The sequence below is a fragment of the Corynebacterium sp. HMSC14B06 genome (assembly GCF_001807075.1).
Lineage (GTDB): Bacteria > Actinomycetota > Actinomycetes > Mycobacteriales > Mycobacteriaceae > Corynebacterium > Corynebacterium jeikeium_D.
On record NZ_KV787378.1, the window covers coordinates 1 to 51,457 of the forward strand.

The 51,457-nt window shown below is 59.2% G+C and carries 45 protein-coding genes and 1 riboswitch; of the genes, 16 read left to right on the forward strand and 29 right to left on the reverse strand.

Annotated elements, in window-relative coordinates; translation table 11 throughout:
- Positions 1–177 precede the first annotated feature (177 nt).
- The gene (gene glgC / locus HMPREF3130_RS05840) at positions 178–1,395 is read right to left on the reverse strand and encodes a glucose-1-phosphate adenylyltransferase (protein ID WP_042388575.1); all 1,218 of its coding nucleotides are present in this window, start codon (positions 1,393–1,395) and stop codon (positions 178–180) included.
- Between the two features lie 112 nt (positions 1,396–1,507).
- Between glgC and glgA the strand changes: the two genes are divergently transcribed.
- The 3 genes from glgA (at position 1,508) to budA (ending at position 5,310) form a co-directional block, all read left to right on the forward strand.
- Positions 1,508–2,704, forward strand: coding sequence for a glycogen synthase (gene glgA, locus HMPREF3130_RS05845; protein ID WP_049190040.1), 1,197 nt, complete (start codon positions 1,508–1,510; stop codon positions 2,702–2,704).
- 202 nt (positions 2,705–2,906) lie between these two features.
- Positions 2,907–4,430 (forward strand): glycoside hydrolase family 5 protein, encoded by a 1,524-nt coding sequence (locus HMPREF3130_RS05850; RefSeq protein ID WP_070429514.1) that lies wholly within the window; start codon positions 2,907–2,909, stop codon positions 4,428–4,430.
- 130 nt (positions 4,431–4,560) lie between these two features.
- A complete protein-coding gene (gene budA, locus HMPREF3130_RS05855) occupies positions 4,561–5,310 on the forward strand; it encodes an acetolactate decarboxylase (RefSeq protein ID WP_080969585.1) in 750 nt (249 codons plus the stop codon).
- A gap of 3 nt (positions 5,311–5,313) precedes the next feature.
- Here the strand turns inward: budA and HMPREF3130_RS05860 are convergent, their stop codons facing one another.
- From HMPREF3130_RS05860 to HMPREF3130_RS05885, 6 genes are all read right to left on the reverse strand, one after another.
- Positions 5,314–6,189 (reverse strand): methyltransferase domain-containing protein, encoded by an 876-nt coding sequence (locus tag HMPREF3130_RS05860; protein ID WP_070429534.1) that lies wholly within the window; start codon positions 6,187–6,189, stop codon positions 5,314–5,316.
- A gap of 306 nt (positions 6,190–6,495) precedes the next feature.
- The gene (locus HMPREF3130_RS05865; RefSeq protein WP_005509573.1) at positions 6,496–6,663 is read right to left on the reverse strand and encodes a DUF3117 domain-containing protein; all 168 of its coding nucleotides are present in this window, start codon (positions 6,661–6,663) and stop codon (positions 6,496–6,498) included.
- Between the two features lie 223 nt (positions 6,664–6,886).
- Entirely contained in the window at positions 6,887–7,699 is an 813-nt protein-coding gene (folP, locus tag HMPREF3130_RS05870) for a dihydropteroate synthase (protein ID WP_048732864.1), read from the reverse strand.
- A 45-nt stretch (positions 7,700–7,744) separates the two neighbouring features.
- Complete coding sequence (locus tag HMPREF3130_RS05875) at positions 7,745–8,572, reverse strand: LOG family protein (protein ID WP_070429515.1); 828 nt, start codon at positions 8,570–8,572, stop codon at positions 7,745–7,747.
- 69 nt (positions 8,573–8,641) lie between these two features.
- Positions 8,642–9,778 carry a succinyl-diaminopimelate desuccinylase gene (gene dapE / locus HMPREF3130_RS05880; protein ID WP_070429516.1) on the reverse strand — a complete coding sequence of 379 codons (1,137 nt, stop codon included), beginning with the start codon at positions 9,776–9,778 and terminating at the stop codon, positions 8,642–8,644.
- Positions 9,779–9,783: 5 nt separating this feature from the next.
- Entirely contained in the window at positions 9,784–10,674 is an 891-nt protein-coding gene (locus tag HMPREF3130_RS05885; RefSeq protein ID WP_242451379.1) for a hypothetical protein, read from the reverse strand.
- 83 nt (positions 10,675–10,757) lie between these two features.
- On the opposite strand from HMPREF3130_RS05885, the gene HMPREF3130_RS05890 reads away from it, so the two are divergent.
- From HMPREF3130_RS05890 to dapD, 3 genes are all read left to right on the forward strand, one after another.
- Complete coding sequence (locus HMPREF3130_RS05890; protein WP_038628339.1) at positions 10,758–11,750, forward strand: 2,3,4,5-tetrahydropyridine-2,6-dicarboxylate N-succinyltransferase; 993 nt, start codon at positions 10,758–10,760, stop codon at positions 11,748–11,750.
- Between the two features lie 123 nt (positions 11,751–11,873).
- Positions 11,874–13,277 carry an amino acid permease gene (locus HMPREF3130_RS05895; RefSeq protein WP_172954637.1) on the forward strand — a complete coding sequence of 468 codons (1,404 nt, stop codon included), beginning with the start codon at positions 11,874–11,876 and terminating at the stop codon, positions 13,275–13,277.
- Positions 13,278–13,393: 116 nt separating this feature from the next.
- Entirely contained in the window at positions 13,394–14,365 is a 972-nt protein-coding gene (dapD, locus tag HMPREF3130_RS05900; protein WP_049190052.1) for a 2,3,4,5-tetrahydropyridine-2,6-dicarboxylate N-succinyltransferase, read from the forward strand.
- Here the strand turns inward: dapD and HMPREF3130_RS05905 are convergent.
- The 7 genes from HMPREF3130_RS05905 to typA all read right to left on the reverse strand — a co-directional run bounded on the left by HMPREF3130_RS05905 (position 14,362) and on the right by typA (position 22,748).
- On the reverse strand, positions 14,362–15,303 hold the full coding sequence (locus HMPREF3130_RS05905; protein WP_069358851.1) for a pseudouridine synthase: 942 nt from the start codon (positions 15,301–15,303) through the stop codon (positions 14,362–14,364). The two genes, dapD and HMPREF3130_RS05905, sit on opposite strands and share 4 nt — an antisense overlap.
- Before the next feature lie 90 nt (positions 15,304–15,393).
- Positions 15,394–16,521, reverse strand: coding sequence for a succinyldiaminopimelate transaminase (gene dapC, locus HMPREF3130_RS05910; RefSeq protein WP_069358852.1), 1,128 nt, complete (start codon positions 16,519–16,521; stop codon positions 15,394–15,396).
- Between the two features lie 54 nt (positions 16,522–16,575).
- The gene (gene fdxA, locus HMPREF3130_RS05915) at positions 16,576–16,899 is read right to left on the reverse strand and encodes a ferredoxin (RefSeq protein WP_069358853.1); all 324 of its coding nucleotides are present in this window, start codon (positions 16,897–16,899) and stop codon (positions 16,576–16,578) included.
- 232 nt (positions 16,900–17,131) lie between these two features.
- Positions 17,132–17,653, reverse strand: a complete 522-nt coding sequence (locus HMPREF3130_RS05920) for a hypothetical protein (RefSeq protein ID WP_069358854.1) — start codon at positions 17,651–17,653, stop codon at positions 17,132–17,134.
- Positions 17,646–18,599 (reverse strand): N-acetyl-1-D-myo-inositol-2-amino-2-deoxy-alpha-D-glucopyranoside deacetylase, encoded by a 954-nt coding sequence (mshB, locus tag HMPREF3130_RS05925; RefSeq protein ID WP_070429519.1) that lies wholly within the window; start codon positions 18,597–18,599, stop codon positions 17,646–17,648. Before mshB ends, HMPREF3130_RS05920 begins: the two co-directional genes overlap by 8 nt.
- An 8-nt stretch (positions 18,600–18,607) precedes the next feature.
- On the reverse strand, positions 18,608–20,752 hold the full coding sequence (locus tag HMPREF3130_RS05930; protein WP_069358856.1) for an ABC transporter family substrate-binding protein: 2,145 nt from the start codon (positions 20,750–20,752) through the stop codon (positions 18,608–18,610).
- 82 nt (positions 20,753–20,834) lie between these two features.
- Complete coding sequence (gene typA, locus HMPREF3130_RS05935) at positions 20,835–22,748, reverse strand: translational GTPase TypA (RefSeq protein WP_070429521.1); 1,914 nt, start codon at positions 22,746–22,748, stop codon at positions 20,835–20,837.
- 635 nt (positions 22,749–23,383) lie between these two features.
- Here typA and HMPREF3130_RS05940 point away from each other — a divergent pair.
- The 5 genes from HMPREF3130_RS05940 (at position 23,384) to HMPREF3130_RS05960 (ending at position 27,380) form a co-directional block, all read left to right on the forward strand.
- A complete protein-coding gene (locus HMPREF3130_RS05940; RefSeq protein ID WP_016422388.1) occupies positions 23,384–24,076 on the forward strand; it encodes an Rv1157c family protein in 693 nt (230 codons plus the stop codon).
- A 96-nt stretch (positions 24,077–24,172) separates the two neighbouring features.
- Positions 24,173–24,817 carry a ribonuclease FAU-1 family protein gene (locus HMPREF3130_RS05945; RefSeq protein ID WP_070429522.1) on the forward strand — a complete coding sequence of 215 codons (645 nt, stop codon included), beginning with the start codon at positions 24,173–24,175 and terminating at the stop codon, positions 24,815–24,817.
- A gap of 30 nt (positions 24,818–24,847) precedes the next feature.
- Positions 24,848–25,459 carry a suppressor of fused domain protein gene (locus tag HMPREF3130_RS05950; RefSeq protein WP_070429523.1) on the forward strand — a complete coding sequence of 204 codons (612 nt, stop codon included), beginning with the start codon at positions 24,848–24,850 and terminating at the stop codon, positions 25,457–25,459.
- Between the two features lie 107 nt (positions 25,460–25,566).
- A complete protein-coding gene (locus HMPREF3130_RS05955; RefSeq protein WP_070429524.1) occupies positions 25,567–26,064 on the forward strand; it encodes a hypothetical protein in 498 nt (165 codons plus the stop codon).
- An 83-nt stretch (positions 26,065–26,147) separates the two neighbouring features.
- Positions 26,148–27,380 (forward strand): amidohydrolase, encoded by a 1,233-nt coding sequence (locus HMPREF3130_RS05960; protein WP_070429525.1) that lies wholly within the window; start codon positions 26,148–26,150, stop codon positions 27,378–27,380.
- Positions 27,381–27,800: 420 nt separating this feature from the next.
- Here the strand turns inward: HMPREF3130_RS05960 and HMPREF3130_RS05965 are convergent, their stop codons facing one another.
- The 6 genes from HMPREF3130_RS05965 to HMPREF3130_RS05990 all read right to left on the reverse strand — a co-directional run bounded on the left by HMPREF3130_RS05965 (position 27,801) and on the right by HMPREF3130_RS05990 (position 33,521).
- A complete protein-coding gene (locus HMPREF3130_RS05965; protein WP_016422383.1) occupies positions 27,801–28,985 on the reverse strand; it encodes an acyl-CoA dehydrogenase family protein in 1,185 nt (394 codons plus the stop codon).
- Positions 28,986–29,092: 107 nt separating this feature from the next.
- Complete coding sequence (locus tag HMPREF3130_RS05970; RefSeq protein WP_070429526.1) at positions 29,093–29,938, reverse strand: YdcF family protein; 846 nt, start codon at positions 29,936–29,938, stop codon at positions 29,093–29,095.
- Positions 29,938–30,453, reverse strand: a complete 516-nt coding sequence (locus tag HMPREF3130_RS05975; RefSeq protein ID WP_016422381.1) for a nucleoside/nucleotide kinase family protein — start codon at positions 30,451–30,453, stop codon at positions 29,938–29,940. The genes HMPREF3130_RS05970 and HMPREF3130_RS05975 overlap by 1 nt, the downstream gene beginning before the upstream one ends.
- 19 nt (positions 30,454–30,472) lie before the next feature.
- Positions 30,473–31,243, reverse strand: a complete 771-nt coding sequence (locus HMPREF3130_RS05980; protein ID WP_042389227.1) for an energy-coupling factor transporter transmembrane component T family protein — start codon at positions 31,241–31,243, stop codon at positions 30,473–30,475.
- Positions 31,244–31,287: 44 nt separating this feature from the next.
- A complete protein-coding gene (locus tag HMPREF3130_RS05985; protein WP_070429527.1) occupies positions 31,288–32,904 on the reverse strand; it encodes an ABC transporter ATP-binding protein in 1,617 nt (538 codons plus the stop codon).
- An 8-nt stretch (positions 32,905–32,912) separates the two neighbouring features.
- Positions 32,913–33,521 carry an ECF transporter S component gene (locus HMPREF3130_RS05990; protein WP_049189346.1) on the reverse strand — a complete coding sequence of 203 codons (609 nt, stop codon included), beginning with the start codon at positions 33,519–33,521 and terminating at the stop codon, positions 32,913–32,915.
- Between the two features lie 157 nt (positions 33,522–33,678).
- On the opposite strand from HMPREF3130_RS05990, the gene HMPREF3130_RS05995 reads away from it, so the two are divergent.
- Entirely contained in the window at positions 33,679–35,730 is a 2,052-nt protein-coding gene (locus HMPREF3130_RS05995) for a DUF2339 domain-containing protein (RefSeq protein WP_070429528.1), read from the forward strand.
- Between the two features lie 89 nt (positions 35,731–35,819).
- Entirely contained in the window at positions 35,820–36,017 is a 198-nt protein-coding gene (locus HMPREF3130_RS06000) for a hypothetical protein (protein WP_048732925.1), read from the forward strand.
- 156 nt (positions 36,018–36,173) lie between these two features.
- On the opposite strand, the gene HMPREF3130_RS06005 is transcribed toward HMPREF3130_RS06000, so the two are convergent.
- The 3 genes from HMPREF3130_RS06005 to HMPREF3130_RS06015 all read right to left on the reverse strand — a co-directional run bounded on the left by HMPREF3130_RS06005 (position 36,174) and on the right by HMPREF3130_RS06015 (position 40,449).
- Positions 36,174–37,514 (reverse strand): alpha-amylase family protein, encoded by a 1,341-nt coding sequence (locus HMPREF3130_RS06005; protein WP_070429529.1) that lies wholly within the window; start codon positions 37,512–37,514, stop codon positions 36,174–36,176.
- Between the two features lie 4 nt (positions 37,515–37,518).
- On the reverse strand, positions 37,519–38,931 hold the full coding sequence (locus HMPREF3130_RS06010) for a M20 metallopeptidase family protein (protein WP_048732929.1): 1,413 nt from the start codon (positions 38,929–38,931) through the stop codon (positions 37,519–37,521).
- 135 nt (positions 38,932–39,066) lie between these two features.
- A complete protein-coding gene (locus tag HMPREF3130_RS06015) occupies positions 39,067–40,449 on the reverse strand; it encodes a M18 family aminopeptidase (protein WP_070429530.1) in 1,383 nt (460 codons plus the stop codon).
- Positions 40,450–40,731: 282 nt separating this feature from the next.
- Between HMPREF3130_RS06015 and HMPREF3130_RS06020 the strand changes: the two genes are divergently transcribed.
- A complete protein-coding gene (locus HMPREF3130_RS06020; RefSeq protein WP_049180842.1) occupies positions 40,732–40,929 on the forward strand; it encodes a hypothetical protein in 198 nt (65 codons plus the stop codon).
- A gap of 2 nt (positions 40,930–40,931) precedes the next feature.
- On the opposite strand, the gene HMPREF3130_RS06025 is transcribed toward HMPREF3130_RS06020, so the two are convergent.
- From HMPREF3130_RS06025 to thiC, 3 genes are all read right to left on the reverse strand, one after another.
- Entirely contained in the window at positions 40,932–42,437 is a 1,506-nt protein-coding gene (locus tag HMPREF3130_RS06025) for a glycosyltransferase family 87 protein (protein WP_246815119.1), read from the reverse strand.
- A 150-nt stretch (positions 42,438–42,587) separates the two neighbouring features.
- Positions 42,588–43,571, reverse strand: coding sequence for an HtaA protein (locus HMPREF3130_RS06030; RefSeq protein WP_246815120.1), 984 nt, complete (start codon positions 43,569–43,571; stop codon positions 42,588–42,590).
- Between the two features lie 380 nt (positions 43,572–43,951).
- Positions 43,952–45,658, reverse strand: a complete 1,707-nt coding sequence (thiC, locus tag HMPREF3130_RS06035; protein WP_070429531.1) for a phosphomethylpyrimidine synthase ThiC — start codon at positions 45,656–45,658, stop codon at positions 43,952–43,954.
- A riboswitch (TPP riboswitch) is annotated at positions 45,657–45,778 on the reverse strand. Its footprint overlaps the gene before it by 2 nt.
- Before the next feature lie 384 nt (positions 45,779–46,162).
- On the opposite strand from thiC, the gene HMPREF3130_RS06040 reads away from it, so the two are divergent.
- Together HMPREF3130_RS06040 and HMPREF3130_RS06045 are read left to right on the forward strand one after the other, a co-directional pair.
- On the forward strand, positions 46,163–46,693 hold the full coding sequence (locus HMPREF3130_RS06040) for a hypothetical protein (protein ID WP_048732941.1): 531 nt from the start codon (positions 46,163–46,165) through the stop codon (positions 46,691–46,693).
- Positions 46,690–48,537: a hypothetical protein gene (locus HMPREF3130_RS06045; RefSeq protein WP_070429533.1), complete on the forward strand. Its 1,848-nt coding sequence runs from the start codon at positions 46,690–46,692 to the stop codon at positions 48,535–48,537. Before HMPREF3130_RS06040 ends, HMPREF3130_RS06045 begins: the two co-directional genes overlap by 4 nt.
- Positions 48,538–48,545: 8 nt before the next feature.
- Here the strand turns inward: HMPREF3130_RS06045 and HMPREF3130_RS06050 are convergent, their stop codons facing one another.
- From HMPREF3130_RS06050 to HMPREF3130_RS06060, 3 genes are all read right to left on the reverse strand, one after another.
- Entirely contained in the window at positions 48,546–48,998 is a 453-nt protein-coding gene (locus HMPREF3130_RS06050) for an SDR family oxidoreductase (protein WP_053084339.1), read from the reverse strand.
- 121 nt (positions 48,999–49,119) lie between these two features.
- Positions 49,120–50,358, reverse strand: coding sequence for a methyltransferase domain-containing protein (locus tag HMPREF3130_RS11600; RefSeq protein WP_082149771.1), 1,239 nt, complete (start codon positions 50,356–50,358; stop codon positions 49,120–49,122).
- A 249-nt stretch (positions 50,359–50,607) separates the two neighbouring features.
- Positions 50,608–51,147, reverse strand: a complete 540-nt coding sequence (locus HMPREF3130_RS06060) for a pirin family protein (RefSeq protein WP_141737784.1) — start codon at positions 51,145–51,147, stop codon at positions 50,608–50,610.
- Positions 51,148–51,457: the final 310 nt, after the last annotated feature.

Here is a 51,457-nt window from a genome sequence, read left to right on the forward strand (position 1 = left end):
AAAGTGTCATAAACTCACACAGTTTCACATTTGCAGCCCGTATTCACATGCGAAGCCCGTGATTTTTGGGGTTGCCGGTTTTGGGCTAGGTAGCAACTAGGCAGCAAAAAGGGTTAAAGGAGAAAAGGCACGTACCCCACGGTACGTGCCTTTTGCAGCCGGTCGGACTCAGACAGTCTAGATAACCTGGTTCTTACCAACGGCCACAACGCCACCAGCGCTGACCTTGAAGCGCTCTGCGTCCTTCTCCGGATCGACACCGATAATGGCGCCATCGGAAACTACAACGTTCTTGTCCAAAATCGCGTGGCGAACCACTGCCCCGCGGCCAACGCGAACGCCTGGGAAGAGAACCGAACCCTCCACCGTCGCGCCGTCCTCTACCACAACGTTGGTGCTAATCACCGAGTTGCGGACCGTACCACCGGAGACGATCGAACCGGCCCCGACCATCGAAGCCTGAGCAATACCGCCCTGGACAAACTTGGCCGGAGGCAGGTTCTCCTCCGAGAAGGTGTGGATTGGCCACTTCTTGTTGTAGAGGTTAAACACCGGGTGGACGGAAATCAGGTCCATGTTGGCCTCGTAGAAGGCATCGATGGTACCGACATCACGCCAGTAGCCCTTGTCACGTTCGGTCTCACCCGGAACGTAGCTGTCCTTGAAGTCCCAGACGAAAGCTTCGCCCTCCTCTACCAGCATCGGAATGATGTTTCCGCCCATGTCATGGTCGGAGTTTTCATCTTCCGAGTCACGCTTAATAGCGTCGATAAGCGCGGAGGTAGTGAAGATGTAGTTACCCATCGACGCGAACGTCGAGTTCGGGTCATCCGGGGTGCCGGGCGGATCAGCCGGCTTCTCCAGGAACTCGGTGATTCGGTTGTTGTCATCGGCATCGATGACACCGAATGCGCTAGCCTCAGAACGCGGGACGCGGATACCAGCGACGGTCACGCCAGCGCCAGACTCGATGTGGGCCTCCAGCATCTGCTGCGGATCCATGCGATAGACGTGGTCGGCACCGAAGACGATGACGTACTCCGGATCCTCGTCATAAACCAAGTTCAGCGACTGCAGGATCGCGTCCGCCGAACCGGTGAACCAGCGCTTACCCAGACGCTGCTGAGCCGGCACCGGGGTGACGTACTGGCCGGTGATGCCGGACAACTGCCACGCCTGCGAAATGTGACGGTCGAGCGAGTGGGACTTGTACTGGGTCAGCACACAGATCTTCAAGAAACCTGCGTTGACCAGGTTCGACAGCACGAAGTCGATAAGCCGATAGCTACCGCCGAAAGGCACGGCGGGCTTAGCGCGGTCTTCCGTCAGCGGGAAGAGACGCTTGCCTTCGCCACCGGCAAGGACAATGGACAAAACATGTGGTTGACTCCTCACACCAACCAACCTATATGCGATTTACGTTCCTCGCTGCCAGTCTCCCCTCCCCGCTACCCACACCCAGGCATATCAAGCGACGGAAATTGTCAAATCTGGTTACGCTGGAACTATGCGTGTTGCCATGATGACCAAGGAATACCCTCCGGAGATTTACGGCGGAGCAGGTGTTCACGTAACTGAACTGACTCGTTTCATGCGCGGCCTCGACGGCGTTGACGTCGATGTGCACTGCATGGGTGCTCCTCGCGATGAGGCGGATGTATATGTCCACGGCGTTGACCCGGAGCTGAAGGATGCCAACGCCTCGATTAAGACGCTGTCCACGGGGTTGCGCATGGCCAATGCCGCCGCGGCAACCGACATTGATGTCGTCCACTCTCACACCTGGTACTCAGGCCTGGGCGGTCACCTCACCGGTCTACTCAAGGGCATTCCGCATGTGGCCACCGCGCACTCACTGGAGCCGCACCGCCCGTGGAAGCGCGAGCAGCTCGGCGGCGGTTACGACGTTTCCAGCTGGTCCGAGCGCAATGCTATGGAGTACGCAGACGCTGTCATTGCTGTTTCCGCGCGCATGAAGGACGCCATCCTGGACGCCTACCCGCGTATCTCCCCCGACAAGGTTCACGTTGTCCTGAACGGTATCGACACCGAGCTGTGGCACCCGCGCCCGACGTGGGAAGAGTCCAAGGAACAGAACGGCTGGTCTGTCCTGGAGGAGCTCGGCGTTGACCCGTCTCGCCCGATGGTCGCGTTCGTCGGCCGCATCACCCGTCAGAAGGGTGTCGCTCACCTGGTCAAGGCCGCATCGCTTTTCGACGACGGTGTGCAGCTCGTTCTGTGCGCCGGCGCTCCGGACACCCCGGAAATCGCGAAGGAGACTGAGCAGCTCGTCCATGACCTCCAGGAGAAGCGCGATGGCATTTTCTGGGTGCAGGACATGCTGCCGAAGGAGAAGATCCAGGAGATCCTGACAGCCGCGGATTCGTTCGTCTGTCCGTCCATCTACGAGCCGCTGGGCATCGTTAACCTTGAGGCTATGGCCTGTGGCACCGCCGTTGTCGCCTCTGATGTCGGCGGCATTCCGGAGGTTGTCGTCGATGGCGAAACCGGCACTTTGGTTCACTACGACGAGTCTGATCCGGAGGGCTTCGAGCGTGGAATCGCTGCCGCGGTTAACAACATGGTCGCCGACCGCGACCGCGCTACCAAGATTGGCCAGGCGGGTAAGAAGCGTGCTGAAGATGTGTTTAGCTGGGAGAACATCGCTCAGCAGACCGTTGAGGTTTATAAGTCTTTGATGTAGCTGGCTGTCTGCGAGACGCCACGGATGCGCGGTGGACGGAGTCTCCTCATAAGGCCCATCGCTTCCGAGAAGGAAGCGGTGGGCCTTTCTTAGCCTTTTTACTAACCCCGTTCAGGACATTTACTTATGCCCTTGCCCACTTTTCTAAACCTAATTTGAGTTTTGGCTGAATTTATCATTACTGGTCAATAGCATCCTGAGTATGAGATTCACTAAGAAGGTGGCAGCAGTTGGTGCCGCCATTGCCATAGCGCTAGCGGGTGCACTACCGCATCAGGCGCTCGCTACAGAAGTAGCCCCATCCCCTAGTACCGCTACCATCACCGAGCGTGGTCCCCTTGGACAGTCCGGTCGCTGGTTTACCGACGGTGATGGCCGTGCTTTCCTCACTCAGGGGTCGAACATCGTCTACAAGCACGATCCTTACACCCCAGAGGCCGGAGGCTTTAACGAGGACGATGCTGACTGGCTCGTGCAGCAGGGCTTCGACTCCATGCGAGTCGGCATTATCTGGAAAGCAGTAGAGCCAAAGCCCGGCAAGTACAACGACAAATACCTGGATTCCATTGCCCGCACTATCTCCATGCTCACTGAGCGTGGAATCGCGGTCTTGGTCGATGCCCACCAGGACATGTACAACGAGAAGTTCGAAGGCGAATTTGCCCCGGATTGGGCTGTCATTGACGACGGCGTTCCCAGCCTCTTGAAGGTTGGCTTCCCCGCTAACCAGGCCCTCAATATCGGCCTCATTAGGGCATACGACAACTTCCTGAATAACCGCGAAGGGCCGGGCGGTGTTGGGTTGCAGGAGCGTTACGCAGCCATGTGGGGCCATGTCGCCAAACGCCTTGGCGACATGCCGGGACTGATGGGCTACGACATCATTAATGAACCGTGGCCAGGCTCGGCATACCCACTGTGCTATCTGGCTCTCGGCGACTGCGGCCCGGCTAAGGAAAAGCTCGATGAACTGCACCAGAAGGCTGCCAATCAGATTGTCAACAAGGACCCGGACGCTATTGTCCACTACGAGCCCTACTCCATGTGGAACACCGGATTGAACACGAATCCGGCAGCCCCGGAGGTTCCTGAAACCGCTGGTACGGCTCTCAGCTGGCATGTCTACTGCACCACGAATGCCCTGTTCAACACCTACACGGGCTGTGATTTCTTCGATGGTCGTACCTTCGACAATGCGGAAATCGTCTCATCCGGTAACGGCTCGGCCACACTGCTTTCCGAGTTCGGCGCCACCGACGATGCCGATACCCTCAATGGCGTAATTTCGCTTGCCCGGCGCCACATGGTCGGCTGGCAGTACTGGTCCTACTGTGGATGCGACGACCCGACGACGCAGAATCAGAAGGAACAGGGCATGGTCTTCGACCCGAAGGTTCCAGGACCTGTAGGTGCCGATGCCTTCAACCGCGACAAGATGACCATTCTCGCCGCTCCACACCTGCGAGCGGTCGCAGGCACCCCGCAGGCTACTGACTGGAACCGCGACACCCGTGTCTACAAGGCCAGCTGGAACAATAGCCGCGTCGACGGCACCGGAGTTTTCGCACCTGGTTCCACCAGCGAGCTCGTTGTGCCCTCAATCAACTTCCCGAATGGGTTCACAGTGAATGTCGAGGGTGGCCACGCCACTGTCGCTGCCGATGGCCAGACGGTTCATATCGTCTCCACTGCTGACCACGTGTCAGTCACCATCCAGCCGAAGTAGAACCAACCGCTCGATTCACCAAATAACGCCCTGTGGATTCTTCCGCAGGGCGTTTTTCGTGCCGCAGGGTCCTCCCACACCATCGGACCGAAAACCCACCTCAGCTTGGGCTACAAATATCGGGAATATAATGGCTTCCATGACCACTCACGAGAATTTTCCAACGGTCCGACACACAATTTTCCAAAACTCACTGATGTCCGCACTGCTCGATGGCATCTACGACGGCGAGATGACCATTGGCGAAATCCTTGGTCATGGAAACTTCGGCATCGGCACCTTCGACGGTCTCGATGGCGAAATGGTAATCCTCGACGGTGTCTGCTGGCAGGTGCGTCACGACGGCTCCGCGACCCGGGCCACCATGGATCAGCGCAGCCCCTACACGGTGGTCACCAACTTCGTTCCCCACACGGTGATGGATGCGCCGGAAAACCTGACTCGCAAGGAAATTAGCCCCATCATCGATTCCCTGGTGCCGAGCCAAAACTTTATGTACGCACTGCGGATTACCGGCGAATTTGAGTGGGTGAAGACTCGAACCGTCGTAAAGCAGGAAAAGCCGTATCAGAAGATGGTTGATGCGACGGAAGAAGACGCGTCGGTTGATTTCGAGAACCTGCGGGGCACGATTGCGGGCTTCCGCACGCCGGTGTACGAGAAGGGAATTTCGGTGCCCGGCTGTCACGTGCACTTCCTTGCGGAAGGCGGCACCGGCGGCGGGCATGTGCTGGACTTTAAGCTGCGCTCGGGCACTATCGAGTTGTGCCCGGGCACTGACCTGCAGCTTCGCCTTCCGCTAACGGCGGAATTCTCGGATGCTGACCTGGATCCGGAAGACCTGGACGAGCAGATTCACAAAACCGAGGTCAAGGAGTAAACGCTAGTCTCCCGGGCGGCCAAGACGAGTGACGTAGGCACGGGCGGTGACGTGCATCTCTGCAGGTAGCGCCGCAATGCGTTCCTGCAGCACCTCCGGGTGAATATGGCGTGCCGACGGGCTCATACCGATCTGTGCGGCGATTGCACCCTGGTTGAGGTTCATACCGAACTCCACCAGCTCCGGGTCGCCAACAGGCACGAGGTGCCCCTCTGCCTGGGAAATCATGCGCTCGACCTTGCCGCGCTCGACATCAATGATGCCCAGTGGCTCACGAAGCTCACCCAAGTGACCAGTGGTGGCAGTCAGAACCACAACCTGGCCGCCCGGCTTGAGCACGCGAGCGAACTCCTCCGCGTTGCGAGGTGCGAAGACGACTGTAAGCGCATCGATGGAGCCATCACGCAGCGGCAGACGCGCCCACGCATCGGCCACAACCGCACCGAGCCGCGGGTGACTCTTGGCCAGGTGCTTGGCGGCCGGCACTGAGACGTCGATGCCCACGCCCCGGGAATTGGGAATGCTGTCCAGCGTGTGTGCGAGGTAATAACCAGTGCCCGCACCGACTTCGCAGATGACTGGGCTGACGGCCTCGGACACGTTGGCGTCGTCAAGCACGTCCTGGACGTTGCCTGTAACTGCCTCAACGAATGGAGCATAGTGGCCACCAGAGAGGAACTCCTCGCGGGCGGTAATCATCTTGGCGTCATCGCCGGTGTAGCGCAGGCCAGCCCCACCGGCGAGCGTAACGTAACCCTGGCGGGCGACATCATAGCTATGTCCGGATTCGGACTTCAGAGTCATTCGTTCGGCATCACCAAACTTCAAATCAGTGCCATCGATGGGGTCAGCAAGCACATCAATGATGTCAGCTAGCACGTCGGTCACTCCTCAAACTGAGCTAGAAAAATAATTTTCACTATCTTAGCCCGTGTCGAGCTCAGCCAAGTAACTCCAATGCGAGTTACTGACTACGTTTATGACAAAAAGTGCCCGAAAACTGGCTTGAAAGTGTCATAAACTCGCACAGTTTCACATTTGCAGCCCGTATTTTTTGTTCATAAACCCTCATTCGAGCCGTGATCACCTGAAAAAGAAAAGGCGACCTACACTACTTGTGTAGGTCGCCCCTGGGTCAAAACCGGACAAGCCCGGCCGCTACCCCGCTACCCGGGCACTACCCCGCTACTCCACTACTGCTACGAGCTCTGCGCCGAGCTCCTTGGCCTCCTCTGGGGAGAGTTCCACCACCAGGCGCCCACCACCATCTGCGGGGACGCGCATCACAATCTTCTTGCCCTCTTTGACTGCCTCCAGCGGACCATCACCGGTACGCGGCTTCATTGCTGCCATGTGAACTCCTTCGTTCTAAGACAATGTCGATGCAGGAGACGACCAGCTACCCCAGCTCAGCTGTGGTAGCCGGGAGATTGACAATCCCGGTTCAAGACCTCGGTCTAAGACCCCGGTTTAAAATCCCGGTTTAGAATCCCGGTCGGCTTTTTCGACTACTTCTCTTCATCATAGTCCTTTGTTTCACGCAGCGGCATGGGTGAAGCGCCTCAAACTACGCCCCTTACACCAGCCCACGCACCGGATGCAGTGGCGCAAAATCACCGGAAATAGCCAGAGTCATACGGCAAACATCAAGAGTTTCGGACACCTGATGCGAACGGAACACCGCAACACCGGCAGCTGCCGCATGGGCGGTCGCAGCCAAGGTGCCGGGCACACGCTGCTCGACAGGGCGGTCCAAAGTCTCACCGACGAAGTCCTTATTCGACAGCGCCATGAGCACCGGCCAGCCTGTAGCCACGAGCTCATTGCAGCGCCGCAGAAGCTCGAGGCCGTGGTAGGTGTTCTTGCCAAAGTCGTGGGTGGGATCAATAAGGATGCGGTCCTCCGGCACGCCAGCGTCCACTGCCCTCTGGGCGAGCTTGCCGGTTTCTGAGATGACATCGTCCACGACGTCGTCGTAACGCACGCGAACCGGATTGGTGCGTGGCAGTGCTCCACCGGTGTGCGAGCAAACGTAACCCATCCCGTGGGCGCCCGCGACTTCCAGCAGCTCCGGGTCATGGCCTGCCCAAGTGTCGTTGATGAGGTTAGCGCCAGCTTTGATGGCGGCTTCCCCGACTTCGGCGCGCCAGGTGTCGACGCTGATGTGCAGGTCAGGATAGCGCTCGCGAACCTTCGCGATGGTCGGCACCACACGCTCGATCTCCTCGGCAACAGTTACTTCTGCACCGATACCGGCCTTGACGCCGCCGATGTCGACAATGCCCGCGCCTGCCGCAACAACTTCGTCGACGCGAGCAAGCGCAGCCTCCTCCGCAGCCGTCGCGCCACGGTCATAGAAGGAATCCGGGGTGCGATTGACGATGGCCATCACCGTCGGCACCGCGGAGTCCTGATAAAAACTCCACACAGCGTCTTACCTCTCGCTGAAGCGACGGACTCGGCGGAGCTTTTCGGAAACGTCAGAGGTCGGCTCACACTCTTCCAACAGCTTTTCGTGCGCGGCCTCGATGTACTCGACCGCTTCGTCAATGGAGTCGGTGACCAGGAAAAGGTCCATATCAGTCGGAGAAATCAGCTCCATGGCCACTAGTTTCTCACGCATCCAATCAACCAGCCCCGACCAGAACTCAGTGCCGAGCAGCACGATTGGGTGATTTTCCACCTTCTCGGTCTGAACCATCACCAGTGACTCAAAGAGTTCATCGAGAGTGCCGAAACCGCCCGGCAGGCAAATAAACGCCTGCGAGTACTTCAGGAACATGGTCTTCCGCACGAAGAAGTAGCGGAAGTTCATGCCCAGGTCGACCCAGTCATTCAAGTGCTGCTCGTGCGGCAGCTCAATGCCCAACCCAATGGACAGGCCGTCGGCGTCGTAGCAGCCGCGGTTGGCGGCTTCCATGATGCCCGGGCCGCCACCGGTGATGGTCGCGTAACCCGCCTCCGCCAGCGCCTTGCCCAGGTCGAAGCCCCACTGGTAGTAAGGGCTATCCTCTGGCAGACGTGCCGAACCATATACCGTCACCGCCGGCGGAATCTCCGCCAACGCACCAAAGCCGTCAACGAACTCCGACTGAATGCGCAGCACACGCCAGGTATCGTTGTGCAGCCAGTCCGTGTTCGGATTGTGTGACAACAGCCTGCGGTCGGTCGTAGACGCCTGCGGTTCGCCCGCCTGTCGAATCGCGATTGGGCCGCGGAGTGCACGGCGCTTAGCTGGGGACGGAGTACGTACAGGTTTCATAACCTCACAATGTATGCCAGCAATGACATACGCGCACCCGCTCGGCGAGGGTGGGGTGTGATTCTAGGCTCACTCAGCCACCGGCGCGGTGGTCAAGTACCGCCGCACATCCTCCCACAGTGCCGTTATGCACTCGACCGGAATCTGCTCATCCTTCTTGTGGCAGTACGCCGGGTCACCCGGGCCAAAGTTCACCGCAGGAATGCCGAGCGCCGAAAAACGCGCCACATCGGTCCACCCAAACTTGGGCTTTACGACGTCGCCTGCGACCGCAACCAACTCCTTCGCAGCCGCCGCATGCAGTCCAGGCAGCGCCCCAGGGCTCACATCCTCGACATCGACGGTGAGGTCCTCGGGCGCGAACTCGTCGAGTCCAAGCACCTCTCGGAAGTGCGCCATGGCCTCATCGGCGCTGCGGTTGGGCGCGAATCGGAAGTTGACTCGCAGCACCGCCTCGTCGGGAAGCGTATTGGTAGCAACCCCGGCCTCCAGCCAGACGACGTTGAGCCCTTCGCGGTAGGCCAACCCGTCGATGTCCACAGTCTGCGGCTCATAGGCGGCAATCCTCGACAGCACCGGCGCTAACTTGTGCACGGCATTGTCGCCGAGCCACGCCCGAGCCGAGTGCGCACGTGTGCCGTGAGCGGTCAAACGCAGGCGAATAGAGCCCTGACAACCGGCTTCGATGACATTGCCGCTGGGCTCGCCCAACAGAGCGACATCGCCAGTCAGAAGCTCCGGATGCGACTCACTCAAGTGCCGCAACCCGTTGAACTCCGCGGCGATCTCTTCGCATTCGTACATGATGAGCGTCAGGTCGCGCTGCAGCTCCTGGCTTGCCGCTAGCGTCGCAAAAGCATGCAGATAGACCGCGTCCCCGCTTTTCATATCCACAGTTCCGCAGCCAAAGAGCGTGTCTCTTCCCTGCGCGTCTACCCCACGCGTCGAAGGCACATTGTCCGCAGTCGGCACCGTATCCAGGTGTCCGGCCAGAATCACACGCTGCGGCAATCCACGATGAGTCCGTGCAATCACGTTGTTATCGATGCGCAGGACCTCAATCGACTCATCTGCCTGCGCGACCTCACGCAATGCCACCTCGACGGCATCCGCAATCGCGGTCTCATTGTGGGACACCGATTCGATGTCCACCAGTGCCGCCGTGAGGTCTACAGGATCTTGGAGCAGATTTAACTTCGATTTCACATCAATTAAGCGTACAAACCATTGTGCGCCAGCGAAACCAGAATTTTGTGATGAATATGCGCCGCACGACCATTGATCGCATCCCCATTGGCAGGCGCGCCACCGCCGAGGAACAGCGCCAGCTCATGCGGTTCGGCGGAGGTCACACCAATTCTCCCCTCCGCCGGACGCTTAAGCCCATCAGCCACCTCAAAGACCAGGGTTTTCGCTCCTTCCGGGAGAGTTTGAGCAATGATTTCCTCCGGAGTTTCGCTTGCCGACGACCCCAGCGCCCGCTCCTCCCCCGCATTATCGGTCACCTCTCCGTTGCCGCTTTCTTCCTCGACAACCCCCGCGCCGGGTCCATAGACCACAGCCACACGGGAGCCATAGACCGCAATCACCGGACGCAGCTCATTCGTGCTGACAATCACTGTAGAACCGGCCAACGGCTTGCAGACGGCCGCGACAATCTTGGCCGTTGCATGTGGCAGCTGCACTGGAGTGGGATCGATGTCTCGTCGATAAGCAGGACGAAGCGTTTCGGCGACATCGCCCAGCTCATCGCGCTCCCACATCGGCAGAGCGTCGATGCGTGCCTGCTGATCGCGGTTCTTGCGCTCCAGCAGAAGACGGGCGATCATGCCACCACCGAGCCCCACTGCGATGGCAACTGCGATGACCAGCACCAGACGGTTCGGCGCGATGAGCGCAACCACTGCGGCAATCACCACACCGACTGCGCCAATTGGCATTGCTCGCGGCGGCAAAACGAAACCAAAGAAGCTGGCTACGGCAAGAATCCAAGCACTCAACAGTGCGAATCCGACATAGAAGACCACCGGCAGGGCCAGGACGAAGCCGAGTCCGAGCACACTGACAGCAATGATGAGGCTAACTAAGAACCACTGCTTCATTTTCTGTGTGCTTTCAAGGCCAGCTAGGGGCATAGTTCATCCTTCCGCGAAGATTCCTCTAAGGGATACTAATATTAAGAATCATGATTACATCTGGTGCTGTCGCTACGGGAATCGCCAACATCGCAATGGACGGTACAGTTCTCGATACTTGGTTTCCCGCACCTCAGTTAAGCGATGAGGTCGTAGAGTCGAGCACTCACCGGCTCGGCGCCGCTGATTTGACCCCGCAGCTGCTTCGTCAGGTGATTTTGGACGAGGATCGCCGCGTGGAGCAGGTGGCAGTGCGCACGTCTATTGAGGATTTGTCCAAGCCGGCTGTCGACCCGCACGATGCCTACCTGCGCCTGCATCTGCTCTCCCACCGCTTGGTCAAGCCGCACCAGCTCAACACCAAGGGGCTCTACGAGCTGCTCCATGTCGTGGCGTGGACCAACAAGGGGCCATGCCTGCCGGACAACTTCGAGCAACTGCGTACCCACTTGCGCGTCCGCGGCCTGATTCACGTCTACGCCATCGACCGCATGCCGCGCATGGTCGACTATGTGCTGCCCGCAGGTGTCCGCATTGCAGAGGCCGAGCGCGTGCGGTTGGGCGCTTATCTGGCACCGGGTACGTCAGTACTGCGCGAGGGATTTGTCTCGCTGAACTCGGGCACTCTGGGCCCATGCAAGATTGAGGGACGTCTATCCTCCGGTGTTGTCATTGGTGCGCACACGAAGGTGGGGCTGTCGGCCTCCATCATTGCCGCTCACGACGATTCCGGTCAGCGTAAGCCGCTCACGGTTGGCGAGCGCTGCCACATCGATATCGCGGCCGGCACCGTCGGCGTCAGCCTCGGTAATGACTGCATTATTGACCGAAGCATCCTCATTGCCCCCGATACGCCCATCGATGTCCCCGCGGAGAACCGCCGTATTCAGGCATGGGAAATCTCCGGCCGCAACAATATGCACTTCTACCATCACCCGGACCACTCGGCAGTGTGCGTCCGCCGCACGGAACGCCCGGGCAATGACGAAGGTGCCGCTACTTTCACTCAGCTTGCCGACGTGCCGGATGAGCTGGCCGGATAACCTACTTTAGGTGTCTTGAAGGCACATTAATGGGCCCCGAAACGGTGAATGGGGGTAAACCCGTAATACGGTTATTGCCCCTGTTATCAGCGAGGTAATGTTTGCGACATGACCGAATCGCAAATTACCTCCACCTCCGGCGAGACATCTCAGCTGGGCAAGGGGCTGCAGGTTCGACACCTGACCATGATGGGTCTTGGCTCCGCAATCGGTGCCGGTCTTTTCCTTGGTACGGGCGTCGGCATTAAGGCAGCTGGCCCGGGTGTTCTCATTTCCTATGTCATCGCTGGCTTCATTGTCGTCCTCGTCATGCAGATGCTCGGCGAGATGGCCGCTGCCCGCCCGACACCGGGTAGCTTCTCCACCTATGCTGAGATGGCCTTTGGTTCTTCGGCTGGCTTTGTCCTCGGCTGGCTCTACTGGTTCATGCTCATCATGGTGCTCGGCGCTGAAATTACCGGTGCCGGTGCCATCATGGGTGCGTGGTTCGGTATTCCGGGCTGGATTCCAGGCCTGATCTGTGTTGTCTTCTTCGCTGTAGTGAATTTGGCGAATGTGCGCGGTTTCGGCGAGTTTGAGTTCTGGTTCGCGTTCATCAAGGTCGCGGTGATTATCGCGTTCCTGGTCATTGGCGTTCTTCTTTTCTTCGGTCTGCTGCCAGGCACCAGCTTCGTCGGTACGACGCATATTGCCGAGTCCGGATTCCTCCCGAATGGCGTGTCCGGCATTGCCGCTGGTCTGTTGGCCGTGGCCTTCGCCTTCGGCGGTATCGAGATTGTCACAATTGCCGCTGCTGAGGCTGAAGATCCGCAGCGCTCCATCGCTGCTGCTGTCCGCTCGGTAATCTTCCGCATCTCTGTGTTCTACCTGGGCTGCGTGACCGTCATCATCCTGCTGTTGCCGTACTCCCAGATTGACGGCGCTGACTCCGCAGCTGAGTCGCCGTTCACCCAGGTTCTGAAGCAGGCGAACATTCCGGGTGCCGTTGGCTTCATGGAGGCCATTATCGTTCTGGCGCTGCTGTCCGCGTTCAACGCTCAGATTTACGCAACCTCTCGCCTGGTCTACTCGATGTCCACCCGCGGTGAGGCACCGCGCTTCTTCGCCCACACCAATGAGGGCGCAGTTCCGAACCGTGCGGTCATCATGTCGATGGTCTTCGCCTTCGTCTCCGTGGGCCTGCAGGTTGTCTTCGACGGCTCGAGTGTCCTGGTCTTCCTACTGAACGCTGTCGGCGGCTGCTTGCTGGTGATCTGGCTGGTCATCGCCCTGTCTGAGATTAAGCTGCGCCCGCAGATGGAGGCCAACAACGAGCTTTCCGTTCGCATGTGGGCCTACCCGGCACTGTCCTGGGTAGCGGTCATCCTGATTCTGGGCCTCGCTGTTGGCATGCTCACCGATTCTGGTGCTCGCCAGCAGGTTATCGCCGTTGTGTGTGTCACTGCGTTCCTCGCGGTGCTCGCTGCACTGACTAAGAAGAGCCGCACCGCGGCCCGCGAGGCTCTCGAGTCCAGCGATAGCAACTAGCCGTTAGCAACTGGCTGCAGGGTCTAACCACCCTGCTACCCCTATCCGAACACTTCCTTGCTACACATTTGCGGAACACTTTTCATAGATAGGGATATGCCGGTAGCCTGTTTTCCATGAAATTTGGAGCACAAGCTACCGGCATTGCCACTTTTAACAACGATACTGTTCTCGACGTCTGGTTCCCCGCCCCCAAGCTCATCGAAGAGGGCGTGGCAACCTCCACCACGACCGGAACCATCGACGCCGACGCACTGCCTGAAGATTTCACCTACCTCACAGATCTGGCCGTAGCCGATGCGGACCGCGGCACCACCCGCCATCTGGTCACAGCTACCATCGCTTCACTCGATGACGCACCAGTTGACACCATCGATGCCTACCTGCGCCTCCATTTGCTGTCCCACCGCCTGGCCACCCCCAACAGCATCAACCTGGACGGCATCTTCGGCAAGCTCAACAATGTGGTGTGGACGAATTTTGGCCCCTGTGCTGTCGAAGGCTTCGAGGTAACCCGAGCCAAGCTGTCGCGCCGCGGGCCTGTCACCGTCTACTCCATCGATAAATTCCCCCGCATGGTCGACTACGTCACTCCCACCGGAGTCCGCATCGGTGACGCTGACCGCGTACGCCTAGGCGCCCACCTCGCAGAGGGCACCACAGTCATGCACGAGGGCTTCGTCAACTTCAACGCAGGCACGCTTGGACACTCCATGGTGGAAGGCCGTATCTCTCAGGGGGTCGTCGTCGACGACGGCTCCGATATCGGCGGTGGGGCGTCCATCATGGGCACACTATCCGGTGGAGGTAAGGAAGTTGTGTCCGTCGGCAAGCGATGCCTACTCGGTGCGAACGCTGGACTCGGCATCTCGCTCGGCGATGACTGCGTACTCGAAGCCGGGCTCTACATCACTGCCGGCACCAAGTGCCACGTTGCCCTAGACGGTGTGAAGAAGACGCTCAAGGCCCGCGAGCTCTCGGGCGGATCGAATATGCTCTTCCGCCGCAACTCGCTCTCTGGTGCAGTCGAGGTTGTGCCGTGGGCTGCCGAAAAGGTGAAGCTCAGCGCGGAGCTGCACGCTAACTAAGGGGTCGTCGGCACGTCTGCCGGGGCCGCGATAGTCCGCGCGCTCCGGTAGGCACGTCGCTCACCAGTGACGGGGTCGACAAAGGCCAGCGCGGTCGCCGTCAATCGCAACTGCGGCGTGTACTTTGGCACTCCACTCGCGCTTGCCGACGGCCCCTGCGCCCCCGCTTCCCGGCCATAGGTATCCTCACCGAGGATGGGATAGCCTAGCCAGTCCATCGTCGCCCGCAGCTGATGCGTGCGGCCCGTATGGGGCTGTAGCCGCCAGTGCCCCACCTGCATGCGGCTGCCGCAATGCCCACAACCACAGCCGACTGCGTGCAGCGGAATGCTGGTGCTGGTCGCACCACCGCCATGGCTGTTCGCCAGCACATCGCCGATGTCCGCGGCTACTCGGCCGAGGAAGGTCACGGTTGTGCGTGCGAGCTTGAACTTGGGATTCTTCGCGGCAGCGCGAGCGAAATCGTCGGTCTCCACGACTTTTACTCCGCGCCCCGCCGGGTTGGGATCGAGCAGAAGCGTGACATCCCTGGTTTCCCCCACATGCCAATCATCGGGCATCACGGTGAGGCATTCGTATTCTTTGGTGATTTCCTGGTTTTGGAAAAGCTGCTGGTAGCGCGCACGGGTAGCCGGATTCCGGGAAAGCAACAGCAGCCCACTGGTCAGAAGATCCAGGCGGTGAACGGCCACTATCTCCGGTTCCCCGAGACTACGTCGCAGTCGCTCCTGCACGGTATTGGCCACGATGCGGCCATTGGGAGTCGCCGGCAGAAAAGGTGGCTTGTCTACGACCAGAAACTCATCGGTGTCGGCCACGATTGCCGGCTCAAAGGGGATGTACTCCTCGCGCTCGTGAGCGGCGGCATCGACTTGCGCTGCCTGACGGTTCTTCTCAAGGCCCCACCACGCATCTCGATTGCCTGCGGCACGTCCCACGGCACACTCCCTTTTTCATGATTTGGTCTATGCCGATGTCGGCACCGTTTGCAGCATTCGGCCTACGCGGGCCAGCACATCTGGCCGGGGCTAGCCGCGAATACGCGCCGCCGCCACTTCGATGTCGTTGAGCGTTGCTGTGAGCCCCACCCGCACGTGCTGCGCACCCTTGGGGCCGTAGAAGCTACCCGGCGCGACCAAAATGCCGCGTTCGGCCAGCCAATCAACGGTCTGCCAGCAGTCTTCCCCGCGCGTAGCCCACAGATAGAGCCCGCCCTCGGAGTCATCGATACGAAAACCTGCGGCTACCAGTGCATCATGCAGAATCTCACGGCGGTCACAGTATCGCTGCTTTTGTTCGGCCTCGTGGGAGTCGTCGTTAAGCGCGGCGATCGTGGCGTGCTGGATGGGTCCCGGCATCATCAGCCCCATGTGACGGCGCACGGAAACCAGCTCGGCGATGAGGTCCGCGTCGCCAGCGAACCAGCCGGTGCGGTACGACGCCATGTTCGACGTCTTGGACAGCGAGTGAATAGCCAGCAGGTTGGTGAAATCACCGTCGCACACTCGCGGGTCGAGAATACTGACTGGCTGTTCAGTCCAACCGAGCCCCAGGTAGCACTCGTCAGAGGCGACAACGACGTCCCGAGCACGCGCCCACTCAACCACCTTGCGCAGGTGTTCAACACCGAGGACCTTGCCGTTGGGGTTGCCCGGGGAATTGATGAACATCAGCGTCGGCGAGGCGGGGCCGATTTGCGTCAGCGAGTCCGCACGCAGCAGCTCAGCGCCTGCGATGCGAACGCCGACCTCGTAGGTGGGATATGCCAGCTCGGGGATGACGACGGTGTGCCCCGCGCCTACGCCGAGGAGGAAGGGAAGCCAGCCAATCGCTTCCTTGGTGCCGATGACCGGAAGCACATTGCCGCCATTGACCGCTGACTCCAGTCCCGTCACGCCGTAGCGCCGCGCCATCGCTGCAACAATCGCAGCACGTAGCTCAGGCGTGCCGACGGTCTGAGGGTAACCCGGTGCGGCAGCACCTTCGGTAAGGCCCTTCCGAATTATCGGAGCGACTTCATCGACCGGTGTGCCGACCGAGAGATTGACCATGCCCTCTTCATGCGCAGCCGCAGTGGCTTTCGCCTGCGTGAGAGAATCCCACGGAAACTGAGGCAAAAGAGAACCGGGAGTTACGCGCTTACGGGCAGCTGACATGGGCGGTGATGAAGTCCTTCCCGGGAAAAGAAATAGGTTTAATCATCTGTGGTTTTATTCTTCTGCCTGCGGCGGCAGAGCTGCCACGAATGGCACATCGAAGTCCTGGGGGCCGAGCTTGGCGGCACCACCCGGGGAACCCAACTCATCGAACCAGTCGACATTCGCATCGATGAATTCAACCCACTCATCCGGAACATCGTCCTCGTAGAAGATGGCCTCGACTGGGCAGACCGGTTCACAAGCGCCACAGTCCACGCACTCATCAGGATGAATGTAGAGCATGCGCTTGCCCTCGTAAATGCAGTCAACCGGGCACTCTTCAACACAGGCACGGTCGAGGACGTCAACACATGGCTGGGCAATGATGTAAGTCATGGTTTTAGGTTTAAGAACCTTTCTCACAAGATATGGGATGAGGCTTTCGCTATCTGTCGATTATGCCGTTCCGACGAGAAACAGAGCAAAATAGACAGAGCGGTATATTCAGATTGGAGTCTACACCCAACGTGGGTGTTGTTTTCAACTGGCTCCAGAAAGAGCCACATTGATGCGGGCCTGCCCTGTATCAATTCCTCACCGTCTCCTGCAGTATCCGCTGCGGTTTTCGCTAGAGTGCCCGCAGATGGCGCAGTGGCCAGGCACCGCCCAGCACACCGCAAACAAGCAGCAGCACTGTTCGCAACCACTGCCCCATTGCCAAGTCCCCACCGAAGGGCAGCACTGCCCACAGCAGAATGCCTGCAAAGCCCAGCACCCAGATGACAGTCGGAATTGCAGCTTTGGAGCGATCGCGTGTCCACAGCAACGCTGTGTTGGTGATAATCAGATTGGCAATATAGGCCAGCGGAATGGTCCACGGCAACGGAATAGCAACCGAGCCGATGGTAATCCACACTCCGAGGAAAACTACTTCAATCACCAACGCTGCCAACGCAGCCAGCGACAGCCAGACTAGCGCTACTGTGACCTCCCCCTGATGGAAGTTCTCGCGTGGCTGCGAACGTTCCGGGTCACCCCAATAGCGCTCATCCCCGAATGTGCGCTTTTCAATACTCAAGCGCTCGTTCTTCAACTTTCCGCCAGCAGCGTTAATCAAGTCTTCGCTTTCGTGAGGCTGAGGGTTACTCATCGTCCGCACTCCCCTCCGCTTCCAGATCCACGCTCGGTACAGAGTCGACGCTCGCTACCGGCTCTGGCGGTAATTGGATATTCACCAGCTCCCCCAGCTCTTCCAGGGACGCAGCGGTCGCCGTACCAAAACGGTATGCCTCAGTCGGTGCCACCGGCTGACACAGCAAATTGGAAAACGCCCAGACGGCTCGCGCACGACCAGAGCCATCGGTCTGCCCATAGACAGCATCCGGATTAACCTCGCTGACGGAACCATCGGCGAACCACACCTGCGTCGCATGCGCGCGCATGGCCTCAACCTTGGCAGCCACAGCGGCGTCATCCAGCTGAACCTCGAAATGGCCAGTCACGGTGGCGAAGTCGTCGACATCGCACGACTGCCAGCTCTCCGGTACCACGGTAATGGCATCCAGCCCCGCCGCCATTGCCTCACGATCGGTGACCGCCCACAGCGTCGGAAAGCGATTTCCGCACGCCGCGACAGTGATATCGTGCGCACGAATGTGGTCCGGATGCCCATAGCCACCATCGGCGTCGTAGGTAATGACCAGGTCTGGCTGCAGCTCATCGAGGATGGTGCGAAGCTGGGCGACCGCCTCATCACCTGAGTTCACGAAGGCACGCGGATGCTCATTGCCCTTGTCACCGGCCATCCCGGAGTCACGCCAACGTCCAGCGCCGCCGAGGAACCGCGGCGCGTTATCAGGACCGTTGGCGCCTAACGCACGCAGCGCCGAGCGCAACTCGGCGACGCGGAAACCGCCCAACTGGTCGGCTTCATCAGCAACTAGCCCCTGGTACGGCGCACCGATGACCTCTCCCAGCTCGCCCATCGTGCAGGTCACTACGCTTACCGACGCTCCGGAACGCGCGGCAGCCGCAATCAAACCACCTGTCCAAATGGACTCGTCATCTGGATGTGCGTGAACAAAAAGTAACTTCACGGACTTTCTTACTTCCCCTTGTTCTCCTGGTCGATGTTATCGCGGCCATCTTGGTTCTGACCCGAACCGTCCTGCTCTGTATCTTCGCGCGGATTATCTCTCGTCTGAGAATTCTCAGACGATTCTCGAGCCCCACTCTGTGTCGAGACACGGCGAACCTCGCCCAGAACACCGAGGCGGCCCAACACTGGGTCATCGGTCCACTGCGAAGAGTCCCTCCTCCCGGTAATTGTAATTTCCGGGCTGACCACCGTCAGCAAGCCGTCTTTCACCAAGGTCAGCTCGATACTGTGGCCAGCAATGATATCGGCGAGTTCAGCGGGCAACGCAGAACTGTCGGGAGCGAGCAGCTCATCAATCTGTGGGTCACAAAGACCGGAGAGATTCTCGCTCCGAGCAGCCGATTTCGGAGCAACTGGTACTCCATTTAGGTCAGCCGGCTCCGCTGAGGTAGAAGATTTGGACTGTTCAGATGGTGTTGTCCCGTCCAACGAGCCCTGCTCTTCAGCACTCTTTTCCCGATCTCCACTTGGCGCAGGCCTTGTCGAACTATCGACGAGCTCAGAATCAGACTCGGACTCAGACTCAGCAGCCGACTCTGCGCCCGCTTCGTCCAGGTCCTTCGGCGGCAGCGAACTGACCGAGCCTTCCGTACACACATAGCGTTCCCGGGCCGCCTGGACAGAATTGGGCTGCTCTGCCCATGCCACCACGGCATCGACAGTTCCGTAGGGCAACGAAGACCGCAGCATGTCCGCCGGAGAATACGAAACAACGGTGGCGGGGATACCAGCTGCAGTCAACTGGTCAGCGACCGCAAAAGCCGCAGCGCGTGCCGCTATACCGTCGCTGATGATGCCAATTCGTAGCGGATTGTCCTCAGTAAAACCAGCCTGTGGTGTCTCGAATCGCTCCTGGTCACCACCGTCACCAGAACCACCCGCAATTCGGCGCCCGGTGGCCACCTCTGAGACCTCTGCAACGTTGATGGTGCTCAGAATGGCCCGGCGGACGGATTCGTCGGCAAGCCTGCTCGACGCGAGATTGGTACTGAAAACCAGTTCCCGGTTCGGCTCATGGAAGAACTCAGCAACACCGGGGACCAGACCGTACGTCAGCTCAGAGGTCTCCGTCGGACGGACCTGCACGGCATGGATCTGCTTCGAACGCAGTTGCTCCGCACCATCGATGGCACTACGCATGGCACGCAGCGTAATAACCTCCGAGGCTGCTGGCTGCTCACCCCAGTAGCGGTCATTTCGAACCAGTCGAATGATGTTGCGGCCGACATCCATCGACTCGACGGTGTACTGCCCACCGGAGGCCGGGAAACGGCTGGCCAGCCCTTCGGAAAAACCATCAGTGTTCGACCGCATCAAATGCGCTGGCAAGAGATGTGCAAACAGGCGCTGCCAATGCGTAATCGGCTGAGTGAACGTCACGTCAATCTGACGGCCACCATCGGAGACATCAATGGATTTAATCAGCTCATAAGTCGCCGTATCCAGCGATCCTGGCGTGGACGTGACTTGGGAAAATAGGTAGCGGAAGTCCTCGCCACTGATTGGCGTGCCATCGCTCCACTGCGCCCCTTTTCGAATGCGGTAGCGGACATGCTCTGCCGCTACCGTCGGATCCGTGATGTCAACATCGGCCGCTTTTCCGTTTCCAGCTCCGTTTCTGGCGTCACCGTCTTTGCTGTCATCACTCTCGATGACCTGCACGGAATCCAGCAAGTCGGAGTTGAGCAGCCACTGGGGAGCTCCTGCCGAGCGAGCGTTGGCAGCGTTATCCACCACTCCGGGAGCTTGCGCGGAGGCACTAGCGTCACCAGCCTCGCCCTCTACCGGCGCAGGGGTGAAAACACTAGGCAGTGTCAGTCGCGCTACCAGGCTGGTCACCGGGGAGACGTCGGCAAGCAAATGCGGATTGAAGCCTTCGACAAACTCGTCGACACCGACCGTGACTTCACGCATCTTTTTAGCCTGGTCAGCGGTGTCTTCCTGCTGCACCGGCACTTCCTGCTGCCCGGGCACAGTCGGAGCGTCCGACGGGCGAGCCATGCACGAAGACGCCAAAGCCGCCGTCACGCAGAGTGTCGATGCTACGAAAAATCGACGAGAAGCTGCGTGACGACGGCTGCGAATAAACACATCCACGAGATTACTCGACACCTGGCCGAGTCAGTTACCCCGAGACTGGTTTTCAGGTGGCCCAGTCCCCTAGCAACCCGAATTACTTCTTATTCATGGCCTTCGCGCGGGAACGAGCGCGAGCGCGATCGGTGGCGCTGAGGATCTGCTTGCGTACGCGAATGCCCTCCGGGGTGACCTCAACACATTCGTCAGCGCCACAGAACTCCATAGCCTCATCGAGGGAAAGCTTGTGCGCCTTCTCCAGAGTCACGGTCGCATCAGCCGAGGCTGCGCGCATATTGGTCAGCTTCTTTTCCTTGGTGATGTTGATGTCCATGTCCTCATCACGCGGATTCTGGCCAACGACCATGCCCTCGTAAGCCTGGTCACCCGGCTCGACGAAGAAGGTACCGCGGTCAGAAAGCTGAATCAGCGCGTAAGCGGTGATCTGGCCAGTACGGTCAGCGACCAACGATCCTGTCGGACGATCCTTAATCTCGCCTGCCCACTCGCCGTAACCGGCCGAGTAGTGATTGGCGATACCGGTGCCCTTGGTCTCCGTCATGAAAGTAGTGCGGAAGCCAATCAGACCGCGGGACGGAATGAGGAACTCCATGCGCACCCAACCGGTGCCCTGGTTACCCATCTGCTCCATGCGCCCCTTACGAGCCGCCATCAGCTGAGTGACAGCACCCAGGTGCTCTTCTGGAACATCGATGGTCAGGTGCTCGTACGGCTCCTGAACCTTGCCGTCGACGGTCTTGGTAACAACCTGCGGCTTACCGACGGTCAGCTCAAAGCCCTCACGACGCATAGTTTCAACCAGAACGGACAGCGCCATTTCACCACGGCCCTGCACCTCCCAGGCATCCGGGCGCTCGGTCGGCAGCACGCGCAGTGAGACGTTACCAATCAGCTCCTGGTCCAGGCGGGCCTTGACCATACGAGCAGTCAGCTTATCGCCACCCCCCTGGCCTGCCAGTGGCGAGGTGTTCACACCGATGGTCATGGAAATAGCCGGCTCATCGACCAGGATGCGCGGCAGCGGGTCCGGGTGCTCGACATCACAGAGAGAGTCACCGATCATGACCTCGTCGATACCGGAGATAGCGGCGATGTCACCTGCAATGGCCTCTTCAGCAGGAACGCGGGTCACGCCGACGGTACGCAGCAGCTCTGCAACCTTCGCGTTCTTGACATGCTCATTGCCCTCGGAATCGTAGTGAATCCACGAAATCTGCTGTCCCTTGCGGATACGGCCCTTGTGGATACGAATCAGACCAATTCGACCAAGGAAGGAGCTGGAGTCCAGGTTGGTCACCTGCGCCTGCAGCGGGGCATCGATCTCAGCGGACGGCTCCGGGAGCACCTCGGTGATGACGTCGAACAGCGGCTGCAGGTTCTCGGACTCCGGCAGGTTGCCGTTACCCGGGTTCTCGGTCGAAGCCTTACCGGCACGACCAGAGGCATAGAGAACCGGCAGCTCAAGGTTGCGCTCAGCGACCTCTGCAGCTTCCGGGTCTTCCAGGGTGGAGGCTAGCTCTAGCAGCAGATCCTGTGCTTCCTCGACAACCTCGTCGATACGCGCATCTGGGCGGTCAGTCTTATTGACCACAATAATCACCGGCATGCAGGCAGCAAGCGCCTTGCCCAGGACGAAGCGGGTCTGCGGCAGCGGACCTTCAGAGGAGTCGATCAACAGCACGACGCCGTCAACCATGGACAGTGCGCGCTCCACCTCGCCACCAAAGTCGGCGTGACCAGGGGTGTCAATGACGTTGATGATGAGGTCTTCGCCGTTCTTGCCCTCACCTTTTCGGCGAATAGCGGTGTTCTTCGCCAAGATGGTGATGCCCTTTTCCTTTTCAAGGTCACCAGAGTCCATCACTCGGTCTGCAACTTCTTCGTGGTCGCTGAAAACGCCGGACTGCTCCAGCATGGCGTTCACGAGAGTGGTCTTGCCATGGTCGACGTGTGCGACAATGGCGACATTACGGAACTCGGTATCGCTCACAGGCGGATAGCTCCTAACAAGCTAAGAGGACTAAAAGAAAAAGATACGGCCTTGCTCTAAAGGACTGTCTTTACGACTGCCTTTAACGCCCCGCATCAACGCGTAATAAAGCGTTCTACAGTGTACTCCTTCTTAATGCCCCTGCACATCTGGCAGAGATTCTCGCAACCCCGAGCACCTATCCGTCATGCAAAGTGGCACTGCCGCGCCACCCTTAGGGATAAATTACCCCCTTACTGCACCCCCGCTTTACCGACAGCCATAACGGCATATCCGCCAGCGCCACAACGCTTCACGACGGCAATCTCTCAGCCCACCATGTGATAGATGTGACCAAATGCCATAGTTGTAACCCCACGGGATGAGACTTGACTTCACCCGCTTACACACTGCGAAACACCATTAACCCCATACATACACATTTCGCCTCAATTTTCACAATCATCTCGTTCTACATCAAAAATCACTCTAATTAACTTGCGACACACGGGAATCCGTGCGTTAATCTCCTGAGAAGATTCTGAACATTTCTTTTTCAAATCTTTCCATTTCACGTTGGAGTCGTTCTAAGATGAGCAACGATTCCGAAATTTTGATTCCGACTCCAATAGCCCACGAATGAGAGGTTCTTCACCGTGGTTTCGACTGGACGCTCCTTCCTGCGCCGTGCCGCAGCGACCTTGGGTGCAGCTGCAATTCTCACTGCGGGCATGACTCCCGCCGCTTCTGCTTCCCCGTCGCTGGACTCCCTGAACATCGCTTCGCCGAATCTCTACGGCAACGCGCGCGACATCATTAACTCCCCAGGCGTTCCTGAGGAAATTTCCAGCGCACTGAACAAGGGAATTGACTTCCTGACTGGTGAGGGCGAGGGCGAGCCGGGCTTCAAGGTTCCGGAAGGTGCCCCGAAGACCAACCAGTTCCTGCTGCCTACTGTTGCCGACAAGTGCATCGGCGGCGAAGGTCGTTCCTTCGGCCTGGCCACTACCGTTCCGGGCCCGGCAGACCTGCCTCTGCCAGGTGTTCCAGAAAACCAGCTTGGCTTCATTTTCACTGGCCTGGGCACCAAGCAGCTGGCTAAGCAGCAGGACACAGAGATGAATGTCTACTGGGTCAACGTTGCTAACGGCAAGTACGGCAAGACCACCCTGGAGAACAACGGCATCAACGCCGAGGAGGGCCCGGGCGCTGTCAACGGCACCGCTGACACGGGCAAGGGCGTGGTCATCGCTGTCATGCAGGGCGGTATCACCACTCAGGAAGAGCCTGGTCCGACCAACTGCAGCTACACTCCGACCGCCGGTGTCTTCCCGGTCGGCCTGAACTAAGTTTTTCTAGTTCTCCCCTAGCCCTTTTTGCATCACGTATGCAGAAAGGGCTTTTCTATGCCCAAAAAGGCAACCCCTACACGTTAAGGTATTCGCATGTCCACTTCACCGGCCACTTCGGCTTCGACCGCGGCAGCTCCTGCACTCTCCCCAATTCGCTCGAGTCAGGACACACATCCTCCGAAAGTCGAGACCTTTGACCTACGTGAAATGGTCAACACCGACCCCAAGGGCTTTCGGCGCAATGTCGACGAGTTCCGAACTCTCACTCCCAGCCGCCTTTATATGCGCCGTGGGATGGATCATCCAAAGTTTGGATATCTAGAGTCATTCCTGCTTGCCGACGAGGGGTTGCGCATCAGCATTTATCACTTCCGCCCGGGCGTGAAGGTGGAACACCAACGCTACGTCGATATTGTCAGCATCGACCGGACTGATCCGCAGTGCTGGCGTATGACCGATTTGTATCTCGACATCCTGCAGGCACCGACCGATCCTGAGGCCATAGCTCCCCTACCTGTCGATGCGACCACACAGATTCGCGTTGAAGATGTCGACGAGCTCGTCGCGGCCCACACTCAAGGGCTGATTAGCGATGAACTCACCGAATTCGCTATCGAGACCACACTGACTGCACGCGCCGCAATCGCTGCACACGGTGACAACATTGATGCGTGGATGCAGACTTTGAACCTCGATGCGACGTGGGCTGATGCCGTTGAGCTTTCGCCTGCGGCCTAGACCGACCACCTCAACAAAGGAGTACCGCCCGTGTTCGATAACTTAACCGGCCCCATTCCTCCCACCGGCCCTGATAGCAATGCGATTATCAAAGCCGTCCGAGCAGCATTTACCTCCTACTTTGAAGAGTCCGACCCCGGCGAAGCCCAGCTGACCTTCCTTGGCTCTGCGCCACTGAAGATGCTTCGCTTCGGGCCTGACACAGACCGGATCGTCACCTACGCGACACTGGGCTGCAGTGCCGAGGCGATGCAGGATCCGTCCGCAATGGTGGTGGACACTAACTCTGGCCCGCGCGCCGAGCTCATCTTGCCTATTCGTGGTGGACTGGACGAAGTCATCCGCCCGCTGGGTATTCTTGCCGCTTCCCCAAGCATCGAAGGCCTCATCCTGACCGAGGGGGCACTAATCGACTTCGGCCAGCCACTGTGGGATCAGTCGCGCTTCACCGGTTTTGTGCTGCTCAAGGCAGAAATCCCGCCGGTCGCGGTGGAGGAAACCGAAGTCACGATGTTCCAGCCGGTCCCGGCCACGACCAACGAATTTGCCCTTGCTCGCGCTAAGGGCGTTGACGAACTGCGTCGCGTGTGGGAAACCCAAGGTGTCGACTTCACCGATCCGCACCGCACCAGCGCTGTATAGAAGTTAGCTTTTGTAGGGGTTGCCGGTTTTCTGCTCGTCGGCAAGCGATAAGTGCAACCTAGCAGTGACGTTTCGCGCCGCGACAGCGTGGTTTAGAGTATGGAATTATGGCAGTCAATTCGGCTAAAGACGTTCCTTTCCATGCGGCGCAGTCCTTTCGGTGGTGGCGGCTGGCGGTATATGTTTACGTCCCAGCACTAATCCTGACCGTGGTCAGTTCCCTATTGGAATGGGATGCGACTGTTACGGAAGCGGCAAAGGCCAACAACATCGAGGTTTCTGCTGCTCAGACCAGCTTGGCCGTGAGCTTCGCGTTCGCGATTATCACGCAGACGGCAACGGCGATTGCGTGCTGGTGGCTTGCTGGCAAACTCCTTGAAGGATCGACTGCAGCACGCACGGTGCTGTCCGTGGCGGCGGCAGTTTTTGTCATTAATGCATCAATGACGCTGGTCGGAACGATTTCCCAGGTACGCTCCGGAGACTCGTCGGCGCTCGGTTTGATTACAGCTGGCCTGCTGATCGTTGCCTCTATCATCGCCGCAACGGCAACCGCCCAGTCCTACCGCGGCGAGCGAAACCAGAAGTTCTTTGTGACGACGTAGGCAGCTCTTAGAGGTTTGGGGCGGGACGGGGGATGCCTTCCAGGGCCTCCACCGTCCGCTTTAGGTCGGCGTACATTTTAGGTATGCCCACTAATACTGAGAGCGCCAGAAAGATTCTGAATGGTCTCGCGTCCACCCAGTCCCAGCGCGAGGAACTGTACAAGTATTTCCACCAGCACCCTGAGCTTTCCATGCAGGAGCACAGCACTGCGGACCGGATTATTCAGGAGCTCGAATCTTCGGGTATTTCCACACATCGCGTCGGAGGCACCGGCGTCGTTGCCATTATTGAGAACGGTGCCGGGCCGATTGTGGCTATGCGCGCAGACATTGATGCGCTACCGGTGAAGGAGACTTCCGGCAAAGACTACGCCTCCACAGCAACGCAGATTGATGAAAAGACCGGCACAGAGGTCCCCGTCGCCCACGCCTGTGGCCACGACTTCCACCTGATGTCTTTGCTCACAGCGCTGCAGGCTTTCAACGAAAACCTTGATCAGTGGTCTGGCACATTCATCGGTATTTTCCAACCCGCTGAAGAAACCGCCGAAGGTGCACGCGCAATGCTGGCGGCAGACCTGGAGAAGGCTATTCCGCGTCCCGATGTTTATCTCGGTCAACACGTACTAGCTAGCTTGCCCGGCGGCTATGTGGGCACTCGCCGGGGGCCAGTTCTCTCCTCTGCATTCTCGGTCAAAGTCACTGTGTACGGTAATGGCTCCCATGGATCCATGCCGGAGCTCAGTGTCGATCCCGTTGTCTTGGCATCCACCATTGTGATGCGTCTTCAGACGATTGTCTCGCGTGAGGTAGCGGCCACCGAGACCGCAGTGGTGACCGTTGGTGCGATTCAAGCGGGAACTAAGTCCAACATCATTCCTGACTCCGCAGAGCTGCTCATCAACACTCGTGCCTACAACAGCGCCGTGACCGAACACCTCAAAGAGGCAATCGAGCGCATTGTACGAGCAGAGTGCGTTGCTGCCCGCAGCCCTCAAGACCCGCAGTTCACTTACTACGACCGCTATCCCCTCACGAATAATGACGGGGATGCCACGAATACTGTGCGTGAGGCATTCGACGCGTACTTCGGTGAAGAAGTCTCCGACTTGGACGCAGTGCCCGCCTCTGAAGATTTCTCAATCATCCCCGATGCGCTTGGCGTGCCATATACGTACTGGGGGCTCGGCGGTTTCGCGGATGAGAGCAGCGCTGTTGGCAACCACAACCCAGCTTTCGCCCCTGACCTCCAACCCACTCTTGACCGGGGAGCAGAGGCAATCGTTGTAGCGGCCTGTGCTTGGTTGGCGAAATGAGGGTGTGATCAGCGAGGCTGATGCGTGCGGCTGCTGGCGAGCTGGTGGATGGTGTAGTGCCGGACTCGTGCGGGGCTCGTGCGGGACTCGTGCGGTGCTCGTGCGGGACGGCCGAAAAACCGGGGGTTAAGAGAAAAGTAGACCCCGGTGCACGCCGATTGGACACGCTTCTTGCTACTTAACGCAAAATTTACGGGCTGCAAATGTGAAACTGTGTGAGTTTATGACACTTTGAAGCCGTTTTTCGGGCCATTTCTGTCATAAACGCAGTCAGTAACTCGCATCGCCCCAACGCCGCCGACCATAAACGCAGTCACTAGCGCGCGTTGGGGTTAATAGACGAATTCTGAGTGACGCGGCGGCATGAAAAAGCCCCCGCCTTGGTACTTGGTAGCGAGGGCTTAGCGTTTACGCTGGTGATTAGCGCTTCTGTGCGTCTGCGAGAATCTGGCGACCTGCGACCATGCGGCAAATCTGGTTAGTGCCCTCGTAGATCTGGGTGATCTTGGCGTCACGCATCATGCGCTCAACCGGGAAGTCACGGGTGAAGCCGTAACCGCCGAGCAGCTGCACGGCATCGGTGGTGACCTGCATAGCAACGTCAGAGGCGAAGGTCTTGGCGTTTGCGGCCATCAGACCCAGGCGAGCGCCGCCCTCAGCGGTGCCACGCTCAGCGTTAGCGGCTGCGGTGTAGACCATGAGACGAGCAGCGTCAATCTTCATACGCATGTCAGCCAGCATGAACTGGGTGTTCTGGAAAGCAGCAATCGGCTTGCCGAACTGCTGGCGCTCCTGCACGTAACCAACAGCGTAGTCGTATGCACCCTGCGCGATGCCCAGTGCCTGTGCACCAATAGTCGGGCGGGTGTGGTCCAGGGTCTCCAGGGCAGTCTTGAAACCGGTGCCCTCTTCGCCGATGATGCGGTCAGCCGGGATACGGCAGTTTTCGAAGTACAGCTCCGCAGTCGGGGAACCCTTGATACCCAGCTTGTGCTCCAGGCCACCGACGCGGAAGCCCTCGTCGTCCTTGTGGACCATGAATGCAGAGATGCCGTTGGCACCCTTCTCCGGGTCGGTAACAGCCATGACGGTGTACCAGGTGGAGCGGCCACCGTTAGTGATGAAGCACTTGGAGCCGTTGAGGACCCACTCATCGCCCTCACGGACCGCGCGGGTCTTCATGGAACCGGCATCCGAACCAGCCTCACGCTCAGTCAGTGCGTAGGAAGCCATTTCACCGTTGGCGATGTCCGGCAGGACCTTGCTCTTCAGCTCGTCGGAGCCCTTGAGGATCAAGCCCATGGTGCCCAGCTTGTTCACAGCCGGGATAAGAGAAGCCGAGCCACAGACACGAGCAACTTCCTCAATGACAATGCAGGCCGCAACCGAGTCCGCACCCTGGCCACCGAACTGCTCCGGCACGTGGACGGCGTTGAAGCCGGCCTCGTTGAGAGCCTTCAGGGCCTCCTCCGGGAAACGCTCGTTCTCATCGACGTCCGCTGCGTACGGAGCAATCTGCTTCTCCGCCAGATCACGGATAACGGCGCGGAGCTCCTGGTGCTCCTCTGGCAGCTGGAACAGGTCGAATCCTGGGGTCAAAGCCATGTGGGTGTTCCTCCCGATTTAATGATTCCGATGTCGTGTTCGATATCGCGCTCTACGCATTTCTACGCAGCACTATCACCGCACGACGTATTTATCTTCGTTCGATACTAGTGGCTAACGCTTCGCGCTACCCGCGAAATTCGTAAAATTCTCGCGTTGCCGCTCGGCGCCCACAGAATAAACTGCGCGAGGAATTCCCGCAGCAGCGATGTCGCCCAGTACCTCAACGGCGTATAGGCCCCGACGACACACCAGGATTCCAGCCCCCGTTCGCGCATGAGCTTCGCTACCCGTGGCGCATGAAAATCACTGGTCACAACAACCGTTCCAGCGCTCAACGCACCGTCCATGCCGCGCATCAATTCGCACGCATAGTCAATGTTTTCCGACGTATTCGTCGATTGGTCCTCGGGGATCAACTCGATGTCGCCACGCTTTACGACGTCCCCAGCGTTCGCCTCCAACCACTCCACCATGGCGTCCGCTTCGGAGCAGGTGGCATCTGTCACCGCTTCACTGCCGACCCCACCGGAGCAGATGATTCGCTCGGTTCGCTCATCACACGCTGAGACTGCTCGCTGTAATCTTCTGGCCAGCAGGGCCGAGGGCCGATTGTTCTTCAATCCGCATCCCAGCACAACCACGGTGTGTGGCGGCAGAGTTGGTTTTTTGGCTGCACATCGAAGACGAACGGCCTCGAAAACGATCGCTGCGGCTCCTGGTACTGCGAGGCCGGCGAGCAGGGGCGTCGTCAAGCGATGCGATGCGCGAGCGTAGTAGGCGCGGTAGCTGGCCAGTGTCCACGCGGCACCTACTGTGGGAAGAACCCACCGCGGAGGTCTGCGATTGGGCAGGCGTGGTGGGCGTAGCTCCGAATTAGCGGCGACGCGTAGTCCGCCGACGAGGAGCATGGAACCGAAGCCTGCACCGAGGCACGCGAGTGTTTTTCTCATCAGAGCTTCCACGTTAACTGTTCTGGAACGTTGATGGTCCAGTCGACGAGCTGTTGCGGATTGTGCTTCGCCATATGCTGGGATTCCTGCTCGGCCCACATGTCCCAGTGTTCCTCGAAGTGGTCGTCGCGAGCCATGGCACGGGCAAATCGAGTCTGCGTGTCCAGCTCTACCCAGACTCCCCAGGCGTTGCCGTCGCCGATGGCGCGGGCAGCGGCAAGGTTAGCTTCAGTGACAGCGCCACAGCCTTCGACGATGAGCGAGGAGTCCGGTGGCGTGGGGACCCACTCGGCGAATTCACTGGCGTACCAGTCCCAACGGCGATACCCGCGCTTGTCGGCCGGTAGAGCGGGGTTCAAAATGGTCTCCGCGACTTCGGCCGATGCTTTCTGCAGGCCGGACCAGCCCGGATAGACATCCTCCAAGTGGATAACTGGCCAACCGAGGATACTGTGCAACTTTGCCGAAAAGGTGGTTTTGCCACTGCCGGAACGGCCATCGATAAGCAGAATCATCGTGATCGAAATGCCTTTGCTACGCCACGCCCAGGAAGCGGAACTCCCCGGCCCACACGGAAATACCGATTGCTGCGACGGCGATGGCAAGGCAGGCGGCCATGGTGACATAGTCACGCGCGGCCAATGTCGAGGTGTGCCACCACGTACGCTTAATCGGTGCACCAAAGCCGCGGGCTTCCATGGCTGTAGCCAGTTTGGTGCCGCGGCGCAGCGCGAACACCAGCAGAGCGAACACCTGAGAAGTAGTGCGGCGGATTGCACCGTGGTCACCCAAACCGCGTGCGCGACGGGCTCGGGTCAGCGCCTGCCAATCGCTGATGAACAGGCCGACGAGCCGCAGACTCGCCACCGTTGCCAGCACAAAGCGGCTGGGCAGCTTGAGAATCTGCGCCAGCCCATTGCCCAGATCGGTGGGGTCGATATTGGCTGTCAACACGACAACTGGAGTACCGATAGCCAGCACACGCAACATAATCGCGATGGCCAGGGAAATAGAATTATCCGTCACATGCGCAAGCAGGAAGGAGAAATACTCTTTGCCCTCCGGGTTGCCGTAGAGCGCCATCGAGATTCCAGAGATGGGCGCGGCGATAAGAAGTGGCAGGCTGCGTCCTAGAAAACGACGAAAACCCAAACCCGACAGCGGCACCAAGAAAAGCGTGCAGACAAGCGCAACCACTGCGGAGACCCAGTCGATGGAAATCAGCAGCGGTGTGGTGAGCAAGAATAGGCCCAGTACTCTCGCCACCGGGTTGACCGTCGCGAGGAAAGGCTGCTTACTCGAAATAGCGCTCTGCGTACCTTCAGCCGTACCGGCGGAACCGACTTCAGTCACGATTTCCCTCCTGCTTCGCCCTGGCCGCGCGCACCGCTAGTGCGGCTCGGACCGGCCTGCTCCCCTGAACCACGCTGTCCCGGCGCCGCACGGCCTGACCGCTCCGGATGAAACGAATCCATGTCGATGACGTAGTCCCCCATCGCTTGTACCACCAATGGATCGTGGGTAATCGAGATAACAGTTCGGCCGTCGTCAGCAAGTTGGCGAAGCAAAGTGAGCAGCTCGGTGAATGTCCGGCGGTCTTGGCCGAACGTCGGTTCGTCGAGAAGCACAATATCCGGCGCTGTCGCCAGAATGGTCGCCACCGACAGACGTCGCTTCTCACCGCCCGAGAGTGAGAACGGATTCGCCTTGGTCAGAGCCGTTAGCCGCAGCCGCTCAAGTAATTCCTCGATGCGCTTATCAGCGTTGACACCGACAAGCTTCGGTCCAAGCTGCAACTCTTCCAGCACTGTGCCGGTGACAAATTGATGCTCGGGGTCTTGGAAGACCGTGCCAATCCGAGTAGCCAACTTCTTCGACGGCCATTTCCACGGCGCACTACCGCTGCCGGCCACTTGGACCGTGCCCGCCATCGGCTCAAGCAGGCCGCCGAGCGTCAGCGCTAACGTGGACTTCCCGCTGCCGTTGTGACCAACGATGCAGGTGGAAGCTTCGGATGGGATAGAAACGGATACTCCGCGAGCAATAGGCTCAACAGTTTCGCTACCCCTGAACCACGACTTCTTCGCGCCATAGCCGATGTCCAGATCGCGGGTTTCGATCGCGATGTCACCGCTAGGGTGCCCGTCCTGGTCGCAGGCAACTGAACGCGCATCCGGCAGCGCGGGCGGAGCACCCGGAATCCACACCCCAGCATCCGTCAGAGCCTGCCCGTAGTCTTCCAAGACCCGATGCGGTGCACCATCGGCAATCACACCTCCGCGACCCAGCACGATGATGCGGTCGACCACATCGACCCACGCATCCACTCGATGCTCGACCACAATCAGTGCCGCACCGGTCCTCTCCGCCGCGGTAATCGCAGCATCGCGTAGTACCGGCACACCGGCCGGGTCGATGTTGGCCGTCGGCTCGTCCAAACAAATGACCCGTGCGCCCATTGCCAGCACACCTGCCAATGCGAGGCGCTGCTTCTGCCCACCCGAAAGTCTGTGCGTGGGATGATCCAGCGGCAAATCCAGCCCCACCAAATCCAGGCTGGCGCGCACTCGGTTGCCAATCTCAGCTGGGGCAACGCCCAGGTTTTCCGCACCAAAGGCAACATCGTCGCCAACGCGAGCACTAATCGTCTGCGAGTCAGGGTCTTGCAGCACCAAGCCCACCGCGCCCCGTGCGGAAGCAGGAGTACGACCTTCAATCAGGAGCTTTCCGGTGGCTTCGCCATCGGAGTCGTCGCCAAGCACGCCAGCAATAGCGGCGAGCAGCGTCGACTTCCCCATCCCCGACGCGCCGAGCAACAGCACCTTTTCACCGCGCTCGATGTCCAGCGTGATGTCGTTCAGTACCGCAGCTTTGCGCCCCGCGTGCCGATATCCGAACCCCCGCGCGCTCACCGCAGGGACATTTCCGCTTGACGACGGCCCCCGCGTCAACGCCTCATCTGTCATCGATTTTCCTAGACGTCGTCGTGCCGCTCTCGCCCGATGGCAAAACGATCCAGCGCTCCAGTTGCCGCCAGTGCCTTAGCCAGGAAGTAAGCCAGCAGACCGGCGAGGACGGCACCCGACAGCGCCGTGGAGATCAGATAGATGACGTTGAATTCGAAAGTCTTGGCCAGGTTTCCAGTGAAAAGCTCGAAAGTCCATGCGCCAACACCTGCCATGAGACCGGAGATAACCACGGTGGCCAGGTTGTAGCTCTTATACGCCAGAATGAGGAACACCAGCTCCGCGCCGAGCCCCTGCGCCAAACCTGAGTACAGGGTGGAGATACCCCACTGGTTACCGATCAGTGCTGAAACCGTCGCCGCGATTACCTCGACGAAGATAGCTGCACCCGGCTTGCGAATGATGTACGCGCCGAGCGGACCACCGAGGAACCACATACCAGCGACCAAACCGCCAAGACCAGGAGTAAGCGCGTTGACTGCTTCATAGCCCGCACCGCCGATGATGTTCCAGATAACAAAAATCAGGCCAACGGCCACGCCGATAACAGCTGCAATGATGATGTCAATATTGCGCCACGAGAAGTTAGCGCGCGCTGCACTCGCCGATTGCGTCATCCCACTTGCTCCTATTTTTCTTTAACTCGAGCGGTATTGCTCAAACATTATTGATGTATTCATTAGCGGCGTATGAAGCCTGTGTCGACACGCCCTAAGCACTAACTTTTGCCTACCCTACCGCGCCCAGCAGATGGCCTAGATAACATAAGGAACCATGACTAAAGCCGAGCGGTCATCTACAGGAGATACCCCAACTGCCCAACCCCCCCATACGCCGACAGTCGGCGATGAGGGGACAGCCGCGGATTCCGCAGTGAAAACTGCCGAGGCCCCTGGTGCTGACAACACCGCTGAGCAGGAAAGTTCTCGCCCATACTACATGCCCACATTGACGTGGGGCGAGAGACTTGACCTGTCTGCGAAGCAATGGTGGCCTCTCATCGGAGTTGTTATTGCGATACAGCTTGTCGCTCGCATTCTGGTGCTGACTAGCCATGGTTTTTACTGGGATGACTTCATCATTGTTGGCCACCTTTACGACACCCCACTGCTGAGCAAGGACTACCTGCTTCAGGATCACGACGGGCACCTTGCACCACTGGCCTTCTTGGTGCAAGGCCTCTATCACCTCATCGCGCCGTGGAACTGGTGGCTACCGGCTATCACCATGGCCGTGATGTCGGTAGTGCTGACATACGCCACAGCTAAACTCTTTGAGCTTCTCACCGGCCGCACGCTGGTGTCTCTCTTCCTCATCACGGTCGTCGCCTGGACACCGCTGATGCTTCCGGGCGACACCTGGTGGTCGGCCGCGGCCAATTCCCAGCCGTTCCACCTAGCATTTGTGGTTTTCATGATTGTCGCTATTCGCACGACTATGCGTCGTTCCTTCGGCCCCCGCCCGTGGGAGGCCGTAGGCCTGTTCGTGCTGCTGGCCGTGGCGCTGGGATTCTTTGAGAAGTCCCTGGCTATCGCACCGATCTCCATGCTGGTTGTCGTCACGTTGGCTTACATGGAACGCAGAAATATCCTGCAGGTTCTCCGCCGTGGCCTCGTCATCTGGATCCCATCGATGCTGCTGACCGGCGCCTGGGCACTGTGGTACTACTTCGGCCCCGCCGAAACCACTGGCTTCATTTCCGACAAGCTACAGCCCGAACTGTTCTTCAACGGCCTCGGCCAGATTTTTGCCGGCATCATCGGCGGACCAACAAGCTGGGAACGCTGGGCTCCGGGACAGCCGTTTGCCTCCGCTTCGTCTCAGCTGATTACTCTCGGCGGCATTATCCTGTTGATTCTGTCTGCCACCCTCATCGGCCGCGATTACCGTGGCTGGGCTCCGTGGACGCTATCGGTGGCGTACATGTTCACCACCTTGTTCGCCATCACCCTGTTCCGCTCGGGAGAGAACACCTCTGGCGTGCTGGCGCACACTTTGCACTACTACTCTGATGTCGCGCTCGTGATCGTAATCTGCGTCGCGATCTCCCTGGCTGGACTCCCACCGAAGGACGAGGCGCCAGCGCTGCTACCGGCTCGTACGCACATTCTGATTTGGTCGCTGGGCATCGCGCTGGCTGTCACCTCCACGATTTCCGTGGTCACTTACCGCAATGCCTGGTCTGATGACATCGCAATGGAGTGGATCGGCAACACCAAGGCGTCGCTGTCCGCGCTGCGCGAGGAAGCCGATGCCGCTGGCCCCGACAAGGCGATCGACTACAATCTCATCGACCAGCCCGTCCCCTTCGAAGTTCTCGTGCCCGTCGCCGCTCCGATGAACATGTACTCGCGGGTGTTTGATGCGGTCTCCGATCGCCCGCCGTTTGAGCGCGTCACCGGTCACCCGCGCATGTTCAATACAGACGGTTCGCTTATCGACGCCAAGGTCTCCGAGGTCACCCGTGTCACCGACGGCCCTGTCGAGCAGTGTGGCCATCGCATCACAGTTGGCGAGGACGGCACCGCGTCGGAGGACATCAAGTTGGAGAACATCATCAAGCTCGGTGACTGGGTGCTTGAGTTCCCGGCCACCGCCTCCGAGGACATGGATGTGCGCCTGTCGCTCCCCAATCCTTTCGAGACTGAAGAGCAAACCCGCGGTGGTTCCACAGTCGTGAAGATGAACAACGATCTGCGACCGCGCTATGTGTACCTCAACGGTGGCGGAAATACTCTCCATGTCGATGTGGAAAAGGCGACTCCGGGGGCAACCCTATGCATCGGCGCGGGGGCGATTGGCCCCTTGGTTCCCGCAAGCCGTTAAGAATCCTCTAAGATATTGCTTTAAGATAATGTGAGAAAAGTTTATTAGCCCCTTGTAGCTATTGTTTTTCCGACAGAGGAGCCACATCCATGCGTAACCGCATCGCCGGCGCTATCGCCGCATCCGCCATTGCCGCAGCAGCCCTGGTCGCTTGCTCTCCCCCGAATCAGGTTGACTCGGACGTGAAGGTCGGCGACCAGGCCAACCCGTCGGAGACCTTCGAGCAGAAGGCCACCACTCCGGCATCCTCCGACGAGATGACTCCTGTTGAGACCGCAGAGATGTAGTCACTGCATCTGCGAAAACCGGGTTAGCTAGCAAACATAAACGCAGCCGCTACCCCTTGTGCCCACTCATCGATGGGGCGCGAAAGAATTACCGCCCGGACATTGTGTCCGGGCGGTTTTGGTTCTCCGAGGGCAGCCTAGGGCCGCCAAGAGAGCCTAGGAAAACTCAAATTCCACGTGCTCACCATTACGGATTACCGCGCTGGTTGCGCCGTTTTCCAGGTTCAGCTCGACAACAAGCGAGGGCATCTCGCCGGAAGCTCCAGTCTCGCCCAAGGCCTCGGCAGCATCGTCCACGAGCGCCGCGTCGGTTGCGGTCACGCGGTAGCGAAGAAAACCATTGCGCAATTCATCAGTCTCCACGCGAGCGGAGAGCAACCATGGGAACCGGCGTCGCACCGCAACGAGCTGCTGGTAAGCGCGGTAGAGGTCCTCACCAAGCGTAGAGAGTTCCTCCGGGCTATCCGGGAACACTGGACGGATCTGGTCGTCACCGCCGATGCGTTCCTCTTTGAGGCCGGTGTAGCCCTGTTCGTCGCCGTAGTAGACCAGCGGCACACCGGCCACGGTAAACAGCACCGTCGCCGCCAGCACGGCCTTGTCGGCCCCTACCTGCGTCGCAATGCGTGAAACATCGTGGTTTCCCACAAACGTCACCGGCACAAAAGACTCCGCGAAGGTGTTATGGCGCTTCAGAGTCCAGTCCAGCTCGAAGAAGTTTTCCTCCTTCAGCGCAGACCAGGTCGCTTTCCACAGCTCGTACTCCGTCACCGAGTCCATGCCGGACACCGACACAATCTCCGCATAGTCACCGTGGATGACCTCGCCGTAGATAAAGGCGTGCGGGTGCTCAGCACGCACTCGCGGCAAAACCTTGTGCCAGAACTGTGGGTCCACTGCGTAGGCCGCATCCAGTCGCCAGCCATCAATCCCCCGCGCCAGCCAGTAATTCATCACGTTGACGACAAAATCAACAGTCGCGTCACTGGTGTGATCGAATTCGACCAAACTCTCATGGCCCTCAAACACCGGCGCGGTCATGTCGCCATCTGAGTGAGTAAACGCAAAGAGCTGTGCTTCTTCAGAGTCAGGGTTTTCCTTCGCGGTCTTCAACGCGGGTGCCTCTGCCCCGATGTGGTTGAAAACGCCGTCGAAAAGCACTTTGATGCCACGCTCATGGGCAGCTTCGATGACAGCCTTCATGTCCTCTTCGGTACCCAGGCGCGAGTCAATGCGGTAGTAGTCCTCGGTATCGTAGCCGTGGCTAGTCGACTCGAATACTGGCGCCAGCTGCAGCACGTTGAGCCCGAGCTCCTGGACGTACGGAAGCCAGTCAATCAGTTTGCGAATTCGATTGACCGGCGCGGCGCCTCGATCCTTCTCACGGATGGGCGCTCCCACAAACCCCAGTGGATAGACGTGCCATCCAATCGCCCACTTCGACCACTCAGGTGCGGCAGCGAGCATCTTATCAGGGGCGTTGGGGGTTGTGGACATTGTCCTATGCATCCTCTCTAGGTGCCTGAGGCTGATTGGAATTATCTGATGCCGCCGCCTCAGGACTCGGTGAGGTCTCCCCCGCCGATTCGCTTGACGACGCCCGCGCCTGGCCCGCATGCGACTGTGGCGTGCCAAGGCCTGCCTTCCGCGGCCGTGGAGGCACGGAACCTGCTGCGGGCATGGTCGGAGATGTGGCAGGGCGCTCCGGCGGATGATTCTTCGACGGGTTCAGTGCATCCAGCGCGATTTGGATTTCCGTGCGCATACCATTGACCATGGCTCTCTCCACAATTTTAAACTTGGAATTGTGGAGAAAGAAGGGATTACCCGCTTCCGGGCCACCGGTGCCGAGGAACATGTAACAGCCCGGCGCTTCACGAGAAAAATAGGAGAAGTCATCCGAAGGAGCCCACGGATCGGCGGCGAACACCTTGGAGTTGCCAACTGCCTTCGTCGCCGCATGCCAGGCACGATTGACTGCAATGTCGGCGTTGACCACCATCGGGTACGGAATCTGCCAGTCGAAAGTCGCCTGTGCGCCGTGAGCTTGGCAGACGCCGTTGACGACGGCCTCGATACGCTGGCAGACAATCTCCCAGTCGGCCTCATCCACCGAGCGGATGGACACTTCCAGGTTGGCCGTATCCGGAATCACGTTGCCGGCCTCACCTGAATGCAGTGAGCCGACGTTGACGATATTCATGTGCTTCGGATCCACATCGCGGGAGACAATCGTGTTCAGCATGAGAGTCACCTCGCTGGCGATGAGCACCGGGTCAATCGACAGCTGCGGGTTCGAAGAGTGTCCGCCACGGCCACGAATCGCGATGGAGACGATGCCCGACATGGTTGTCACTCGCCCAGCGCAAATTCCCACATGCCCTACCGGATGCGGCGCGACGTGGAAGGCGTAGACCTCATCCAAGTCATCGGCGGCACCCTTGTCGACCAGCTCACGAGCACCGCCCGGCAGCATTTCTTCGGCGTGCTGGAAGATGCACAGCACCTTGCCGTGCAGTTGATCGCGCATTCCAGAGAGCACCTTCGCCGTGCCCAGCAGCATCGCCGTGTGAACATCATGCCCACAGGCGTGCATCACACCTGGCGTGCGCGAGGCGTACGGCAGTCCCGTTTCCTCCTGAATCGGCAGGGCGTCAATATCCGCGCGGTAGCCAATCACACGGCCAGTGCTGGGGTCGCCCGCTGTTCCCTCGATGACGCCAATTACGGACGTCGGGGTCAACCGGTACGTCGGGATGTCCCACTGATTGAGCAAATCCTCAATCATGTCCGAGGTCCTGTACTCCCGGAAGCTCAGCTCCGGATTCTGGTGCAGTTGGCGACGCCATGCCACCGCCTCTTCGATAGGTACTTCAAGGCGGTGCGACGGCAGGGTGTCGTTAGCATCAGTCATGGTTCATAGCATGACAGAAAATAGGCTCCACGACGAGCAGCTACGGAAATTCCCTCACCCATTTTCGCTTCACGACGGCCACAGCGCCCCGACATCTCCCCTGCTAGAGGTGACTTAAGCGCTGCCAGCGTGCTGCTAGTTTCCGGCACCCCAAAAATCCACGGTGAGTTCGGCCAACCACCATGGATCAATCGTGCCGCACATCTCACGCGCCGAGTGCATGGAGACCATCGCAGCTCCGATATCAATGGTGTCAATACCCAGTCGCGTTGCGGTGATTGGGCCGATAGTGGAGCCGCATGGCTTGTGGTTCGCAGAGACAAAATACTGCACCGGCACTTCCTGGCCAATGCGCTTAGAGGTTTCCGCTGCAATTCGGACAACCTCGGCCTGACCAGCCGCCGTGGTGGCATAGCGCTGGTTGGCATTAATCTTCAGCACTGGGCCAGCATTGAGTTCCGGCTGGTGCCCCGGCTCGTGTTCACCTGCATAGTTCGGGTGCACACCGTGTGCGCCGTCGGCAGAGAGACAGATGGAACCGCGGTAGAGCTGCTGGGTGCGTTCCAGGTCAGCGCCTGTGGCCGCTGCGATGCGGGACAGAACGTCGGCAAGCAGTGGCCCTGCAGCGCCCGTGGTGGAGGCGGACCCGACTTCCTCGTGGTCAAAAGCGACCATGACGGGAATAGTAGTTGACGTGCTCCAGTTTTGGCGGAGCAAGGCCTCGAAGGCGACCAGGGATGAGTGAACACTGAGCAGATTGTCCAGTCGGCCTGAAGCCAGGAACTCATCGTGAGCACCGAAGGTGCGCGGCTGCTGAGTGTCGAAGGAAATGAGGTCCCAGGCGACAATCTCATCGATAGACAGGCCCGCTGCATCGGCGATGACCTGGTGCACATCGGTGCCGAAGGTATCCATTCCGATAATCGGTGCAGTGTGATTCTGCTTGTGGAGCTTCAACCCCTCTTCGTTAACCGCACGATTGAGGTGGATAGCCAACTGCGGAATACGCGCGACCGGGCCGGTGCGAGCAAGGTGCTCATTGCCATTTTTATCAATTACACGACCGGCGAACTCAATTTCGCGGTCGGTCCAGCTTCCCAACAGCGCGCCGCCATAGACTTCGACGGCGACCTGTGCATAGCCTGCGGCGGAGGTGCGCGCGTTGGGCTTCACACGAAAACCGGGCGAATCCGTGTGGGAACCCACAATACGGAAACCGGTCAAATCGGCAGCCGGTGCCTCCGGGACGATCCAAGCAACGGCAGCGCCATCGCGACGCAGGACGTAGGCACCGGGTTCGCTTGGCCACTGTTCGTGCTCGTCGACGACCGTGGCACCGGCTGCACTCAGACGGTCAACGACCTGTTGTGCCGCATGAAATGAGCTTGGCGACGCAGCCACAAAATCAATTAGATCCTCAACGTGACTGAGCGCTGCCGCCGGAACGCTGCGCGATGCCGCGTCCGAGGTATCCGCCGAATCCGGAGACTCAGGGGTGAGTGCCGAAGAAATAGCCATAGCCAAACTCCTACTTCAAATTTGATTCCGCATTTCATTGTATTGGAGGGCACAACTGTATTGGAGCCCACAACTGACCGCGACCGAGTATTAAGCCGGTCCACAGTGTGATGCAGCTTTCATGTTGGGAACGGTATCCGCTTAGTCACTTTTGCCCGTTTTAACTCGATATCGGGCATATTCAGACATATAGTGGCAACCGCATCAAAGAAAACCATTTGAATACAGAAACTCTCAAACCGGAGTCCCGACCGGATTCCGACCACAGAAAGGGTTTATACCGTGAGCCTTGAAAACCTGTTCCCCCGTTCTTTCACTACCAAGCGCGCCTTCTTCTCTCAGCCGCTGCGCGAGGCTCTTGCCCGCGACACCAGCAGTGACGCTAACGCAGTCCACTTCGGCCACCAGGTTAAGAGCACCCGGAACGAGATCTACAGCGACATGTCTCCCCGTGACATCGTCTCTATGCTGAGCCGCTAAATCTAGCGCTTCCTCAAGTCGAATAAGACCATTGGCTCTGGCTGAGGAAATTTCAACGTCTCCACAGCAGCTAATTCACTGCCAAAACCAGGTCCAACCTCGCCTGTATCACCATCGCCATACCGATGTACCGCAAACGCGTGGCAGCCACCAATAACTAGCATCAATGCCAGCGTCAAGAGCATCGCGGTAATCCCCGAATACATAAATCCGCCGGTATATGGCGTAGCAGCAATCGGGTTTGTCACAGGAAACGTCAGCAGGACCACTAGCAACGCAATACCGATATACGGCCACTGTCTGGTCAATCGGGTCCGCGCCATGGCGACCAAACCGAACACAGACGTGACCAGCATCAACATGTAATGGGTCCAAAGAATCGATGAGAATGTGGCTGCAATAAGCCACGCGCCCGTGATTAGGAATTCAAACCGGTAGACCGGGTTCAACCACGCAACTGCCGTGACCATCAACACCACGCCAAGCGCAATACACAGTGGAATCGTTTTCACATGACTCGGATAATCACGAACCACTGTTACTAATAAATCAGGTTTTCCCAGGTCTGTGGCTAAAGTCGACGCCAACGACTGATTCGCACCGCCGACCAAGACCGATGAACCAATGTCGCCGATTCGATCAATCCAATCCGAAATCACCGCCATATCAACGCGGATAAACATCCAGACCGCCAGTACCGCCGTGGTGGCCAGCGACCAGAGGGCTGCGCGCCGTCGATAAGCGAAAAAGAGCATCACAGCGATGAGCGCATACGGAGTCAATTTAATGGATGCGACGATGCCGAGCACGATGCCCGCGAGCCAAGGACGAGTGCGCGAGGCAGCAAGACCATAGGCGACGCCCGCGACGATCAGCGGTGTCGTCTGACCGATCCAGAACGAATTAATAGTGGTCGGCAGAGCGAATACGCATGCGGTAACCAGCGCTGCGATACCCCAGGGCATGGTGGACCGAAACCACAGGTGGTAGGAAGCTACGACGAGGACCACGACGGCCATTCCGGAGAGAAACAGCAACCAAGCAACCGAGGTTTCAAAGCTCATGACGTGGGATATCACTCCCAGAGCCTTTGCGAACAAAGGGTTTTGCACAAAGGGATGCGTAAATGGCGCAGACACTTCCTGCGCCAGGCGTGGCCAGACCTCTCCACTCATGGCAGTGAAATCGATTGGATCGGCGTCATAAAGATGGGACTCAAGTCCCCTGTCCATAAGTAGCCCGCCTACCCAGAGCGAAGCCCAATCGTCCGGCTGAGTACGACCATTCCAGGCCAACAGCGAGGCAAGACCACCGAGCAGCGAGACCAGAATAAGAGGCCAGCTCATCACAGGCGATTGCGCCAGCGCGGGGGTCTGACTGGGTTTGCGAGCCCGCATTTTTCGCGAGACCTGTGACCGAGACTTCGCAGCAGCACGTTGCGACTCCGCAGCCTGTGACGATGCGCCATCCTGTGACACAGGTCCTTCTGCCTGACTATGCCGTCCCACGTTCCTCCTCATCGCTGGTAAGCGCCTCTATCTAATGTAGTGATTCCAATACGGCAGTGGTTACACCCCGCAAGAACCCACAAGGTATGACGGCTTACTTTGAACAAAGTGCCAGGAGGACGACAGTTGGCGGCCGTGATGGCCGGAGGACTATCGAATCTGTGAAATAGTGCCGATGGTCGTAATCAGCTGATCTCCATCGCTGTCGACCACGGCGGCTATGGGCATGCGCTCCATCTCATCCGGGCCGACATCGTAGCCCTGCGAGACCTCTGCCGTAATAATCTTTCCGGTCGGGCCTTCCTCAATGCGCGGATTACGAACGACCACATGAACCAGACTGAACTTCGCGGTGATGTGAACTTCTCCGCGGTAGCTCTCCCCTTCGACATCACTGTTGTCATTGTCGCGGGTGAATGAGACGACACCGGCCTCAGGCTCTAGGGCACCGTTCTTGGCAGTGACGCCACCACCCAGTGCGCCGAATACCTTCTCCAGCGCAGATACAGAAATTACTAAATCCTCGCTGGAGGGAGCCGGGGCATTCTTGCCCGGAGCATCCGAATAATTCAACGGGATGTAGATTTCCTCGGCCTCATTAATGGAGCCGGCTGCCGGGTAAACATAAATGCCCCAGTTTTCACCAGCTGGGGTCTCTGGCGGGTTAACAACAATGCGAGCCTCAAAGCTGCCGTCATCTGTCATCGGGGTAGCCTGACGAGCGATAGAACGTCGCATGTCGACGCCCTGGTTCGGTATCGCCTCGAGAGTTCCAGCCGGCGTGACCCAGGCAATGTTGTCGTGCGGATGTTTCCGCGACGAGGACGGAGCACCTTCACTTGGCTTCCAGGAGTCTGGGAACGCACTGTAGAGAACGTAAACGCCATTGGGCACACCCGGAGGAATTGGAAGCGGGTAACCACCACGGTTGGCCGACGGATTAAAACCACTGCCGCGAACAATGAGAACATCGCCGCGATGAACTGTGGCGCCTTCAGCTGGTGTGCCGTCCTCAAAAGTGACAGAAACTTCCGGGGATTCGACATACTGCGGATCCTGCGGCTGGAAGTTCTCCGCTGGATTAATCACATTGGGAAAGTTGTCTGGCACGATTGGCTTCGCAGTTTCAGCCATTGCTGGGGACACAAACGCTGAAAGGACCATGGCGCCGGACAGCGAAACCGCAGTAACACCTCTGCGCGCACTCTGCCTCACCGGTCGACGCTTGCCTTCTCCAACGGGCGATGATTCGGAGCCGGACGAAAGGCGAGTTTCGTGAGCCCCCGCAAGATGGCGGTGGAAATGATCGAAAGTCAAGAACTTCAGACTGTGCATACAAGCAATGTACACCTGCATATTAGGCTCACCTAACGCATTTATTAAGGCGCGCCTTATCCACCCCCGTTTGAGTCTCAACGCTGGGATTGGAAGAAATGGTTGAGAGCAAAAGAAAACCGCGGCCAAGCCCAATAGAGCTCGACCGCGGCTTGCTTCAGCAGCTTTGACGCAACCAATTACTCCGCGGTAATCGGCAGGTAGACGCGACCACCCTGATCAGTGAACTCCTGGGACTTCTCAGCCATGCCGGCCTCGATAGCTTCAACGGAGTCCAGGCCGTGTTCCTTCGCGTAGTCCTGCACATCCTTGGAAATACGCATGGAGCAGAACTTCGGACCACACATGGAACAGAAATGCGCGGTCTTTGCCGGCTCTGCGGGCAGGGTCTCATCGTGGTAATCCAGCGCAGTGTCCGGATCCAGAGCCAGTGCAAACTGGTCATGCCAACGGAACTCGAAGCGGGCCTTCGACAGCGCGTCGTCACGCTCCTGAGCGCGCGGCAGCCCCTTTGCCAGGTCAGCGGCATGCGCGGAAATCTTGTAAGTAATCACGCCGACCTTGACGTCGTCGCGGTTCGGCAGACCCAGGTGCTCCTTCGGCGTGACGTAGCAGAGCATGGCGGTACCAGCCTGCGCAATGATTGCCGCGCCGATAGCCGACGTGATGTGGTCATAGCCCGGCGCGATGTCGGTTGCCAGCGGGCCGAGGGTGTAGAACGGAGCTTCCTCACACCACTCCTCTTCCCACTTCACGTTGTCAGCGATCTTGTGCATCGGAACGTGGCCTGGGCCTTCAATCATGACCTGGCAGCCGCGGGACTTGGCGATCCTGGTCAGCTCGCCGAGGGTCCGCAGCTCAGCCAGCTGGGCCTCATCGTTAGCGTCGGCAATGGAGCCCGGGCGTAGGCCGTCACCGAGGGAGAACGTGACATCGTACTGTGCCAGAATGTCGCACAGCTCAGCGAAGCGCGTGTAGAGGAAGCTCTCCTGGTGATGCGCGAGGCACCATGCGGCCATAATCGAACCACCGCGGGAGACAATGCCGGTAACGCGGTTGGCGGCCAGTGGCACGTAGCGCAGCAGCACACCCGCATGAACGGTCATGTAGTCCACGCCCTGTTCACACTGCTCAATAATGGTTTCGCGGTAGATTTCCCAGGTCAGCTTGGCCGGGTCACCCTTAACCTTCTCCAGCGCCTGGTAAATCGGCACCGTACCAACCGGCACCGGGGAGTTACGCAGAATCCACTCGCGGGTTTCGTGAATGTCCTTACCAGTGGACAAATCCATGATGGTGTCCGCGCCCCAACGGGTCGCCCACACCATCTTCTCCACCTCTTCGGAGATGGACGAAGTCACAGCCGAGTTACCAATGTTGGCGTTGATTTTGGTGGCAAAGCGCTTGCCAATAATCATCGGCTCGGTCTCCGGGTGCTTGTGGTTGGCCGGAATCACGGCGCGCCCCGCAGCAACCTCTTCGCGCACAACTTCCGGATCCACATTTTCACGAGCGGCAATGAATGCCATCTCTGGGGTGACAATTCCCGCACGAGCCCATGCCAGCTGCGTCTTGACCTTCGGGGCGTCCTCAGACCCCGCAACCGCCGGCACCGCCGGAGCCTTCGGCCAAGAGTCACGAGTCTTAGCCAACCCCTCCTTCAGATTCAGTTCCGGGTTTTCCTCGGTGTAAATACCCGAGGTGTCGTATGCATCGAAGTGAGTGCCGTCCGTCAGATTGATTCGACGGACTGGAATGCGCAGGTTCGCCTCACCGAAATCGTTGCTAAACGCAACCTCGTCGTAATGCTTGTTGCTGCGGTAAATCGGGCCAGTTGTAACCTCGCCCTCTTTCGGTGGAGCGGATACAGATACACGTGCGGCCATGAAGCAACACATCCCTTTCCTACGCTGGTATTACCCAGATTCAGGTTCGTCCGGTCGACGCTCGATCCCTAGCGTCCTCTCAGTGCCGGAATTTCGGTTGGCACTCCCGTGGTTTTGTAATGCGCCTCATAGTCTAACCAATCGTTCGGATTACTTCGGTCATTACACCCGCGCTGTCCACCAACGCTTAACGACGCCCCGGAGAACGCACCCCAAAGGTGCAGGTGGTGGCTACGCAGAGGCGTCGTTTTGCACGGCGACCGCGTTGTCCACACCCCCTAAAAGTTATCCACAGCCGGTCTATTTTTTCGGCTTCTCAGCAAGCGCAATTGCGACCGCGGTGTTATATCTTTCTCACACAAATTCTTTGGGGAGGGAAAATTGAAAAAGGCGACTACTGCCGCCCTACTGTCAGCACTTCTATGGGGAATAACGGGGACTAGTTGCGCATCGACCGAGGCATCCGGCGAGGACGTTCAACCTGTCGGCGACAATGCGACAACCATGACTACTGACTCGGGCGTGACGTTACCTGCGGGTGTGCTTCCACCCAACAATCCGCCGGAGCCCGGTGATGCTCCACTTGGTCCCGATGGGCACTACAACTACGACGCACCCGAATTCGTCCTGACCAATCCGTGTGACGACCCTGCGATTATGGGGCGTTTAGACAGGCTGGGGTTCCAGGAGCAGTCTGAGGTTTCAGAGCGAATTAAAGGTGTCAAACAAATAGGTTGCGGACTTCAAACAAGTCATATTTTGCCCCTCGGGCTCTGGCACACATCGGTGGCCCATTCCCGGCTCGAGAACTATGACGCTCACCCCACTACACACCACTCACAAGGCCTTCATTGGGTGACTTTCAGACAAACCAACCCGATTGGTCTCTCATACTGCATTGCATCTGTAGAGACCCCGAAAGGCGCACTGGGTTTTATAACGCACATCTCAGAGGAAGAATCTACTGATTTCGATGAAACCATTTGTGAGCCCGTCAATGAACTCATGACCAATTACCTGGGGGAAATATCTTGATTTCTGCAAATATTTCGACAATTGATCACGCAATTAGCGGACTAACTGGAGCAATCATGCTTCCCGGTTCGTCTATGACGATGCAACCAAACTTGGCCGGCTACTCACAGGTTCCGTCACTCCAGCTGGTGGCGACAGAACACAGTCTCGCAATTTCCGGCAGTTCAGGAAGCTCTGCCGCCGTCGGCTTGTCTCTGGGCAAACAACTCACCTGGGCGCAAACGAATCTCGCTGACTTCCGTCGCGTGATCACTGAGCACGAATCCACCATGAATCGGATTCTTCGAAGCATTAACCCGTTCAATGGTGACGGCGCTTCCCTTGCTGAAGTAGCGCGCACAAGCGGTGTATTTCAGCGTCGGCCGATGTTTGAAGCTGGAAGTCTCACTTTCGCGCCAGTCACTCTTTCTGCGGAACTTGGTCTCGATGCGAAGTCCCTACTATCCATGTTTTCCTCGACAAATGACGGTGCCGTAGCCGAGGCAATCGCCTACTGGAACAACTTCGCCGACACTATGACCACGTTGGCCAGCAATCTAACCTCCATCTCATCCGGCTTGGTGTCGAGCAACAGCGGTGCTGTCTTCTCTGCTGCTGACTCAACAATGAAAGGTCTGGCCGCACGCGCTACCAGCATCGCCACCGCATCGGAGGTCATGGCCGGGCACCTTGCCGTATTGCCATCTGTGAAAGCGATGGCCGTCAATGCACTATCAGCGATCGAAGCCGAATCCAAGGCACTCCCAAACCCTGGCGCGCAAAAGGCTTTTGAACAGGCCGAGGTAGCAGCCTTTCTCTCTGGTCCGTATACCGCACAGCTACAGACAGCTATTCCCCGAATTCCTAACCTGGTTTCTGCCGATGCGGGAAGTGGTGTGACTGCCGAGGTGTCCGTTGGGGCCACAGTCGCCGGGCGTTCTGGAACTAGCCAGTTCAGCCTTTCGCCTGCGGGGATGACTGGAAGCATGCAGGCCGCCAGCACACCAGTTGGTGCCACCTCAACTGTTCCGGATTCTCCAACACCACAATCCACATCCGCGAGCCCTTCCGCTCCTTCGCACGTGCAACCGAGCACTTCGACTTTGTCGAACCCCACAAATCCGTCTGCTGCCCCTGTGCACCCAGCATCACTTAGCAGCCCAACGAGCTCCACAATCTCGCCAACATCCCCGACCGGTACATCAACCATGGCTCAACCGAGCACGGCGAATCCAGCCATGGTCACCCCTTCGGGAGCGAGCGCCCCACTTCAACGCACATCACCGCAAGGAGTCTCGCCTTACGGAGTTCACGGCAACCGGCCGGCTGGCCCTCTCGGCGCAGGACGCACTGCGGGGCTCACACCAGCGGGCAATATCCCGGCACTGCCGCCTTCTGGAAACGCAAGCCCCCGTCCACCGGCCTCGGGACTTCCGACTTCGAGTCCTGGTCGTATGCCAGCGCCAACAGCGGGGCGCGGGATGGGAACCGGCTTGGGTCCCGGGGTTGCTGGTTCTGCCTTGCCAAACGCCTCGAATAGCCCTTCACAGCGCGGAAGTGGATTGATGAATTCCCTAATCAGCGCACGCAACAGTACTGCTACCGGAGCTACGGGTGCTGCTGGCGGAACCGCGGGCGCCGCTGCTGGAAACCGTGGCGCAGGGTCTTTCGCGGCCACCACTGCGGGCAGCCGTGGCGGACTGCTCCAAAAGGGCTCCGCACCGTCGGCACGCAAACTGACAAACGTGGCCACCATCAGGGATAACGATGCCGGCGCTTTCGAGCAGAACGAATACCAGAAGGAGCTTTTCGGGGATGCGCCAATCACTATCCCGGCGGTGATTGGTCACAACGTCCGATCGTAAAGCTCCGACTATAAGCCTCCGAGCATAAAGTCAGCGCGCAAAAGCTGATCTTTACCCGCTCGGGCGCCACGGGGGATCAGGCTGGCGATCGACGATGTCATCACGATCTTCGCGCCCGGCTCCAACAGTGGCACGAACGCACGGCAGCCGCAGACCGCCCCGAGCAGGTTGATGTCGAGCGCGCGGTGCCACGTGTCCATGGTGACGTTCTCGATCGCCCCGCCGACCGCGATGCCCGCGTTGAACACGAGCACGTCCACCGCGCCTATCGCCGCGGCCGCCGCCTCCCGGTCCGCGTCGGAGGTGACGTCCAGCTCGCGGTAGGTGCACGCATCGCCGAGCTTGACGACGTCCTCGTTCGCCGAGTCATGCAGATCGGTCGCGATGACCGAATCGCCGCGTGCGACGAAGCGCTTGGCCAGTTCGAGGCCGAAGCCGGAAGCGGCGCCGGTGATGAGCACGCGCCGCAGGCCGCGTGGTTCGGGGGAACGGCCGAAGGGGCCCTCGCCGGATGCGGCGGCGAGGCCGGTCCGGGCCGGCGAAATCGCTCCGCCCGTGCGGCGGTCAACCCCGTGTACGGATCTACGTGAGCATCGACAGCAGGAACACGGAGTCCTCGTCTGCGTCGACCCGGTGTGGGACCATGGTGGGCAGGTGTGCGACGGTCCCCGGCGTGAGGACCTCGGTGCGGTCGCCTACGGTGAAGCGCACCTGGCCCTCGATGCATTGCACCATAATCGGGTGTGCAGCGCGGTGATCGGGCAAGGCCTGGCCGGAGCGGAAACGCATGGCGATGATGTTTACCCCGTCGGCCGTCTGCAGACGTTTCACCGCCGGGCCGTCGCCGTCCTTGGCGGGCGGAGCGGCGGCGACGACGTCATGAAGGCTCAGAGCCTCCGGATCGGCGGTCAATTCAGCTTGCTGGTCGTCGTCGAGGAACTCAATCTCGGGCCCGCGTCGGACGGCGGGCGATGCTTCGCGCCCGCTTTCGGAAGCGTTGGAAACGGTACCCGTCGCATCGGCGGCGTCGGCGGAATCGGCGGTGTCGCGCAGACGGGCCACGATGCCTATCGAGGCGAGGGCGTCGTCGTTCTCGACGAAAACGCTGCGCATGCCGAGAACGCGCTTACGCGCCGCGGGGTGCTTGATCATGTTGCCTGCGATGCGGGCAACTCCGGAGATCCCTTCGTCTTCGATCATCTGGGAGGGCTTGAGCAGGCCCATCTCCGCAATGCGGACGTGCTCGACCTCGAATCCGTGTTCTTCGAGGAGGTTTCGCCACTCCGCGACGGTGAGTGGTCGGGCGTTGACCCGGATGGCCTTGGACATCGCGATGCGAATCTCATCTTTCGTCGCCGCATCCAGGTCGTCGGGGGTCAACGCCAGTTCGTGGATCGCGTAGCGGCCGCCGGGAACGAGAATCCGACGAACCTCGTCGAGAATCGCCGCCTTGCCCTTGTCGCCTTGCATGGTGAGCATCGCCTCGCCCACGACGGCGTCCGCCGAGTCATCGCCGAGCCCCGTCGCTTGGGCCTTGCCTTCGGTGACCCGGCCCCTGTGGCCAACGACCTTGCCGGTCGTCTTGGCGGCGTCGGGGTCCTCGTCGATGCCGACGTAATCCCCCGGTGCGCGATTCAAGATTTCCGTCGCCGTAATCCCCAGTCCCGGTGCGAGTTCGACGACGCGGGCGTCGGTGAGGCGAGCCCGGTCGAGAATCCACTCCGTCATCTTCCGGCCACCGGGTCGAAGGACCTTTTTGCCCAGTCGGGCCAGTAGCCAGTGGCCCTGGAGTTGTTCGAAATCTCTGTCGCGTGCATTCATGGTGCGTCTCACTCGTCGTGTGGCCGGGCCGACGGTGTCGGCGGCTGCGCCGGCCCGTTAACCCGCATGTAAAATACTGCTTTAGCAATTAACTTAGCCTTACCTGGCATATTTGTCGAGGGGTTGGCCCGAAACGCCGAACCGGGCCGTTGCAACGTAGATGTCCGACGACCCGGTCGATCCGAAAAAGGCGAGGTACCTGTCCTTCGGCGTCTGGTCTATACCGTCATCCGGTGTCGTTTGGTGGGCTCAGTCGATGCTGCGGTCCATGGTCCAAGCCAGCACCTCGGCATCGTTGATGGCGGTCATGGGCAGTGAGTCGACCTCGTCCGAATCCGCTGAATTCGATCCGTCGGCCGTGATGCGGGCAACGTCGCCGTCGTAAAGCGTCTCGTCGCCGAAGGATGCCGAGCCGCAGGCGACGAAGAAGTGGGTGAACCGCGACAACGGCACGTCGATGGTGCGGCCTGCGGGAACCCGGCCGATGCGCAACGTCGCGCCGGTGGTGCCGATGGTCAGCGGCGCGAGGCCCGGTGTGCCCGACGCGACCGGGACCAGCGTGCCGTCGGTGAGAGCATCGTTGAGGTCGACCTCGTCGTGGGAGGGAGCGGCACCGAGATCGTCGGGCGGCAACCAGGCCTGGACGACCCGCAACTTCTTGCCGTCGAGGTAACCGGAGGCATTGAGCTCGGAGTGGCGGATCCCGCGCCCGGCGCTGATTCGCTGCGCCATGCCGGGGTCCCTATGTGGATTGTCAATAGTCAGGCGGAACTTGCACGTACATCGCATGGGGGTGTTGTAGCCATCACTGATCGCCGAGCCGCATCATGCGGGCCGGCGGTGATCAACGCAGCGGCCTACACACCCCTGGCGATGTTTCTAGCAGGGATTTCTCGGAAGAACTCACACCGAGTCAACAGAGCACAGATGACATTGCAGCAGCTCCGGGCAAGCCACATCACCGCGGCATTGTGCTTCTGTCCTTCACCCCGTTTACGCAGGTAGTAGTCGCGCGATGCAGGATGGCAGTTCGACGCGATCCACGCCGATTGAAACATCGCGTTTTACAACTGTTTATTGCCGGCCCTGGTGGGAAACT

Bases quoted from the DNA above. Each gene is read 5' to 3' on its own strand.
- budA (WP_080969585.1), top strand. From the start codon at position 4,561: ATGGCTTCCATGACCACTCACGAGAATTTTCCAACGGTCCGACACACA.
- HMPREF3130_RS05885 (WP_242451379.1), bottom strand. From the start codon at position 10,674: ATGAAGCAGTGGTTCTTAGTTAGCCTCATCATTGCTGTCAGTGTGCTC.
- HMPREF3130_RS06005 (WP_070429529.1), bottom strand. From the start codon at position 37,514: ATGTCCACAACCCCCAACGCCCCTGATAAGATGCTCGCTGCCGCACCT.
- HMPREF3130_RS06060 (WP_141737784.1), bottom strand. From the start codon at position 51,147: ATGCGATGTACGTGCAAGTTCCGCCTGACTATTGACAATCCACATAGG.
- HMPREF3130_RS06040 (WP_048732941.1), top strand. From the start codon at position 46,163: ATGACTACTGACTCGGGCGTGACGTTACCTGCGGGTGTGCTTCCACCC.
- HMPREF3130_RS05960 (WP_070429525.1), top strand. From the start codon at position 26,148: ATGCCCACTAATACTGAGAGCGCCAGAAAGATTCTGAATGGTCTCGCG.
- HMPREF3130_RS05975 (WP_016422381.1), bottom strand. From the start codon at position 30,453: ATGATTCTGCTTATCGATGGCCGTTCCGGCAGTGGCAAAACCACCTTT.
- glgA (WP_049190040.1), top strand. From the start codon at position 1,508: ATGCGTGTTGCCATGATGACCAAGGAATACCCTCCGGAGATTTACGGC.
- HMPREF3130_RS05955 (WP_070429524.1), top strand. From the start codon at position 25,567: ATGGCAGTCAATTCGGCTAAAGACGTTCCTTTCCATGCGGCGCAGTCC.
- HMPREF3130_RS05890 (WP_038628339.1), top strand. From the start codon at position 10,758: ATGATTACATCTGGTGCTGTCGCTACGGGAATCGCCAACATCGCAATG.
- fdxA (WP_069358853.1), bottom strand. From the start codon at position 16,899: ATGACTTACATCATTGCCCAGCCATGTGTTGACGTCCTCGACCGTGCC.
- HMPREF3130_RS05875 (WP_070429515.1), bottom strand. From the start codon at position 8,572: ATGAAACCTGTACGTACTCCGTCCCCAGCTAAGCGCCGTGCACTCCGC.
- HMPREF3130_RS06030 (WP_246815120.1), bottom strand. From the start codon at position 43,571: ATGGCTGAAACTGCGAAGCCAATCGTGCCAGACAACTTTCCCAATGTG.
- HMPREF3130_RS11600 (WP_082149771.1), bottom strand. From the start codon at position 50,358: ATGAATGCACGCGACAGAGATTTCGAACAACTCCAGGGCCACTGGCTA.
- HMPREF3130_RS05985 (WP_070429527.1), bottom strand. From the start codon at position 32,904: ATGACAGATGAGGCGTTGACGCGGGGGCCGTCGTCAAGCGGAAATGTC.
- HMPREF3130_RS05990 (WP_049189346.1), bottom strand. From the start codon at position 33,521: ATGACGCAATCGGCGAGTGCAGCGCGCGCTAACTTCTCGTGGCGCAAT.
- HMPREF3130_RS05965 (WP_016422383.1), bottom strand. From the start codon at position 28,985: ATGGCTTTGACCCCAGGATTCGACCTGTTCCAGCTGCCAGAGGAGCAC.
- HMPREF3130_RS05850 (WP_070429514.1), top strand. From the start codon at position 2,907: ATGAGATTCACTAAGAAGGTGGCAGCAGTTGGTGCCGCCATTGCCATA.
- folP (WP_048732864.1), bottom strand. From the start codon at position 7,699: ATGGCCATCGTCAATCGCACCCCGGATTCCTTCTATGACCGTGGCGCG.
- HMPREF3130_RS05945 (WP_070429522.1), top strand. From the start codon at position 24,173: ATGTCCACTTCACCGGCCACTTCGGCTTCGACCGCGGCAGCTCCTGCA.
- HMPREF3130_RS06015 (WP_070429530.1), bottom strand. From the start codon at position 40,449: ATGGCTATTTCTTCGGCACTCACCCCTGAGTCTCCGGATTCGGCGGAT.
- thiC (WP_070429531.1), bottom strand. From the start codon at position 45,658: ATGGCCGCACGTGTATCTGTATCCGCTCCACCGAAAGAGGGCGAGGTT.
- HMPREF3130_RS05995 (WP_070429528.1), top strand. From the start codon at position 33,679: ATGACTAAAGCCGAGCGGTCATCTACAGGAGATACCCCAACTGCCCAA.
- HMPREF3130_RS05920 (WP_069358854.1), bottom strand. From the start codon at position 17,653: ATGAGTAACCCTCAGCCTCACGAAAGCGAAGACTTGATTAACGCTGCT.
- HMPREF3130_RS05865 (WP_005509573.1), bottom strand. From the start codon at position 6,663: ATGGCAGCAATGAAGCCGCGTACCGGTGATGGTCCGCTGGAGGCAGTC.
- HMPREF3130_RS06010 (WP_048732929.1), bottom strand. From the start codon at position 38,931: ATGACTGATGCTAACGACACCCTGCCGTCGCACCGCCTTGAAGTACCT.
- dapD (WP_049190052.1), top strand. From the start codon at position 13,394: ATGAAATTTGGAGCACAAGCTACCGGCATTGCCACTTTTAACAACGAT.
- HMPREF3130_RS06000 (WP_048732925.1), top strand. From the start codon at position 35,820: ATGCGTAACCGCATCGCCGGCGCTATCGCCGCATCCGCCATTGCCGCA.
- dapC (WP_069358852.1), bottom strand. From the start codon at position 16,521: ATGTCAGCTGCCCGTAAGCGCGTAACTCCCGGTTCTCTTTTGCCTCAG.
- HMPREF3130_RS05970 (WP_070429526.1), bottom strand. From the start codon at position 29,938: ATGAGAAAAACACTCGCGTGCCTCGGTGCAGGCTTCGGTTCCATGCTC.